Below are 49,756 nucleotides of genomic sequence, written 5' to 3'. Positions count from 1 at the left end.
ATCAACAGTTAACGGGTACAGAGACAAGAAAAAGCCCGCGGTTAGCGGGCTTTTTCATACACAGGCATTCACTCAGAAGCGGAACACTTCGGCATCGATGCGGATTGGCTCGGCCACCGGAATTTTCGGCCCTTCCGGCTTGGCGGCTGGCGCTGCCGGGGCCTTCTTGCGCGGCTCCTCGGCCACCACCGGAGTGGCGTTGCCGTACTCCTGCACCGCGCCTCCCAGCTGTTCGACCAGCTGTTGCATCAGCAGGCTTTGGGCGCGCACCTGATCGGCAACCGAGCCTTGGTGTGGCTCTTCCAGGCGCACCAGGCGCCCATTCAGCAGTTGCCCATCCTTCCCCAGCAAACGCCACTGCGCCTCCAGCACCGCAGGTCGCTGCGGCCCGGAATCCAGACGGGAAATCGACAGCAGCACCTGCACGCTGGGGGTAAACCCTGGCGTCGCCGGCGCCAAAACCAGGCGCTGGCTGTTCAACCGCGCGGCCAACTGACGCAGCAGTTGCCGATCGATGTCCGCCGCCAGGCTGCCGGCCCAACGCGCATCGGTCGCCGCGGTCAGGCTGCCGTCGGCCTGGCGCTGCAACAGCGCCTCGCGTTGCAGGTAATCGGCAATCGACACCGGCCCCAGCAATACCGCGATGCCGCCCTTATCGGCAGGCATCGCGGCATTGCCACCGTCCAATTGGTAGAGCGGCACGGGCTGGTAGCGCGTGCAGCCGACCAAGCCAAGCAGGCCAGCCAGCAGCAGAACCAAGGGAAGACGAACTACAGTCATTACTCTCATCCGGCCGGCATGACAGCCAGCAGTCAAACATGTGTTTAGCCGATACGCCCAGCCATGCCGGGGTATCTCGCGGCCGCGTATCATCCTTTAAACCGCCGCCCGACTCCAGCCTTGCGCACGCTAAAGCGCACGCCTGGCCTTATGCCAGCGGTTCGACCAGCAAGTTATCGACCCGCTGAAAGCCGCGTGGCAGCTTATTGCCGCGCCGCCCGCGCTCGCCTTTGTAGTGCTCCAGGTCGTCTGCCTTGAGCGACAACGTGCGCTTACCAGCCTGCAGCACCAGAGTCGCACCGACTGGCAAAACTGCCAAGTCAGTAAGGTACTCTTCGCGACTGGCGACACGCTCGCCGGGAATACCGATGATCTTGTTGCCCTTGCCTTTGCCCAGTTGCGGCAAATCGCGCACCGGGAACAGCAGCAGGCGACCTTCGGTGGTCACCGCGGCCAGCCAGTCTTCTTCGCGGTTGGCCAGTGGCTTGGGCGGCACCACCAGCGCGCCGGTCGGCAAGCTCAACAGCGCCTTACCAGCCTTGTTCTTGGCTTGCAGGTCTTCACCCTTGACCACAAAACCGTAGCCGGCGTCGGAGGCGATCACATACAGCGCACTGTCGTCGGGCAACAGCACGCACTCGAAGGTCGCGCCCGGCGGCGGGGTTAGACGTCCTGTGAGCGGCTCGCCCTGACCCCGCGCGGATGGCAGGCTGTGAGCGGCCAGCGAATAGCTGCGCCCGGTCGAGTCGATAAACACGGCGAACTGGTTGGAGCGGCCCGGCGCAGACGTTTTGAAGCCGTCGCCGGCCTTGTACGACAGGCCGGTGGCGTCGATGTCATGGCCCTTGGCGCAGCGCACCCAGCCCTTCTCGGAGATCACCACGGTGACCGGCTCGGTCGGCATCAGCTCGGTTTCGCTCAACGCCTTGGCTTCGGCGCGGGCGACAATCGGCGAGCGACGGTCGTCGCCATAGGTTTGCGCATCCTTGATGAGCTCATCACGCACCAGCTTCTTCAGCTTGGCTTCGCTGCCGAGCAGGGCCAGCAGCTTGGCGCGCTCCTTGGCCAGCTCGTCCTGTTCGCCGCGGATCTTCATCTCTTCCAGGCGGGCGAGCTGACGCAGGCGGGTGTCGAGGATGTAATCGGCCTGAATGTCGGTGAGGCCGAAACGCTCCATCAGCACCGGTTTGGGCTGATCCTCGGTGCGGATGATGTGGATCACTTCATCCAGGTTGAGGAACGCAGTGAGCAAGCCTTCCAACAGGTGCAGGCGTTTCTCGACCTTGTCCAGGCGGAACTGCAGACGGCGGCGCACGGTGTTGACGCGGTACACCAGCCACTCGGTCAGCAGGGTGCGCAGGTCTTTCACCGACGGTTTGCCATCGAGGCCGATGACGTTGGTGTTGACCCGGTAGCTGGACTCCAGCTCGGTGGTGGCGAACAGGTGCTGCATCAGCTCATCGGCATCCACCCGGTTGGAGCGCGGAATGATGACGATGCGGCAGGGGTGTTCGTGGTCCGACTCGTCGCGCAGGTCGGCGACCATCGGCAGCTTCTTCGCCTGCATCTGCGCGGCGATCTGCTCCAGCACCTTGGCCCCGGAGACCTGATGCGGCAACGCGGTGACCACGATATCGCCGTCCTCGACGCGGTACACGGCGCGCATGCGCACCGAGCCCTTGCCGGTTTCGTAGATCTTCAGCAGATCGGCACGCGGGGTGATGACTTCGGCTTCGGTCGGGTAATCCGGACCGAGCACGTGTTCGCACAGCTGCGCGACCGTGGCATCCGGCTGATCCAGCAAGCGCACGCAGGCCGCCGCGACTTCGCGCAGGTTATGCGGCGGAACATCGGTAGCCATGCCCACGGCGATACCGGTGGTGCCGTTGAGCAGGATATTCGGCAGGCGGGCTGGCAGGGTCGCCGGCTCGTTCAGGGTGCCGTCGAAGTTCGGCACCCAGTCCACGGTGCCCTGGCCCAGTTCGGTGAGCAGCACTTCCGAGTAGCGCGACAGACGCGCCTCGGTGTAGCGCATGGCGGCGAAGGACTTCGGGTCGTCCGGCGCACCCCAGTTGCCCTGGCCGTCGACCAGGGTGTAGCGGTAACTGAAGGGTTGGGCCATCAGCACCATGGCTTCATAGCAGGCGCTGTCGCCGTGCGGGTGGAACTTGCCGAGCACGTCGCCGACGGTACGCGCCGACTTCTTGTGCTTGGAGTCGGCGTCCAGGCCCAGTTCGCTCATGGCGTAGACGATGCGCCGCTGCACCGGCTTCAAGCCATCGCCGATATGCGGCAAGGCGCGGTCCATGATCACGTACATCGAGTAATTGAGATAAGCCTGCTCAGTGAAATCGGCGAGGGAACGGCGTTCAACACCGTCCAGGCTCAAATCGAGGGATTCGCTCATGCGTGCCTCATTGCAAAGTGGATTGGCGCAGCATCAAGGTGCCGTCGCGCTGGGTAAATTCGAGTTGTTTCAGGGCGCTCATGCCCAGCAGCACGTCTTCGCCACCCATACCGGGGGCGATCAGGGCGGCAACATCGTGCAGGACGATATCGCCCAACTGCAGACTGTCGAGCTGCGTGCGGTGGGCCGTGGCACGGCCATTGGCGGTGCTGATGACAATCGGCGCACCGGCCTGCAAGCCCAGCCGCCTGGCCACCTCGGTCGGTACGGCGACCTGGGTGGCGCCGGTATCGAGCAAGAAAGTCACCGGCGCACCGTTGATCTGCCCGTCGGCCAGGTAATGGCCCTGACTGCTGCTGGCCAGGTGCACCTCCACGTAGCCGCTGCCATGCCGCGACTCGGGACTGCGATTGGGGTTGCGCTGGGCGTCTTCCCAATCGCCGAAGAAGTGCGTGGCCAGCAGCAAGCCGGCGCCCCACGCCAGCACCAGCATCACCCGCCCGGCACGCCGACCGGGAGCCTGCGGCGTGCTCACCGGGTACTCCCCCAGCCGCCTGCCGGCGCGGCGAAGCGCCAGACAATCGGCCGTGCCTCGCCATCGGCGCGGGTCATACGGCCACTGTCGACGCCGATCCAGGCGCCGTCAGTGTCGACCCACAAAGCCTCGGCCAAGCCGTAGGACGGCGCATAACGGCGGGCATCGGTGAGTGCTTCGGCGGCAAACGACCAGCAACGCTCGACCTCGGCGTTGCCCAACTGACGCCGACAGATGCGGTGTGCCTGCCGTTCGAGGGTGAAGAGCTTATCGTTGTGGTACGCCAGCCCGGAAAAATCCCGCGGCTGTAGCTGGCTGTCCAGCTGGGGCGGAGCGAAATCGCTGCCGCCCTCGCTGAGCAGCACGCAGCCACCGGTGCAGCGCCAGGTCGAGCGCTGCTTGTGCAGCACCAGCAGACCGCGGCGCTGACGCTCGGCCGCCAGCCACAAGCGCTCGCCGGCCGGATCGACGGCGATACCTTCGAAAAGCGCATTGAAGTGCAACAACATGCCGCTGGCGCGCGCCTGACGCACCAGCCCGCTCGGCAGCGCCAACCATTGCGCCGCCGCAGCCGGCGGAATCTGCAGCACCGCGGCGTGCGCCTCGCTGACCACGTAGCGATTGCCCAACGCGTCGCAAGACAGCCCCTCAAAATCCAGGTCGCCGCCGCGTACCAGGCTAGCGGCCCAACTGCGCATGCGCAGGCCCCAGGGCAGCGGCGTGACCGGTACTGGCGGTGCGACGAACAGCTCGGCTTCGGCCTGCCACACCGTCTGGCTGGCATCCAGGCGATACAAGCGATCGTCCTCGCGGTCCGACACCGCCCACAGCGCATCGCCACACCAGGCCAGGCCCGACAGGTTGCCCCTGGCGATCCCTTCGATCGGGTGCTCGCTGAGCAGTTTCAGCTCGTCCAACACCGGGGGCTCGGCCAATGCCGGCGTGGCAAGCAGCAGCAACGCGGCAAACAAATGCCGCATCAGAGCAACACCTCGGCCAGGTTGCCCTTGGACTCCAGCCAGGATTTACGGTCGCCGGCGCGTTTTTTCGCCAGCAGCATGTCCATCATTTCCTGGGTGCCGGGGTAATCGTCCAGGGTCAGCTGCACCAGGCGCCGGGTATTGGGGTCCATGGTGGTTTCGCGCAGTTGCGGCGGGTTCATCTCACCCAGGCCTTTAAAGCGGGTGACCTGCGGCTTGCCGCGGCGCTTCTCGGCCACCAGGCGGTCGAGGATGCCATCGCGCTCGGCCTCATCCAGGGCGTAGAAAATCTCCTTGCCCAGGTCGATGCGGTACAGCGGCGGCATGGCCACATACACATGGCCGGCATCCACCAGCGGGCGGAAATGCTGGACGAACAGCGCGCAGAGCAAGGTGGCGATATGCAGGCCGTCGGAGTCGGCGTCGGCGAGGATGCAGATCTTGCCGTAACGCAACTGCGAGAGGTCGCTGGAACCGGGATCGAGGCCGACGGCCACGGCGATATTGTGCACTTCCTGGCTGGCCAGCACTTCGCTGCCATCGACTTCCCAAGTGTTCAGAATCTTCCCGCGCAGCGGCAGAATCGCCTGGAACTCTTTGTCGCGCGCCTGCTTGGCCGAACCGCCGGCGGAATCACCTTCCACCAGAAACAGTTCTGAACGCATCGGGTCTTGGCCGGCACAGTCGGCCAGCTTGCCAGGCAGCGCCGGGCCCTGGGTGATGCGTTTGCGCTCGACCTTCTTGCCGGCCTTGAGGCGGCGGTTGGCGTTGCTGATCGCCAGTTCGGCGAGCTGCTGGCCGAGTTCCGGGTGGCCGTTAAGCCACAAACTGAAGGCATCTTTAACCACGCCGGAAACGAATGCGGCGGCCTCACGCGACGACAGACGCTCCTTGGTCTGCCCGGAGAACTGCGCGTCCTGCATCTTCATCGACAGAACGAAGGCGATGCGCTCCCAGATATCTTCCGGGGCCAGCTTGACCCCGCGCGGCAACAGGCTGCGGAACTCGCAGAACTCGCGCATGGCATCCAGCAGGCCCTGACGCAGACCATTGACGTGGGTGCCACCCTGAGCGGTGGGAATCAGGTTGACGTAGCTCTCCTGCACCGCATCGCCGCCTTCCGGCAGCCACAGCAGCGCCCAATCTACTGCTTCTTTATTGCCCGCCAGGCTGCCGCAGAAGGGTTCATTGGGTAGCCGTTCAAATTCGCTGACCGCATCCACCAGGTAGGAGCGCAGACCGTCTTCGTACAGCCACTCGACTTTCTCGCCGCTGGCCTTGTCCTCGAAGCTGACCGCAAGACCCGGGCACAGCACGGCCTTGGCTTTCAGTACGTGTTTAAGGCGGCTGACCGAGAACTTGAAGGAGTCGAAATACTTGGCGTCCGGCCAGAAGTGCACGCTGGTGCCGGTGTTGCGCTTGCCCACCGTGCCGACCACAGCCAGGTCGCTGGCCTTGTAGCCGTCGGCGAAACTCATCTGGTATTCGCTGCCGTCGCGCTTGACCGTGACGATCACGCTGGTCGACAGCGCGTTGACCACCGAGATGCCCACGCCGTGCAGGCCGCCGGAGAACTGGTAGTTCTTGTTGCTGAACTTGCCGCCGGCATGCAGCTTGGTGAGGATCAGCTCGACCCCTGGCACGCCCTCTTCCGGGTGAATATCCACCGGCATGCCGCGACCGTCGTCGAGCACTTCCAGGGAGTTGTCCTCGTGCAGGATCACCTGGATCGATTTGGCGTGCCCGGCCAGCGCTTCGTCGACACTGTTATCGATCACTTCCTGGGCCAGATGGTTAGGCCGCGAGGTGTCGGTGTACATGCCCGGGCGCTTGCGCACCGGGTCGAGGCCGGAAAGGACTTCGATGGCATCGGCGTTGTAAGAGCTAGAACCTTGCTGGGCCATGGGGTCTCTTGTCGTCAATTGAGAGCGGAAAAGTCGATATCCTGCCACAGATGGCGGGGAATACCGGCGAAAGCGAAAAGCATCGGCAGACGCTCGGCAAAGCCCTGGAAACCGTGATCACCGCCGGCCTGGATACGCAGCGCGCAGGCCCGGTAATAGGCCTGGGCATCGCGGTAATCGAGGGTTTCATCGGCGGTCTGCAGCCATACCTGGTAACGCGCGGGGTCTTGCGGTGGCGGCACATCCAGCTCGGCCAGGGCTGCCAGGTGATCGGCGGTCAGTTCCCAGGTTTCATCGCTGTAGTAATTCTGCTGCGGGCCCAGGTAGCCGTCGAAGCGCAGATGCGGGCGCACCGCGGGGTTGATCAACAACGCCGGCAACGCGTACCGCTCGGCCAAGTGGGTCGCATAGTAGCCGCCCAGGGAGCTGCCGACTAGCACGGGCCGGCCGAGCTCGGCGATCAACGTTTCGAGCTGGGCGATGGCCTGCCGTGGGTGGTGGTGCAACGCCGGCACCCGCAACTGCGCCGCTAGGCCCAGACGCGCCATCGCACGCGACAGCAGGCTGGCCTTCAGTGAAGCCGGCGAGCTGTTGAGGCCGTGGATATAGAGGATGCAGGGGCTGGACGTAGGCATGGGAACGGCGCTGACAGATAAAACGGAAAGCCGAACGGTAGCAGCTTTCGCCTCATGCCCTCCAGCGTGGATGACGGCTCAATAGCCCTTGACGCTGTAATCCACTTCGAAGGCGATACCGGTGACGCGCGACACGCCGGTTTCCAGCCGACCATCGGCATGCAAGCGCAGCCAGCGATAGCCAGGCGCCGTGGTATCGACCTGGAACTCCTCGCTGCCGGGGGCGAATTGCACGCAGGTCGACGGCGACGCCAGCAGGCGGATGCCGTCGCGCTGCTGATCCAGCTCCTGGTGAATATGCCCCCACAACAGCGCACGCACCTGCTTGAAGCGCTCCAGCACGGCAAACAGCGCCTCCGGGTTGCGTAGGCCGATGGGCTCCATCCAGCGACAACCGATGGACACCGGATGGTGGTGCAGGCAAATCAGGTGGTGACGTTCGGGCGCCTCGCTGAGCGCACGCTCCAGCAGCGCCAGTTGCCGATCGGCCAGGTAACCGGGCACCGCGCCGGGAATCGACGAATCGAGCAGGATGACCCGCCAGTTACCCAGGTCGATCACCGGCTCCAGCAGATCGCTGCCCACGCAGGCGGCCTGCATCGCCGGCACATCGTCGTGATTGCCGGGGAACCAGCGTCCGGGGGCAGGAATCGCCGCGGTCATCTGACGGAAACGCTCGTAGGACGCCTGGCTGCCATCTTGCGACAGGTCGCCGCTGGCGAGCATCAGGTCGATCTGCGGCTGCTCCTGCATAACCCGCTCGATCACCCGCTGCAGGCTGTCCTGGGTATCCATGCCCAGCAGTTTACCGGCCGCCTCGGCAAATAGATGGCTGTCGGACAACTGCACCAGCAGGACCGAGGAATCAGCAACGGAAGGGGGCGCGCTCGGCAAGGCCGTCTCCTAGAGCGGAATACGTGAATTATGGTGGGTAGTTCGGTCAACGGTAAACCCGCGAAGCGGGCATGCATCACAGAAAGTTAGCTGTAAACCCGGCGCAGGACTCGCTTAACCGACAACAGCACTCACACAACCGGCTCCAGCTCATGGCCACAGGCCAGACAATGGCTCAGCCACTCGCCGAGAAACAGGTTGAGCTGAGTCTTTTCATCCGGCTGGTGCATCGCCGCATTCGGGTACGGGTAGATGCTGCGAAAGCGCCGGGCGCTTTGTGCACTGATGACTTCGGCCATGCGCGCATCGTGGTACACGCGCACTTCCAGCTTCGGCACCGGCAGCCAAGGCAGGCTGTGCTCCTGGCGTACTTGCACGGTCGAGGTATAGGGGCAGGTTTCCAGCACCTCCAAGGCCAATACCCCCAGCAGGTGCTCGCCTTGGCTCAGGGCCACGCGCCGCGCGCTCGACACTTCGCGCATTGCCGGCAACAGGCACATCAACCGCGCGTAGTTGGCCTCGCAAGCCGCTTGCAGCTCGACCAGATCGACGCGGTAGCGATCACGCAACAGGCTCACGACCATAACCCCCGCACTTCGGCGCGGTTCAGCGCCAGCCATTGCAAGGCGATGATGCTCGCCGCGTTGTCGATGCGCCCGTCCTTGACCGCCGCCAAGGCATCCTCCAGCGCCCAGACGTGCACGCGAATGTCCTCGCCCTCGTCCGCCAGGCCATGCACGCCGCCCGCGCCCTCACTGTCGCAGCGGCCAACATACAAGTGCACGCGCTCGTCCGAGCCACCGGGCGACGGATAGTACTGCGTGATCGGCCACAACGCGGTCAAGGTCAGGTTGGCTTCCTCAATCGCCTCGCGGCGCGCCACCTCTTCCGGCACCTCATCCTTGTCGATCAACCCGGCAACCAGTTCCAGCAACCACGGATTGGCGCTTTTCTCCAAGGCGCCGACGCGGAACTGCTCGATCAGCACCACCGTATCGCGCTGCGGATCATAGGGCAGCACGCACACCGCATCATGGCGCACAAACAACTCGCGGCTGAGCGCCGGCCCCATGCCGCCAGCAAACTGGCGATGGCGCAGACGCAGCCGGTCGAGCTTGTAGAAGCCGCTAAAGCAGGCCTCGCGCTCGATCACTTCGACATCTTCTCGTTGCATAGCGACCCCCTGTTAACAGGAACGGGCCCGAAGGCCCGTCCTGGTTACACTCATACTGCTACGCAAATTTGCCTAGCAGAAGCCCCATCACACCTTGTGGTAGAGCTGCGCGCCCTGCGCCTTAAACTCCTCAGCCTTGGCTTGCATACCCGCCTCGGCATCCAGGTCGAGTGCGGCGATGCGCTGCTCTTCAGCATAGACGCGAACTTCCTGGGTGATCTTCATCGAGCAGAACTTCGGCCCGCACATGGAGCAGAAGTGTGCCACCTTGGCCGAGTCCTTGGGCAGCGTTTCGTCGTGATAACTGCGCGCGGTGTCCGGGTCGAGACCAAGGTTGAACTGGTCTTCCCAGCGGAACTCGAAGCGCGCCTTGCTCAAAGCGTTGTCGCGGATCTGCGCGCCCGGATGGCCCTTGGCCAGGTCGGCGGCGTGGGCGGCGATCTTGTAGGTGATGATCCCGGTCTTCACGTCATCCTTGTTCGGCAGGCCCAGGTGTTCCTTGGGCGTGACGTAGCAGAGCATGGCGCAGCCGAACCAGCCGATCATCGCCGCGCCGATGCCCGAGGTGATGTGGTCGTAGCCCGGTGCGATATCGGTGGTCAGCGGGCCGAGGGTGTAGAACGGCGCCTCGTCGCAGCACTCCAGCTGCTTGTCCATGTTCTCCTTGATCAGCTGCATCGGCACATGGCCGGGGCCTTCGATCATGGTTTGCACGTCGTGTTTCCAGGCAATCTTGGTCAGCTCGCCGAGGGTTTCCAGCTCGCCGAACTGCGCTTCGTCGTTGGCGTCGGCAATCGACCCCGGACGTAGGCCATCGCCCAGCGAGAAGCTGACGTCGTAGGCCTTCATGATTTCGCAGATGTCTTCGAAATGGGTGTAGAGGAAGTTCTCTTTATGGTGCGCCAGGCACCACTTGGCCATGATCGAGCCGCCGCGCGAAACGATGCCGGTGACGCGCTTGGCGGTCATCGGCACATAGCGCAGCAATACGCCGGCGTGGATGGTGAAGTAGTCCACGCCCTGCTCGGCCTGCTCGATCAGGGTGTCGCGGAACAGTTCCCAGGTCAGCTCTTCGGCTGCACCGCCGACTTTCTCCAGGGCCTGGTAAATCGGTACGGTGCCGATTGGCACCGGCGAGTTGCGGATGATCCACTCGCGGGTTTCGTGAATGTGCTTGCCGGTCGACAGGTCCATGACCGTGTCCGACCCCCAGCGAATGCCCCAGGTCAGCTTGGCCACTTCTTCTTCAATCGAAGAACCCAGCGCCGAGTTGCCGATGTTGCCGTTGATCTTCACCAGGAAGTTACGGCCGATGATCATCGGTTCCAGTTCGGTGTGGTTGATGTTGGCCGGGATAATCGCGCGACCGCGGGCGATCTCGTCACGAACGAATTCCGGGGTGATGATCTTCGGCACGCTGGCGCCGAAGCTGTGGCCGGCGTGTTGCTGATCGAGCAGGCCGGCGGCGCGCGCCACTTCCAGCTTCATGTTCTCGCGGATGGCAACGTATTCCATCTCGGCGGTGATGATGCCTTGGCGCGCGTAGTGCATCTGGCTGACGTTGGCCCCGGCCTTGGCGCGGCGTGGGTTGTTGACGTGGGCAAAACGCAGCTTGGTCAGCTCGGCATCGGCGAGGCGCTGCTGGCCGAAGTTGGAGCTCAGCCCAGGCAGGCGTTCGGTGTCGCCACGCGCTTCGATCCACGGCGAGCGCACATCGGCCAGGCCCTTGCGCACGTCGATGATGACGTTGGGGTCGGTGTACGGGCCGGAGGTGTCGTAGACCACCACGGGTGCGTTGATCTCGCCGCCGAAGTCGGTGGGCGTGACATCCAGGCTGATTTCCCGCATCGGCACCAGAATGTCCGGGCGCGAACCCTGCACATAGACTTTTTGCGAACGGGTGAACGGTTGGATCGACTGTTGGTCGACCTGGGCTGACTCACTCAGAATCGGATTGAGGTTTTTTTCTTGTGTGCTCATCGGCGGCTCTCCAGGGCTATATGTCGGAGCGAACCTGGACGGATGACGAACCTATCTACGATCTGCTGCGCGTCGGCCCTGCTGCGTTAAAAACCGGCTCGGAATGCTCATTTACAAAAGTAAACTCCGCTTCCTCGCCTGCTTTCGCCTTGCATGGCTCTAGCTCGCGAGATCGTAAACAGGTTCTAAGGGCGAAAGGTGCACCTGGGGCGGTGCCAGAGGCTCGCCGGAGGACGGGCGAGCACATCTTGTTCCCTACGCAGGCCTTAACCTGATCAGGTTCAACGGGATCCGGCAGCTGCCAATCTCAGCCCCGCAAGTGGGGCACCCCGACAAGAACCCGGCCAGTCTAATCAAGACACCGCGATAAAACCAACCCACGAGTCAAAAACTCCTGACCCATGCGTCGGATAGTGACGCCACTACGCCCTGCTCCCGGATTGTTGCACGCAGGCAACATAGCTTGTTGCAAACTACACTCACGCCGCTATGGGCGCACTTGACCCTCCTGGCGGCGCCGCTTAGCCTTGCCGATTACCGCCAAATCTAGGATTGCCCTAATGTTGCGCAGACTTTCCCTGGCTCTTGCCGTGGCCTCCGCTTCCGCCGGATTGGCCTGGGCTGAACAAGCCCCGCTGTCCACCAAAACAGACCTGGTCACGGTGTATCAGGAAGCCGCCAACAACAATGCCGATTTGGCGGCTGCGCGTGCGGATTACCAGGCACGCCGCGAAGTCGTACCGCAGGCGCGCTCCGGCTTGCTGCCCAACCTCTCGGCCGGTGCCAACTTGAGTGACACCCGCACCGCAATCGATTCGCCCGCCAACACCAGTTCGCGCAGCGGCACGGTGTACCAGGCCAACCTCAGCCAGCCACTGTTCCGCGCCGACCGCTGGTTCCAATTGCAGGCGGCCGAAGCCACCAGCGAACAGGCCGCGCTGGAGCTGTCCGCCACCGAGCAAAACCTGATTCTGCAGAGCGCGGAAACCTACTTCGCCGTGCTCCGCGCCCAAGACACCCTGGCCTCGACCAAGGCCGAAGAAGCCGCCTTCAAGCGCCAGCTCGACCAAGCCAACGAACGCTTCGACGTCGGCCTGTCGGACAAGACCGACGTACTCGAAGCCCAGGCCGGCTTCGACACCGCGCGGGCCAACCGGATCATCGCCGAGCGCCAGGTGGACGACGCCTTTCAAGCGCTGATCACCCTGACCAACCGCGACTACGCGGCCATTGAAGGCATCCAGCACAGCCTGCCGATTCTTGCGCCAACGCCGAACGACGCGAAAGCCTGGGTCGACACCGCGGCCGCGCAGAACCTCAACCTGCAAGCCAGCAACTACGCGGTGGACGCCGCCGAAGAAACCCTGCGCCAGCGCAAGTCCGGCCATGCGCCGACCCTGGACGCGGTGGCCAGCTACCAGAAAGGCGATAACGACAGCCTCGGTTTCAGCAACACCAGCACACCTGGGACAACCCAGCCCCGGTTCAGCGGCGATGTCGAGCAACGCAGCATTGGCCTGCAACTGAATATCCCACTGTACAGCGGCGGCCTGACCAGCTCGCAAGTGCGCGAGGCCTACCAGCGCTTGAACCAGACCGAACAACTGCGCGAAAGCCTGCGCCGGCAAATCGTGCAGAACACCCGCAACCTGCACCGCGCGGTGAACACCGATGTGGAAACCGTGCAGGCGCGCAAACAGTCGATCATCTCCAACCAGAGCGCCCTGGAAGCCACCGAAATCGGCTACCAGGTCGGCACCCGCAACATCGTCGACGTGCTCGATGCGCAGCGTCAGCTGTACAGCTCGGTGCGCAACTATAACGACGCCCGTTACGACTACATCCTCAACAACCTGCGCCTCAAGCAGGCCGCCGGCACGCTCAGCCCGGGCGACCTGGAAGCCCTCGGCAACTTCCTCAAGCCGGACTACAACCCGGACAAGGATTTCCTGCCGCCAGACCTGGCCAAGGCCGCCGAAGCCCAGCTACAGGGCAACCCGGACTACTGAGTGGCTCGCATAGAGTGGCTCGCATAGAGTTGCTTGCATAAAAAACCCGACGCGAGTCGGGTTTTTTATGGTCGCGATCAGGCTCGTCTGTAGGGTGGACATGGCGCAGCCTTGTCCACCGGCCTTTAAAGCGGGCAAACCGCGCGGCGGCATGTCCGCCCTACGCTGTCACCCGGTTCACACCTGACCGAGCAAACGCCCCAGCCCGGCCAATAAGCGCGCCAATGCGCCCTGATTGGCCTGCATCACCGCCAACCCGGCCTCGCGCATCTGCGCGGCACGCGCAGGCTCTTGCCACAGCTCGGCCACCCGCGCGGCCAGTGCGGTGGCATCGCCCACTTCGAGCAAAGCGCCAGCCTCGCGCAACTGCGCAGCGATCTCCAGAAAGTTGAACAGGTGCGGGCCGCTGAGTACCGGTTTGCCCAGCGCGGCCGGCTCCAGCAAATTGTGCCCGCCATTGGCCACCAGGCTGCCGCCGACGAACGCCGTGTCGGCCAGGGCATAGAGAAACAGCAGCTCGCCCATGGTGTCGCCGAGCATCACCTGGTCGCCGGCCAATGGCGCTTCGCCGGTCGAGCGGCGGCGGGTGCTGAAACCTTGGCGCTGGCACAGCTCGAACACCGCGTTGAAGCGCTCGGGATGGCGCGGCACCAGGATTAACAACGCCTCGGGCCATTGCTTGAGCAGCTCGCGGTGCGCCGCCAGAACCGCCTCGTCCTCGCCCGTGTGGGTGCTGGCGGCGATCCATACCGGCCGCTGGCTGGCGCCCCACTGCTCGCGTAATGCACACGCGCGGCGCGGCAGCTCGGGGTCGATGGTCAGGTCGAACTTGATCGAGCCGGTCACCTCGACGCACTCAGACCGCGCGCCCAGGCGGCGAAAACGCTCGGCCTCGGCGGCGGTCTGCACGGCAATCAGGTTCATTTCGCCGAGCATCGGCGCGGTCAGTTTGGCAAAGCGCGCATAGCCGCGCGCCGAACGGGCCGACAGCCGCGCATTGGCCAGCGCCACGGGGATGCCGCGCTGGGCGCACTGGTGAATATGGTTCGGCCACAGCTCGGTTTCCATGATCACCGCCAGCCTGGGCTGCACACGATCCAGAAAACGCGCCGCGGCCCAAGGCAGGTCGTAGGGCAGATAACAGTGCTGCACGCGCCCGGCATACTCCGGCGCGGCGAACATCGCCTGAATGCGCTCGGAGCCGGTGGGCGTCATGCAGGTGATGGTGATCGGCATGTGCGGGTAACGCGCCAGCAACTCGCGGATCAGCGGCGCCGCGGCGATGCTCTCGCCCACCGACACCGCATGCAGCCAGATGCCGCCGGGCTTGAGCGGCGGCAGACCGAGTGCAAAGCGCTCGCCGATGCGTTTGGCGTAGGCCGGCGCCTGCCGCGCTCGCCAGGCCAGACGCCCAGCGATAATCGGCAGACCGAGGTGCAACAACAGGCTGTACAGGGCTCTATTCATGGGCGCGCAGCTTAGGCACTTTAGGAAAAGTCGTCGAGCAAAGGTCAGGCAAGGCGCAATGCAGCGAAGCGGAGTAACAGCCGAAGGCTGGCCCGCAGGGCGCGCATAGCGAGTCAAGCAGGTGAAGACGCGCAGTGTACGAGTAGTACATGAGCAGGCCGAACTACTTTTTAACGCAGCAGCACCGACGCGCAGGCACTTTTCGATCAGCCGATGGCCTGCAGGTGCCTGGCAAAGCAATCGGCCAGCCACAGCGCCGCCGGCCCCAGCGCTTCATCGCGACGGCAGACCAACTCGACCACCAGCGGCGGCGGCGTCCAGTCGCTGCTCAGCTCGACCAACTGGCTCTGGTAAGTCGGGTACTGCACCACATGGCGCGGCAACCAAGCCCAGCCGAGGTTGCGCATCAACAACTCGGCCATGGCGTAGAAACTGTCGGTGCGCCAGACCGCGGGGCTGATCTGCTCGCCGCCAGGATAATGGCTGTCTTGCGGCGCCATCAGTAATTGCCGGTGGCGGGCCAGCTCGCGACGGTCGACATGCCCGGCGTTCGCCAGCGGATGCCCGGCACCGCAGACGGTGACCATCTCGATGGTGCCCAGGCGCTGACGCTCCAGCGCTTCGGGCATCTGCTCGTGGTGGAACAACAGGCCGAGATCGGCGCGGCGCTCCAGCAGCTTGCGCGCGACATCGCCCTGGGCACCGCTGGCCAGTTGCACCTCCAGCAGCGGAAAGGCCTGGGCCAACGCCTCGAGACTGTCCAACACCGGCTGGTAGGGCATGGCTTCGTCCTGGGCCAAGCGCAGTCGCACCTCTTCGCCGCGCACCAGGCCCAACGCCCGCCCGTCGAGACGCTCGCACTGGCGCAGCACCTCGCGCGCCTCCTCCAGCAAGGAGGCCCCGGCCGCCGTCAGCCGCGGTTGCCGGCCACTGCTGCGCTCGAACAGCAACACGCCGAGATCGGCTTCGAGCAGGGCGATCGCCGTGCTCACCGCCGACTGCACCCGATTCATCTGCCGCGCCACGGCGGAAAAAGACTGCCCTTCGGCGACGCTGACGAACAAGCGAATTTGTTCCAGGTTCCACTGCATAACCCATCTCCTTTACAGATAGGTAATGACTTTATCCCATCGGCTGAATACCTAGAATGGCCGACAGTTCAACCAGGAGGTTCATCATGTCCGGCTATCTCTACCTTGCAGTCGCCATCACCGCCGAAGTGATCGCCACCACCTCGATGAAGGCGCTCGACGGCTTCAACAAACCGCTGCCCTTGCTGCTAGTGGTGGTCGGCTACGGAATTTCCTTCTGGATGCTCAGCCTGGTGGTAAAAACCATTCCGGTCGGCATCGCCTACGCGGTGTGGGCCGGCCTCGGCATCGTCTTGGTAAGCATCGCGGCGATCTTCCTCTATCAGCAGCGCCTGGACCTGCCAGCCATGCTCGGCATGGGCCTGATCGTCGCCGGCGTGGTGGTGATCCAGTTGTTCTCGCAGACCGTCAGCCACTGATCGGACGAGCGGTGCAAGCCGCTCGCGCTATACTGCGCGCCCGTTTTCCCTTCGAGGCGCGCGCATGTCCCAAGCTCTGAGCACTGACGTTCTGATCGTCGGCGGCGGTATCGCCGGCCTCTGGCTGAATGCGCGCCTGCGCCGCCAGGGTTTCGCCAGCGTGCTGGTGGAAAACGCCAGCCTCGGCGGCGGACAGAGCGTCAAGTCGCAAGGCATCATCCACGGCGGCGCCAAGTACGCCCTGCACGGCGCCCTGAGCGGCGCCTCGGAAGCCATCGCCGACATGCCGCGACGCTGGCGCGAAGCCCTGGCCGGCAATGGCGAACTCGACCTGACCGGCGTGCGCCTGCTCTCCGACGCCCATTACCTGTGGTCGCCCGGCAGCCTGGCCGGCAACATCACCAGTTTCTTTGCCAGCAAGGCGGTGCGCGGCCGGGTCGACCAGGTCAAGGGCGAGCAACTGCCGCCAGCCCTGCAACACCCGCAATTCAAAGGCAAGGTCTATCGCCTGGCCGAACTGGTGCTGGATGTGCCGAGCCTGATCGCGCGCCTGAGTGAGCTGGCTGGCGATGGCCTGCTGGCCGCCGAGCGCATCGAACCACTGCGGGAACAGGGCGAACTGGTCGGCCTGCGGGTCGATGGCCGCGAGATTCGCGCGCAGCGCATCGTCCTGAGCGCCGGCCGCGGCAATGCCGAACTGCTCGCCGCCCTCGGCTTCGACCAGCCGGCCCAGCAACTGCGCCCGCTGCACATGGTGCTGGCCAAGGGGCCGACCCTGAAGCCGCTGTATGCCCACTGCCTGGGTGGCGGAGCGAAACCGCGCGTCACCGTCACCACCCACCCGGCGGCCGATGGCGAATGGGTCTGGTACCTCGGCGGCGACCTGGCCGAGGCCGACGGCGTGGCCCGCGACGAAACGGCGCAGATCAAAGCCGCGCAGAAGGAAGTCGCCGACCTGCTGCCCTGGATCGACCAGTCGAGCACGCGCTGGGCCACCCTGCGCGTGGAGCGCGCCGAGCCGGCGCAATCCGGCCTGGTACGCCCGGACAATGCCTTTCTCGCCGAACAACAGCGGCTGCTGGTCGGCTGGCCGACTAAACTGGCATTAGCGCCGGACTTCGCCGACCGCGTGCTGGCGGCGCTCGACCGCGACGGCATCCAGCCCGCCGCCCATGCCGCGCTGCCCGACCTGCCACGTCCGGCCGTGGCCCGCCCCGCCTGGGAGGAACTGTTCTGATGCACGCCCTGCACAGCCTGCACAATCTGCATCGCCCGCTCGGCGCCACCGAGCTGCTGGTCTCGCCGCTGGGCCTCGGTACGGTCAAGCTGGGCCGCGACCAGGGCGTCAAGTACCCCAACGGCTTCACCATCCCCGGCGACGCCGCCGCCCGCGACCTGCTCGCCCAGGCCCATGACCTGGGTATCAACCTGATCGACACCGCACCCGCCTACGGCAACAGCGAAACCCGCCTCGGCCCGCTGCTGCGCGGCCAGCGCCAGCACTGGGTGATCGTCAGCAAGGTCGGCGAGGAGTTCGAGGCCGGCCACTCGCGCTTCGACTTCTCCCCGGCGCACACGCGGCTCTCCGTGGAACGCAGCCTGCAGCGCCTGGAAACCGATTTCATCGACCTGCTGCTGGTGCATTCCGACGGCAACGATGTCGCGATCCTGCGCGAAAGCGGCATCTACGAAACCCTCGCCGAGCTCAAGCGCGAAGGCAAGATTCGCGGCTTCGGTCTCTCCGGCAAGACCATCGCAGGCGGCCTGCTGGCCCTCGAACGCGGCGACTGCGCGATGGTCACCTACAACCTCAACGAACAGAGCGAGTTGCCGGTGCTCGACTACGCTGAGCAGCACGGCAAAGGCATTCTGATCAAGAAAGCCCTGGCCAGCGGCCATGCTTGCCTGCAACCCGGGGAAGACCCGGTACGCGCCAGCTTCGAGCTGATCTTCGCCCACCCGGCGGTGAGCAGCGCGATCATCGGCACCATCAATGCGCAGCACCTGGCCGACAACGTGGCAACCGCTGCGGCTGTAATTCAGGATATTGCGTGAGCCATTGCTGAGAAACCCAATGTGCGAAGCTCAGGCTCGCCGCTCAAAGGCCTGCTGACGCCGCAATCGCGGCCGACCCCAACGCAAGAAGGAGCCGACATGCCGCGCACGCTGATCCGCAAAGACCCCAGTACCTTCAAGACCCTGCCGCTGTTTGTCGAAGCTGGCCCGGACAGCCTGAGCTACCAGAGCCTGGGCCGACCGCTGAACTTCAGCGAAATGCTCGAGCGCCGCAAACCCGTCGACGTCAGCAGCTCCCAGCGTTTCGCCGTGGAACTGGCCAACCTCGGCGTCTCGGTGCGCCTGACCCTGAGCTGGCAGGGCCGCGACTACTGGATACTGGTGCGGCAACGCCGGCTGGACCGCGGCGACGTGGTGCTCAAGCTGATTTCCGGCTACGTGCCCGCCCACGAACTGAACCTGCCGCTGCTCACCGCCATCCAGGAGGTGGCCGAAGAATGCCTGCTGGAAACCCCCGAAGGCTGGCTGGCCGGACGCTTCGGCGACACCTGGCTGCCAACGCCCTATCAAGGCCCGCTGCGCTACCGTGAAGCCACGCATTTCCGCCTTAGCCCGCTGTCCGGCGCCGCGCGCCCGGTGCAGTGTGGCAACCTGACCTTGCTGGAGCGGCCGCGCGCCTACGTGCACCTGCCGACCGCCTCGCTGCAACTGGTCTATGACATGTCCCTGGAGCTGCCAAAGGACATCAAGCAGCTCAGCCTGTTTCACGTCGACGAACGCCTGGAAGACGGCAAACTGGTGGCGCGTCTCGACCGCGAACGGCCAGACCTGTACCTGATCCCACTGCAACAGGGGCGCCCGACCGCCGAGCTACTCACCCTGCGCAAGGGGCTGCTGAGCACGGCCAGTACCCGCGGCCTTTGGCTGGCGGAAAGTTTTGCCGCACAGGACGGCTGGCTGGTGCGCGACGAACGCATCCGCTGGAAAGACTGGCTGAACCAGCAAAACCTCGACGTCCGGCCGAAAAAAAGCCCCGCCAAAGCGAGGCAATAAGGGACTGTGCACACCAAGCTGAAAGCGGCCCAGCAAGGTTGAACAGCGCCCAAGCGCCCGGAACCTGTGGGAGCGGCTTTAGCCGCGAAGCGTTGGCGGTGCGGCGAAGATATGCGCGGCTGAAGCCGCTCCCACGAAGAACCGCCCTACACCGCCCCGCCAAGTGGCCTTGGCCACACCACCTACGAACCGCGTTATTTCAGTTCGCTGGAGCTCTTGCCGAGTAGGCGACGGGCGACGATCAGCAGTTGAATCTGCTGGGTGCCTTCGAAGATGTCGAGAATCTTCGAGTCGCGCGCCCATTTCTCCAGCAGCTCATCCTCGCCATAACCCAAGGCGCCGGCCAGCTCGACGCATTTCAGCGTCACCTCGTTGGCCACCCGCCCGGCCTTGGCCTTGGCGATGGAGGCCTCCTTGGAGTTGGGCAGCTTGTTGTCGGCCATCCAGGCAGCTTTCAGGGTCAGCAGGCGCGCGGCCTCCCACTCGGCTTCCAGGCGATACAGGGTCGCCTCGGCATGGCTGACGCTAAGCAGTGGCTTGCGGTAATCCAGCGTGCAGACCTTTTTCAGCAGCTCACGGGTGCGGTCCAGCGAGGCTTTGGCCACCCCGACCGCCATGCCGGCGACCAGCGGTCGGGTGTTGTCGAAGGTTTCCATGACCCCGGCAAAGCCCTTCTGCACATCGATTTCCGGGTTGCCCAGCAGATTGGCCGCCGGCACCCGGCAATCGCTGAAACTGATCGAGGCGGTATCCGAGGCCTTGATCCCGAGCTTCTTCTCCAGGCGCGTGACGCTCATACCCGGCGTGCCGTGCTCGACCACGAAGGACTTGATCGCTGCGCGGCCAAGGTTCTTGTCCAGGGTGGCCCAGACCACCACCGCATCGGCGCGCTCGCCAGAGGTGACGAAGATTTTCTCGCCGTTGAGCACGTAATGCTCGCCGTCCTTCACCGCCGTGGTGCGGATCGCCGCCGAGTCGGAGCCACAACCCGGCTCGGTGATGGCCATGGCCGCCCAGGTGCCGCCAAAGCGTTTGAGCTGCTCGTCATTGGCCACCGCGGCAATCGCTGCATTACCGAGGCCCTGGCGCGGCATGGCCAGTAGCAGGCCGACATCGCCCCAGCACAGCTCCATCACCCCGAGCAGCGCCGCCAGGTTGCCGCCGTTCTTGATCCCATCCTGCTGCTCCTTGGCGGCGCCACGCTTGCTCGCCGAGGTCGCGCCAATGGCATCCGGCGAGCCAGCGTTCATGCCGTCGAGCAACGCCGCGAGCAGATCGAGCTCCTTGGGATAGGCATGCTCGGCCTTGTCGTATTTGCGCGAGATCGGCCGGAAATAGTTTTCCGCCACCTGGTGGGCCTGCTTGACCAGGCCACGGAATTTCTTCGGGGTTTCTAAGTTCATGTGCAGCGCCTTCTACAGGTGCAGGCCGCCAGCCATCAGGGCTACGGCGCGCAGGTCGCGGTACCAGCGCTCGGCCGGATGTTCTTTGGTGAAACCATGGCCGCCGAGTAACTGCACGGCATCGGTAGCGATCTGCATGGCTTTCTCCGCGCACAGCAGACGCGCCAGGTAGGCCTCGCGCTGGAACGGCAACCCCTGTTCGGCGCGCGCGCAGGCACGCCAGACCAGCAAACGCATGGCATCCACCTCCACGGCGATGTCCGCGACCATAAAGGCCACCCCTTGGCGGTGGCTGATCGGTTCGCCGAATGCCAAGCGTTCGTTGCAGTAGGGCACCACATAATCCAGCGCCGCCTGGGCGGTCCCCACCGCCAGGGCACACCAGGCCAGCGCAGCGTGATCGAGGAAGCCTTGATAGCTGAAGTGCTGGGCCGCCAGGCGTGCCTCGAGCGGCACCTTGACGCCGTTCAGCTGCACCCGCGCAGTACTCGTCGCCTTGAGGCCCATGGCCGGCTCGGGCCGACGCTGCAGACCTTTAGCGCCCGCCTCGACGACAAACAGTCCCGGACCGTCCTCGGCCTGCGCCGCGACGATCAGCTGGCTGGCATCCAGCCCACGCAACACCAGGCACTTCTCGCCGGACAAGCGGTAATATTTACCGCTGCGCTTGGCACGCGTGGCCAAGCGCTGTGCATCGAACAACGGCGTTGGCTCGTTCACCGCAATCGCCATCACCGGCGCGCGGTCTTCGCCAACGAAGCGCGGCAGCCAGTGCGCCTGTTGCTCGGGCGAGCCCCAACGACGAATGCAGTTGGCCGCCGACAACGGCACCAGCAGCGCCGCCGCCAGCGATAAATCGCCCTTGGCCAACGCCTTGGCAATCAGCGCGTTACTGAGTACGGTGCGCTCGCCAGCCATGCCGCCGTGCACCTCGCCGACGCCATAGTGGCTCAGGCCCAGCTCCTGCGCCTGATTGAGCAACGCCGCCGGCAGTGCTGCCTGGGTATCGGCATCATGGGCCAGCGGGCGCAGCACTTCGCCGGCGAAGCTTTCCAGCATGTCCACCAGCATCTGCTGCTCGTCGGTCAGGGACAGATCGAACAGCGCATCCGGGTCGACCTGGCGTGGAGGCTTATCGGCCCGCTGTGCGGCCAGGCGAAAGCTCGCCCGGCTGCCTCGGTAGATAAGTTTTTCGAAGGATTTACGCAGCTTCAGCCGATCCGGCCAATCGGCCTGCGCGACTCGGTTCAATACAGCCAGGGCACGGCCCTGTACATCGGAGGTCATGGCATCTCGCTCCACGCGGGGTGAGGATGCCAAGAATGATGCGCGCGCAGGCAATAGGCGCCTATGACCGCATCGACGCGGGCGACTGGCAGCTAAGCCAGTCGCAGGGAGCACGCGCGAGCTGAGCACCGCTGTAGGCTGGGCATGCCGGGGCCGTGCCCACCGTCAGCAAAACGGCGGACAACCGGCAACACCATGAAACAGGCGGCGTGACGAGGTTTACTGCTTGCGGATTTTTTCGACAATCGCGGTGGTTGAGCTGTTTTCGACCAAGCCGAGCACGCGCACTTCGCCGCCATAGGCACTAACGATGTCGGCGCCGACCACCTGATCGATGGCGTAATCGCCACCCTTGACCAGCACATCCGGCTGCACCTGCTTGAGCAGGCGCTCGGGGGTGTCTTCACTGAAGCTCACCACCCAATCCACCGCGCCGAGGCCAGCGAGCACGGCCATGCGTCGATCCACCGAGTTGATCGGCCGACCAGGGCCTTTCAGACGGCTGACCGACGCGTCGTCGTTGACCGCCAGAACCAGCCGGTCGCCTTGGGCCCGCGCCTGCTCCAGATAGGTCACGTGACCGGCGTGGAGGATGTCGAAACAGCCGTTGGTAAAGACGATTTTCTCGCCATGGGCGCGGGCGTCTTCCATGGCGATCAGCAGTTGATCCAGGCTCAGCACACCGCGCTCCGAGCCCTCCTCGCGCTGCACCGCACGGCGCAGCTCAGGTGCGCTGATGACTGCGGTGCCCAGCTTGCCGACCACGATGCCGGCCGCCAGATTGGCCAAGGCCACCGCCTGCGGCAACGCTTCGCCAGCCGCCAGAGCGGCGGCCAGGGTGGAGATCACCGTGTCGCCGGCGCCGGTGACGTCGAATACTTCGCGGGCGCGGGCAGGCAGGTGCAACGGTGCGTGTTCCGGGCGCAGCAGGGTCATGCCGTGCTCGCCGCGGGTCACCAATAACGCGCCCAGGTCCAGCTCACGCATCAGCTTGGCGCCCTTGCTCACCAATTCAGCCTCGTCGACACAACCGCCGACAATGCTTTCGAATTCGTGGAGGTTCGGCGTGATCAGGCTGGCGCCACGGTAGATGGAAAAATCCTTGCCCTTCGGGTCGGCCAGCACCGGAATGCCCTTGGCCCGCGCCGCCTGGATCAACACCTGATGGTTTTTCAGCGCGCCCTTGCCGTAATCGGAGAGCACCAGCACCTTGACGCCGCCCAGCAACTGTTCGACTTGCGCGGCCAGTGCCGCTGCATCGGTATTGAACAGTTCTTCGAAATCCATGCGCAGCAGTTGCTGGTGACGGCTCATCACCCGTAGCTTGACGATGGTCGGCTGGTCGTCGATACGCTGGAAGTGGGTTTTCACCCCCACGGCTTCCAGGCTATTGCTCAGGCTGTCGGCCGCTTCATCTTCACCGGTCACACCGACCAGTACCGCCGGTGCGCCCAAGGCGGCAATGTTCAACGCCACGTTGGCGGCGCCGCCGGGACGGTCTTCGATCTGCTCGACCTTGACCACCGGCACCGGCGCTTCCGGGGAAATCCGCGAGGTACCGCCATGCCAATAACGGTCGAGCATGACATCGCCCACCACCAGAACGGGGGCTTGATCGAAACGGGGCATGGACAACTTCATGTGAACTCCGAAGCCTTAAAGTGGCGGGCGCGTAGTTTATCAGGCGATATCTACCGGCGCGCCTTCATCCAATCCCAACGCATGCAAGCGCGCATAAAAACCATTCTGTGCCAGCAAATCGGCATGCGTGCCGCGCTCGACGATTCGCCCCTGGTCCATCACCAGAATCAGGTCGGCTTTTTCGATGGTCGACAGACGGTGGGCGATGACCAGCGTGGTACGGCCTTTCATCACCCGATCCAAGGCCGCCTGGATGTGCCGTTCGGATTCGGTATCGAGCGCCGAGGTCGCCTCGTCCAGCACCAGAATCGGCGCATCTTTCAGCAACGCCCGGGCAATCGCCAGACGCTGGCGCTGACCACCCGACAACAGCACGCCGTTTTCGCCGACCTCGGTGTCCAGGCCATGCGGCAACTTGTCGATGAACTCTTTGGCATAGGCCGCCTCGACCGCCTGCTCGATCGCTTCGCGCGGCGCAGCGGCCAGGTCGCCGTAAGCGATGTTGTTGGCCACGCTGTCGTTGAACAGCGTGACCTGCTGGGTCACCAGGGCGATATGCCGGCGCAGGTTGCGCAGCTGGTAGTCCTCGACATCCACGCCATCGAGCAGGATCTGCCCGGTTTCATGGTGGTAAAACCGTGGAATCAGATTCGCCAGCGTGGACTTTCCGCTGCCGGAGCGGCCAACCAGGGCAATCATCTGCCCGGGCTTCGCGCTGAAGCTGATGTCATTCAATACCGGCTTTTCGCTGCCGGGGTACTGGAAGCTCAGATTGCGCACCTCGAGGTTGCCGCTGACCCGCTCACGCTCGACGCTGCCATGATCGACTTCCGGGGTTTCGTCGAGTTGCTCGAAGATGCTTTCGGCACCGGCCACGCCCTTCTGGATCGTCGAGCTGACTTCGGACAATTGGCGAATCGGCTTGGGTAACAGGCCCGCCGCAGTGATATAGGCCACCAGATCGCCCGCCGTGGCATCGCCGCGCAGCAGCAGCACAAGAAACATCAACACCGCCATCGCGCTGTAAATCACCAGTTGTAGCATCGGCGTGTAAACCGCCCCGGTCTTGGTCATGCGCAACTGCTTATTGGTGTTGTCCTGGCTCGCCGCCGTGAAGCGCGTGGACTCATAGCCCTCGCCACCGAAGCTGCGCACGACCCGGTAACCCTGAATGGTTTCGGAGGCGACATGCGTGACATCGCCCATGGCCACCTGGATTTTCTTGCTTTGTTTGCGGAATTTCTTGCTTGCGCTGCTGACCATCAAGGCGATCACCGGCAGGATGGCCAGCATCACCAAGGTCAGCTTCCAGTTCATCCACAGCAAGTAGGCGAACAGGAATACAACGGTCAACCCCTCGCGAATCACCACCTTGATCGCATCGGTCGCCGCGCCGGTGACCATGGTGACGTTGAAGGTAATCCGCGAAATCAGGTGCCCCGAGCTGTGACTGTCGAAGTAGCGATTAGGCAGCGCCAGCAGGCTGTTGAACAGCGCGATGCGCAAATCGTGCACCAGCCCCAACGAGACCTTGGCCAGGAAGTAATTCCCCAGGAAAGAGCCGATCCCCTGCCAAACCGCAATCAGTACAATCAGCAGCGGCACCGCCTGCAGCAACTGCAAGTCGCGCAGGTAAGGCACCGTTGGAAACAGCACCACCCCAGGGTTGGACAGCCCGTCGACAAAATACTTGAGGATGCCGGCTAGCATCGGTTGGGTCGATGCGAAGATGACGTAGCCCAAGATACTGAGCGAAAAGAAGCCAATATAAGGCCTCACGTAACCGAGCAAACGAAGATAGATTTTTAGGCTGGAGGGCGAATGGCCTGGGGCGACAGAGGCTTTACTCATCAGGGGCGGACAATCCAGATTAAGAAAACGAATACTAGCACGGTGCTCGCGCAGTCCTACCCACAGCGCCGCCATTGCCCAGACGCAGCAACACAGTGGCGCAGAAAACGCAGCTAATCGTCTGCACCCACAGGGGCATGCGGTGAAGAAAGGCGCCGACCGCGCATTCCGCTTCAGGTAAGCTTGCCTCCCTCATTGACTCAGCCCCGGTGCGGCTTCTGGCTTATATGACTCCACTTTCCCACGAACAATTTCTCCTCCTGCGCGACAAGGCAGAATTGCTCGAGGCCGATCACTATGGCGAAAAAGTTCTGCGCCTGGTCAACGGCAACTTCCTTAAGCTCTTTCGCCGTAAGCGCTTGCTCTCATCAGCCGCGCTCTATCCGTATGCGCAACGTTTCGCCGACAACGCCACCGCCCTCCAGCAACGCGGCATTCCATGCCCCCAGGTACTCGACGTCTATCGGATCTCGGCGATTCAGCGCGACGCCGTGCATTACCTGCCGCTGCCGGGACAGACCCTGCGCCAGATCACCGATACGCATGCCAAGGAGCAACTGCGTCAGCAACTGGGCAAATTCATCGCTCAGCTACACGCCAGCGGCATTTATTTCCGCTCGTTGCACCTTGGCAATATCGTCTTGACCCCAGAAGGTGAGCTTGGCCTGATCGATATTGCCGATCTGCAAGCCCAGCGCAGCGCCCTGGGTAAAACAAAGCGTCTGCGCAACTTCCGCCATATACTGCGCGACCCCCGTGATCAAGACTGGCTGCTCGAGAATAAAAACAGCCGTTTTTTTGAGAGCTACCTGCGCCATGCGTCTCTCAACTGGAATATCAGCGAACTGACTCGGCAGTTGATTTAGAGATAGAGCCTCGATTTGATGAATAGCGATACGCCATCCCCCAGCATCTCATCGCCTGCTGGATTAAACCTGCGAATCTCGGACTGGCTGATCCGCTACCTGCTGCCGATAGGCTGGCTGACACTGCTCACCGGGCTCTTCTGGGCGTGGGATCGCTCGCTCTACCACAAGTTCTACTATGCACTGATGGCAACCCCCACCCTACTTGCCGTTGTGCTGCAACCGACCCTGCTGAAGCAGCTACTGCGCAACCCGCTGATCATCGGCTTCATAATTTTCGGCGCGTATACCTCATTGACACTGCTCTGGTCGGACACAGACAGCAGTATGCTCTCGATGCTCAAGCGCCCCATTTATGTGCTCATGCTGTTCCTCGGCGCAGGCCTGCTAGCGATCAAGCACCCGCAAATTTTGCCCAAAACCCTCCTACTTGCAGCAGTCATTGCCACGCTGAGCGGCGTGCTATCACTCTCTTATCTGATCTATAGCCGCGCCGGACTGCCTAGCCCAGGCCGCTTCAGCGGCTATGGCGCGCTCTACAACCCGCTGCTGAGTGCGCATTTGTATGGTTTTTTCACCGCGTTCTGGCTGGCAACCTGGCTCACTAAACGGCACCCGCTTTCACCTTTACCACTTGTGTCTCTGGCCCTCCTGAGCATCGTGATCATTAGCACGGGCTCCCGAACCCCGCTACTCGCACTCACGGTCACCTTGATATGGCTGGGGGTAGCGCACTTCAACCGGCGTAGCCTGATTGCAGCGGGCGCAGGGCTGTGTGTTGCGCTGGGGCTTTTACTGTTTTACCCGCAGGCCTTGACCGACAGAGGCCTTTCCTACCGCCCAGACATCTGGCTTGGGGCTGTAGAACTGGCCCTGGAAAAACCGTGGCTCGGTTATGGTTTCGACCATCAACTACTGATCAAGCTCGAGCCGTCCCGGTTGGCCTTCAACGATCCGCACAATATTGAGTTGGCAGTACTGCTCTCTGGCGGCATTGTCGGGTTGATTCTCTGGTTGATACTGTATGCCGTTGCCCTGCTCTACGCATGGCGCAACAGGCACGATACGCTCGTCTTGATGGCCTCGGCGCTGGTAGTGTTTGGCCTCGCCGCCGGCCTAACGGAGGGGCGTGATTTCCTCTCTCGTCCCAAAGAGCACTGGTTCCTGATCTGGATTCCTCTTGCCCTGCTGGCGGCCGTCTGGGTATCGCGCAGCGTACGAACGGAGAAACCACATGCGCCTGCTGAAAACGCTTGAGCAGCACCTGCGCAAGAGCTGGAAAAGCTGGCGCGGCGCTCCCGAACTGCCACGTTTTCTAAGGCCTCAGGCACGTTTCCGTGAGCGCTATCCGACCTACCAGATCGGTATCGGCACCTACGGCATGCCCGTTGTGCACGACTGGCAAGAAGACAGCACGTTGATTATCGGCAGTTACTGCTCGATCGCCGATAACGTGCAGATATTCCTGGGCGGCCAGCACCGGGTCGACTGGGTCAGCACTTACCCATTCCCCGCCTATCTGGCGGAAGCCGCTCACATCGAAGAATTCGGCGGAAGCCGCGGCGACGTGGTGATCGGCAGCGATGTGTGGCTCTGCGCAAACACCACCATTCTCTCCGGAGTAACCATTGGCCATGGTGCCGTAATCGGCAGTGGCGCGGTCATTAGCCGGGATGTCGAACCCTACGCGGTCATGGTCGGCAATCCTGCACAACGCATACGCTGGCGCTTCGACGAAGAGATACGCGATGAGCTGCTCAAGACGGCATGGTGGGAATGGCCCGAAGCGGAAATCCGGCGCGTCGTTGACAAGCTCTGCAGCGACGATATAACGGCCTTCCTTGCTTATGCACGCTCACGTGCCTGAGCAGGCAGGAGCAAACGCCACAACCCCCTGAGCGTCTTGCGGTCCCATGCTTTCATGGGCAGCTCGCTCAGCAATCGACGGGCAAGCGCCTTATCCTGCCGGGCACACTTCAAAAACATCGAGTTGCGGTAGTTCGCACACACCTGCTCATACGCCGGGTGGTCACTAAAGCGCGCAAAGGTTCGCAATACGTTGTCGACCATGAAGGGGTAGTTCTTATAAGTGTTGCTGCCATGCACACGGTAAAGCGCCAGCACCTCACCCAGCACATCGATGAAATAACCAGCACGGGTGATCTTCAGCTCGATCATCAAGTCCTCGAGGCGCACCTCGGGATCGAAACCGCCGACGCTTTCCAGGGCTTCGCGCCGAAAAAGCAGGGTAGGCGCAGGCGACCCCGGTTTGCGATTGAGGAAGACATCCTCAAAATCCAGACGCCGCCAATACGGTGGCTTATCCCGCCCCAAGGGCTGCCCCTGGGCATCGATTTCCTGGACCGAACCCGCGCAAATACCGACTTCCGGCTTATCGTGCATGTAGTCGACCTGCAAGCTCAAACGCGCGGGCAACATGACGTCGTCGGAGCCGAAAGGTGCGATCAGTGCGCCCTGACAGCGTGCAATGGCCTCGTTCAGGGTTATCGACAACCCTTGATTGGCCTGAACACGAAAGTCGAACCCCAACTCTTTCTGCAACCGCGTGATGGTCGCCACGCTATCGTCAGTTGAACCGTCGTCGATAACCAGCAGCTCTATATGGGCATAGGTTTGCGCCATCACGCTACGGATAGACGCCTCGATATAAGGGCCGTGGTTATACGACGCAATAATTACGCTGACCAGCGGATAAGAAGAGGAACGGCTATTTACCACCAGCGCCACCACGATAAAGAAGGTGAGGGAAGGAACGGCTCGGCAATCACCTTGGCAACCTGTGCAGCCAGGTAGGCGTAGGTATTGCGCGCCAGTACATGTTCGCGGCCTTGACGAGCGATTTCTGTCGCCTGCTCTGGATGCTCTCTGATCCAGGCAACCTGAGCGCACAACGAGTCCAGGTCGTCATAGAGCAACACATTACCGCCCTCGACAAAGCCGAGGGCATCTTCCTCGCCCAGTCCCTGGCGCTTGGCAATTAGCAGGCAGCCACATGCCATAGCTTCGAAGTTCTTGGCCATATACTCGCCCAGCCCAACATCCGCACTGACGAAACAGCGGATACGGTTGAGTGTGTCCACGTACTCCTCGGCAGAGCTGGTACGCATGATTTGCAATGACTCGCGTTGCGCCAAAGACTCCAGCATAAGTCGACGAGCCGAATAGGCTTCACTGCCAAGGCGCCCAATGAAGCCCAACTCGATGTCGCGCGCCGGGTATTGGCGATCGTTCAAACGGGCCTGATCAAAGCCTTTGGGAATGAAAGATGCGTTGATCCCTGAGTCGCACAAATGCCGCGTGACCCTATGCCCCGTGCTGATCACCTTGAGTCCCGGCACACGCCGATACAGCTTGAGAAACGCGCCCAGCCAACGCGATCCCGGCATGATGTCGAGGTAAGCATCTTCTTCATACACGATCAGGCCGGGAAGCGTGCGCAACACCCGGCTCTGCTTGTGAATGTGCTTGAACATCAAGTCCAGCACGATGCGATCGTAAACAGCCAGATCAAACGTAGCCAAGATCCGGCGCAGGTTGCGCTGCTGCTGCTTGTCGAGAAAGTGAAGATCGACCGCGCAATGCTCCCGCAGGGCATACCACATGCTGCGATTGTCCAGCGCACGATCGGCACTGGTCAGAACAAGAACACGCAAACGCTAACCTCTCAGCCACATGCGCAAGGCTTTGCGCGTATAGGACCACCGAATAATGACTGTCCAGTCGGCACGTAGCGCCTGACGATAAAACTCACTTGCGGCAGCCGTGTCTCCCGAACTGTAGAACGTCCGGAACAGCGATAGACACCGCTGGGCGGTGTAGGCCTGCTTGAGATCCTGTAACTCGGCCGGCATACGTCGTGCGGCAAACACCTCGTCGACCAGCTCAAGCTCTGCTGCCCGAGCATGGGTCAGGTTATGCCGCAGACTGGTGTCGTGCTTGTGAATCAGCGCCAGCGGCTGATCAAGCAGCGTACATGGAAAGCGCGCCAACACTTGCGCGAATACCGGAATGTCCTCGGTATTGCGAAAACGTTCGGGATAACCGCCTGGGACGAATACATCACGGTGCATGGCGCAGGCACCATTGGACAGGGTGACGCTTTTGTCCAACAGGTAACCACGCACCAGCGACCGAGCGTCCGCAGGTAGAGATTTAACCTCGTGCAGGCGCCGCTTGCCGTCGGCGAATACCGACCAGTGTCCGCCTATAACCATACGGGTATGAGGGTTGTTAGTGATGTGCTGGGCGAGTAGCGATATCGCATCCGCTGCCATCTCATCATCGGCATCGAGGAAAATCAGAAACCGTCCACGCGTTTCCTCGATGCCCAGATTACGCACCGAAGCAGGGCCTCCATTGGCCTTGTAAATGACACGAAAACGCCCAATGTGCTCGGCCTGCAAGCGCTCCAGAACCTCACGCGTGTTATCGGTCGAGCCATCGTCAATCACCAGCAGCTCTGCCGATGCATCCGCCCCCAACTGAGTCAGCACCGACTCAACCGCACGCGGCAAGGTCTTCGCGTAGTTGTAGGCGGGGATAACCACTGAAATCAGAATATCTGCGGTGTCACCAGTGGTGTCCATCAAACAGCCACCTCATGTTTGGCAACCAGCTTGTTAAAAGCCCGTTGCACACGTGAAACGCTGAGAAAAGTCATCCATGCACGCTTTATTGCTCCCAGGGAAAGACTCGGCCGCACCACTTCGTTGTCACCCCAGCCTGGCCGCCAGCAAAAACCATCTCGGCGCTTGCGGTAGATGGTCAACACCGGCACCCCCAGCGCGGACGCCAGGTGTCCGACGCCGGAATCATTGCCAATCACGTAGCCCGACTCATACAGATAAGCTGCTAATTCGCGCGCATTGGCAAATTGCGGAACGGCGAACTCCGCTTCGAAGCGAGGCGCCCACTCAGCCCGCTCCTTGGGCGACAGGACGAACTGCGGATCGAAGCCCTGCTGCTGCAGACGGCGAGCCAGGCGAAGGTACTTGTCATGAGGCCAGTTCTTTTTCACGTTGTAAGACGTCGGGTGCAGCATGACCCGACGCGCATAGCGACGCGGAATAAAAGCCTGCGGCACGCGGAAGCCGACCTCCGGTGCAGCCTGCTGGATCGCAAGCTTGGTTCGACAGAACGCCACGGCTTGATCGACCATCGAAAGGCTGGCGTCATCGATCACGCGGATCGGGCCCGCACACGCGGCCACGCAGCGCAGCAAGTCGGCTTTGACGGCCCCTAAACGCTGCAACACGCGCTGAGTATGATCCTGAATGTAGTCTGGCTTAACCCGCAGCGTCCCGACAAAAACAAACCGCTGAGCCAGCTGGGCCGGATCTTGCGGGATACTGGTGACGATACTGCCGCAGTCTGACAACACCAGGTCATAAACATCGCACAACACATGCGTCTCCCCGGGTTCGGGAAATGGCAACACGTCGATGTTAGGCAACCAGTCGGCGAAATGCGCCAGGTGATTACTCAACATCGTCACGCGATAGCCCGCCTGTGCCAGATTGTTCGCCACAATCAGGTAGATCAGGCTATCGCCCAGGCCCAATGAGGGCACGACAGCAATGTGGCAGTCGAACCGGCCGATCTGCGTTCCTTCGCTCGCCTGCGATGTTCCTTCATTCGTTCGGGCAGTCATACCGTGCCTACCTACTCTTTAACCACCAGAATGTCTTCCATGATCAGGTACTGCAGATCCGAGCCGAAGAACATGTTCAGCGCATCGGTCGGCGAGCAGATCATCGGCTCGCCGCGGCGGTTCAGCGAGGTGTTCAGCGACACACCGTTACCGGTGAGCTTTTCCAGTTCGAGCATCATGTCGTAGTAACGCGGGTGGTATTCGCGCTTGAGTACCTGGGCACGCGAGGTGCCGTCTTCGTGGACCACTTCGCTGACGCGGGTCTTCCACTCCTCATTGACTTCGAAAGTGAAGGTCATGAAGGGCGACGGGTGATCGACCTTGAGCATCTGCGGGCCGACGGTATCGAGCATCGACGGGCAGAAGGGGCGCCAGCGCTCGCGGAATTTGATCTGCTCGTTGATCCGGTCGGCCACGCCCGGAATGCTCGGACAGCCAATGATCGAACGGCCGCCGAGGGCGCGCGGGCCGAACTCCATGCGACCCTGGAACCAGGCCACCGGGTTGCCGTCGACCATGATCTGGGCGATGCGCTGGGGCATGTCGTCGATCTGCTGCCACTGCGGGGCGTTCGGGTGCCTGGCGCAGGCCGCGATCACATCCTCGTTGGAGTAGGCCGGGCCGAGGTAGACGTGCTCCATCTTCTCCACCGGTACGCCACGCTTGTGCGAGATGTAGGCGGCAGCGCCCACCGCGGTGCCGGCATCGCCGGAGGCCGGCTGGACGAACAGTTCTTTGACTTCCGGGCGGGCGATGATCTTCTGGTTCAGCTTGACGTTCAGCGCACAACCGCCGGCAAAGGCGATCTTGCCGGTTTCCTTGAGAATGTCGCCGAGGTAGTGATCCATCATCTGCAACGCCAGCTTCTCGAACAGTGCCTGCATGCTGGCCGCATAGTGGATATACGGGTCGTCGGCGATGTCGCCTTCGCGCTTGGGCCCCAGCCACTCGATCAATTTAGGCGAGAAGTAGAAGCCTTTGCCGTTCTCTTTGTAACGACGCAGGCCGATGACGTTGGCGTAGTCGGTGTTGATGATCAGCTCGCCGTTCTCGAAGGTGGCCAGACGCGAGAAGTCGTATTTGCTGGCATCGCCATAGGGCGCCATGCCCATGACCTTGAATTCACCGTCGAGCATCTCAAAGCCGAGGAACTCGGTGATCGCGCCATACAGGCCGCCGAGCGAATCCGGGTCGAAGAACTCTTTGATCTTGTGGATCTTGCCGTTCTCGCCATAGCCGAAGAAGGTGGTGGCGTACTCACCCTTGCCATCGATACCCATGATCGCGGTCTTCTCGGTGAAGCCCGAGCAGTGGTAGGCGCTGGAGGCGTGGGCCAGGTGGTGCTCGACCGGTTCGATCTTGATTTTCTTCGGGTCGAAGCCGAGTTGCTCCAGGCACCAGACGATTTTCTTGCGGTAGCGCTTGTAACGGCGGTTGCCCATCAAAATCGCATCAAGCGCGCGATCCGGGGCGTACCAGTAGCGCTTGGCATAGTGCCAGCGGGCCTTGCCGAACAGACTGATCGGGGCAAACGGAATCGCCACCACGTCGACATCGGAAGGCTTGATCCCGGCCTGTTCCAGACAAAATTTCGCCGACTCGTAAGGCATGCGGTTCTTCGCATGCTTGTCGCGCACGAAACGCTCTTCTTCGGCAGCCGCAATCAACTTGCCGTCGATGTACAGCGCTGCGGAAGGGTCGTGACTGAGGGCGCCGGAAAGGCCAAGAATCGTCAGTGCCACAGAAAAAGCCTCTTCAAATCTGCCGCTGCCTCAAGCAACGGCCTCCGTTAAATTGATTGCCCACGGATGGGCAGCACTCACCTTCACACCGCGGCGTGAATATCCACCTTGGGTAACCGTCGATCCAACAGCTGGTGCAACGCGCTGCCTGCCGGCCAGTTACGCAGGAAGCGCGCACGGTCGCGGCTGTAGGCCGGGGCAAAACTGCTGGCGCTGCGGTGCTGGCGCATGGCATCCAGGTCGATCAGCGCCCAGCGCCCAGCCTGCCACAGCAGGTTGGTGCCTTTGAGGTCACCATGGCTGATGCGCTCACGCAGCAATGCCGCGAATAACTCATCCAGCGCCGCCAGTTCGGCCTCAGGCGGCAAACTGGCCGCATCCGGGTCGTTCGGGCAACGCGTGAAGCGGGCGATTATATCCTCACCCGCCGCGTGTTCGGTAACCAGATAGGCGCGCCGACGTAGCCAGCATGTGCGCAATTCCAGCATGGCCAGAGGCCTGGGCGTGGCGATGCCGAGAAAATCCAGGCGGTTGCCCTCGCACCAGCTGTGCCAGGCGCGACTCGGCCGCCAGCAACGCTTCAGCCAATGCGCCACACCCTTGATGTTGTAGCGTTTGATCACCAAGGCACGGCCCTGGTGCTCGACCAGCGCAACCGTGGACGAGCCGCCCAGTTTGAGCGCTTGGCCAGCCGCGAGGGCGGCATCGGGGTCGCTCAGCAACGGCGCCAAACTCTGCTCTTCCGTGCGCCGCACTACGCGTAACGCTGTCGCATTGCGCTGCACACTGAACAAACTGCAATCACGGCCGACCTTGCGCAGGTAATCGCGCAAGCGCCAGCGGCGAACCTTGCCCACCTCGTCGAGCAGCGCTTCCAGTGGCAAGGCGTGTTCGCCATTGACCAGCAGGTAGTGCACCAGCAGCTCTTCGATGAACGCCTCCAGGCTGGCCGGTAACTGGGCGAAAAACACCCCCAGGTTGGCCAATACCTGGTCACGCGACAGCGGTTTGCCGGGCGTTTGCACCCGCACGCCACCGCCGTCAATGAGGAACAACTGGCCGTCGTGGCGCAGCAGGTTGTCCAGGTGCAAGTCGTCCTGCCACAGCCCCTGGAGGTGCAGCGCGGCGATGACCGCCAAGGCCTCGCCCAGCAATGCCCGCTGCGTGTCACTGAGTAACGGCTCGGCGGCCTGGGCTGCCCATTCCTCGCCCAGGCTACGGGCATCGGCAAGAAAATCGAACAGCAGCCAACCGCCCTCGCCTGCAGAAAAGCCCTGCTCAAGCAGTGCCGGGGTGCGCAAGCCCTGCTCGGCAAGCAGGCGAGCACCTGCGACTTCGCGGGCGAAATGCCGCTCGGCCTTGGCGCCGACCAACAACTTGGCCAGTACACGCCGGCCCTGCCACTGGGCCACACCGACATAGCGCTGCCCAGGCAACACCCGCAGCAAACGCTGCACCTGCAAGGTGTCGCCCGCAAGGCCAGTGACCTGCATGGGCAGGGTCGGCGTGCGTCCCGCCTGCCGCACATCGCTTAACCTCATGCGCGCGCCTCTTTATCGCGCTGACGGCGCGACAAACGGCGCCACCACTGCTCCAACTCAACCGGCGAATCCAAGTAAGCCGCCAACAGGCCGCGCACCTCGGCGTCGCCCCACACATTGGCGCGCCGCAGCAACGGCTCCAGATCCTTGATCCGGTCGCGCATGCCCAACCACAACGGCCGGGTTTTCTCCAGGTCGATCAACTGTGCGACAAACCCATCGCCCCGCTCTTGGAGAAATATATGTTTAGGGTAGAAACAACCATGGACTTGACCACACGCGTGCAATTGCCGCGCGAGCAACCCGCATGCGCTAACGATTGCCTGCTGCTTGGCTGGCGGCAGAGCCGGCCATTGCTGCAGCCAGTCATGTAAATCCTGCCAGCCATCCAATGCCCGAGTCAGGAGCAGCGCACGCTGTTCGCCGGCCACCTTGCGTTCGGCGAAAAACACCGCCTGCAAGGCCGGAATGCCCAACTCACGGTAACGCTGGATATTGCGAAACTCGCGAGCAAAGGTCGGCTCGCCGAACGGCCGCGTGAGGCTGCGCGTCAAGTAATTACTCTGCCGCTTGAGGTAGAACGCGGTCTCGCCCAAATCCAGGCGATACACGCTGCTCCAGCCACCTCGTTCGGTGTTCGGCTCATCCACCGCCTCCAGTTTGAGCGCCCACAGCGCGTCATAGCTGGCCAGTCCATGGCGTTCAAGGAGGGCATGCTCCTCGCTGGCGATAAAATCCTTCATTCACGTCCCTCGAAGAATTTGACGATTTGTCGAATGCGCGGCTTATCGCTGGCCTGCAAACGCTGACGTCCACGGTATTGCAGGTAAAAACGCAGGCGCTGGGTGCGTGACAGCTTGTACTTGGCCACTTTATCCAGGCAGGCCAGGTCCTTGATCATCCGGTAATGCAGCAAGGGGCCCCACCAAAAGCTGCCCGTTGGGCAGTCGATGAGAAACAGCTCGGCCTCGGCGTTTACCAGCAAATTGCGCCATTTCAGATCGTTATGAGTGAAGCGGTGTTCATGCAGGATGCGCGTCGCCGCCGCCAGTTGCTGGCTGACCCGCGCCACCCAGGTACGATCACCCAGGCACGCGGCGTCACGCTGCGCCAGCTGCGCCATGTCTTCGGTGCCAAGCAACTCGCGGGTGATCAGTGCACCGCGTACAAATGCACCGGCCTTGCGCGCCAAGCCATAGGCCACGATAGGCGCGGTGGGAATGCCCCACTTGGCGAAATACTTGAGGTTCTGCCATTCCGCCTTGACCCGCGGCCGGCCGATAAAGCGGCGCAGCCCCTTGCCGGCGCCGTGGTAGCGCTTGACGTAATAACGCAGGCCCTCGCATTCGACGCGCAGCACCTCGGACAACGGGTCCTGAGTAATGCGCTCGCCCTGCAAGGCGAACACCGCGTCGAGATCGACGAACGCCGCCCGCAGTGCCGGCGACGCATCCTCGCTCAGGCGCCACTCACTCATTGCCGGCTCCGGGCGCATATTTGCGCGCATAACGCGCCAGCAACTTGTCCGCCCGGCGCTCCAGCCAGGCCAGCAGCGCCGCTTCGTCCGCGAGGATCTGGCGCAACGGTTGCTGGAAATAGCTGCGCAGAAAACGCAGCTTGTCGCGCTGCGTCAGGCCGATGTTCAGGGCCGAGAAATACAGCCCGGCCAGGTCCTTGTTGCGCCAGCGGCGTGGCACCGCGCGGCGTGATTGGGCGCGGTGCAGGTCGATGACCGACAGGCGGAAGTTCGCTGCCGTTACCGGCGTGTCGGTGTGCAGCAGAAAATGGCAGATATAGCAGTCGCGGTGGTTGATCCCGGCGCGGTGCATGCCCGCGGTCATCCGCGCCACTTCGCCGATCAGCGCCCGCTTGAGTGCCGGTGGCGGCGGGGTTTGCGGCCAGTCGAGGCTGAAGTCTTCCAGGCTGATGGTCGGCGCCAGCTCTTCGGTGACGATGAACGAATGCTGCGCCGCCGGGTTACTGCCGCGCTCGCCATAGGCCACCGCCGTCATGGTCGGCACACCGACTTCATGCAGGCGCTGGATCGCCCGCCACTCCTGGCCCGCGCCCAGCACCGGAAGCCGGGCCGAGAGCAGGTTCTTGACAATTTCGCGCCAGCCGACGCCGCGGTGGATCTTGACGAAATAGCCGCGCCCGGCGACTTCGGTGCGCAGTGTGCGACGACCTTCCAGCTCGCGGTATACCTGCCCCTCCAGCGCTTCGACCGCGGCAAAGGCATCGCGCCCGGCCCACAGGCTCTTGAACGGTTCGCTGAGCAGCAACTTCATGGGCGCTCCGCCAGAATCACATCGGCCGCGCGCTGCGGCATGGAGTACAGGTCCGCCGTGTCGGCGAACGCCAGGCCGTTGCGCTGCCACTGCGCGCGCTGGGCGGCGTCGGCGAGCATCTCGGCCAGCAAGCCGTTGAGCCGCGCCTGCTCGAAGGGGCTCGGCAGCACACGGCCGGCATCGGCCTCGGCAATGTAATGGGCGTAACCGCAGACATCGCTGACCAGCACCGGCAAGCCGGCGACCAGCGCCTCGAGCAGCACCGTGCCGGTGTTCTCGTTGTAGGCCGGGTGAATCAGCAGGTCGGCGCCGAGCAGGAAGCGTGGAATGTCGCTGCGGCCCTTGAGGATCTGCACGTTGTCGGAAATCCCCAGCGCCTTGATCTGCAACAGGAACGGCTTCGGGTCGTCCTGACCGATGACCATCAGCCGCGTGCGCGCGCGCAGCTCGCGTGGCAGGGCGGCGACGGCTTTCAGGCTGCGATCCAGACCTTTGGTCTTGAAGCCGGAGCCGATCTGCACCAGCAACAGGTCATCGTCGCTCAGCTTGAACTCACGGCGAAACTCGCCGCGCACCTCGGCGGCATTGGCCGGTGCCCGGCGATCCGCGGCGATCCCTGGCGGCAGCAGGTGGAAGCGCTGCGCCGGGGTGGCGTAATGCTTAACGAACAACGGCTGCTGCACTTCGGAGATCATCAGAATTTCGGTCTTCGACTCCGCCGCGAACACCGCCCGCTCGTAGTCGGCGAAGTGCTTGTAGCGCCCCCACTTGCGGTACAGCGGGTTACGCAGGGTCTGCGCCTTGTCCTCGAAGCAGCCATCGGCAGCGTAGTAGACGTCCAGCCCCGGCATCTTGTTGAAGCCGATGACCCGATCCACCGGGCGCCTGGCCAGGTCGGCCTCGACCCAGGCCGTGAGCTTCTCATTGCGCGTGTGATTGAACAGCGCCTTGACCGGCACCACCACCACTTCGAAGCCAGCGGGAATTTCGCCGTCCCAGATCGGCGTGTAAACGCGGATCGAATGTCCGCGCTGCTGGCACTCCAGGGCGATACGCAGGAAGTCGCGCTGCAAACCGCCATACGGAAAGTATTTGTAGAGGATAAAAGCCAATTGCATCAGACGGTTCCCGAACAGGTAGGTTGCGGTTGAGCCGGCGAAGCCCAACCAGAGCGCGCACAGGCTGCGGCGTTGGGCGTTGCTGCGCGCAACGCCAACCTACGAGTCCATCGCAACGGCATCAGATACGCTCCGGCTCAGCCAACAGCAGCGCATGCAGCTCGGTGGCCACGCGCTCGGGCAGCAGGTCGTCGAAGCAGGATTGCTGACGGTCGCCCAGACCGGCATGCGGACCGCTGGCACACAGGTGAACCTGCGAACGGCCGTAGGCGCCCACACGGCCCGGCAGGGTTGGGCCGTAGAGCGAAATCGTCGGCACGTCCAGGGCTGCGGCCAAGTGGCCAAGGCCGGTGTCCACGGCCACACAGGCGCTGGCCCCGGCGATCACCTTGGCCACTCCGGCGAGGTTCAGCTTGGGTAGCACTGCGGCATGCGGCAGACCGGTGGCGATGCGCTCGGCGCGCGCCCTCTCGGTCTCGTTGCCCCAGGGCAGACGAATCGCCCAGCCCAGCTCGTTCATACGCTCGGCCAACTCGCGCCAATAGGCTTCAGGCCAGTGCTTGCTCGGCCACGTGGTGCCATGCAGAAACAGCAGATACGGCTGTGCCGAAGGCGCCGCCAGCTGCGCACGATTCAGCCCGTAATCGCCGATAGCGCACGGCAATGGATAATCCAGGGCCTGGGCGAACAGCTGGCGCACCCGCTCCAGCGCATGCTGCTCGCGCGGCACCGCATAGCGGCGGTCATAGAAGCGCGCGGCGACCGGCTCACGCGCCGATTCACGGTCCAAGCCAACCACCGGCGCCGTGACGTAACGGGTCAAGAACGCGCTTTTCAGCAGGCCCTGAGCATCGATCACCAGGTCGTAGCGGGTTTCGCGTAGACGCGCCTTGAAGCGCGCCCACTCACCGCTTGTCAGGGTGTGCCAGAGGTGCTTGCGCCAGCGCCGAATGGCCACCGGAATCACTTGGGCCACGGCTGGATGCCAGGCGGGAATCTCGGCGAAGCCCTCTTCCACCACCCAGTCGAACTGAATGCCGGGAATCGCCCGCGCCGCGTCGGTGAGTGCCGGCAAGGTGTGCACCACGTCGCCGAGCGAGGAAGTTTTGATCAACAGAACCCGCATCAATCGACCTCGATCGGCTCGATGGGATCAGCCACCAGCCGGTCCAGCGCCTCGATCACCGGCCGCGGGCTCAGCTCGCGCAGGCAGTTGTAGTGGCCGAAGCGGCAGGTACGGTCGAAGCAGGGGCTGCACTCGATACCCAGGCGGACGATCTCAACCTGCTCGGCCAGTGGCGGGGTAAAGCCCGGCGAGGTCGAGCCATACACCGCCACCAACGGCCGGTTCAACGCCGCCGCCACGTGCATCAGCCCGGAGTCGTTGGACACCACGGCACCGGCGCAGGACAGCAGGTCGATGGCTTCGGCCAGGCTGGTATCGCCGGCCAGATTGACCGCCTCCTCGCGCAAGCCGGGAATCAACCGCGCACGGATTTCTTCGCCGACCGCATGATCGTTTTTCGAGCCGAACAGCCAGACCTGCCAGCCAGCACGGATCTTCAGCTCGGCGACCTTGGCGTAATGCTCGCTCGGCCAGCGTTTGGCTTCGCCGAACTCGGCACCGGGACACAGCGCCAGCACCGGGCGATCCAGGCTCAGGCCGAACTTGCCAAGCGCCGCGTCACGACTGGCAGGCTCGATGCGCAGGCTGGGACGCGGATAAGGCTGCGGCAGCTCGCCACCCGGCTCGAAGGCCAGCGCCATAAAGCGCTCAATCATCAGTGGGTAGCGTTCTTTGTCCAGGCTGCGAATGTCGTTGAGCAGGCCATAGCGCAGCTCGCCCTTCCAGCCGGTGCGTTTGGGGATGTCGGCAAAGAACGGCACCAGCGCCGACTTCAGCGAGTTGGGCAGCAGAATCGCCTGGTCATACTGGCCGGCCAGGGACTTGCCGATCTTGCGCCGGGTGGCCAGTTCAAGCACACCATGGCCGAGCGGAAAGCTCAGGGCCTGGCGCACTTCGGGCATGCGCTCGAGAATCGGCCGGCTCCACTCGGGGGCCAGCACATCGATTGCACAGCCAGGGTGGCGTTGTTGCAGACACTGGAACAGCGTCTGCGCCATCACCATGTCACCCACCCAGCTGGGGCCTACGATCAGTATTTTCATGCCTATCCCAGAAACGACCAAGGAGGCTTTCGCCTCCTGGACATGCTCAACGCTTAACTCAGCAGCGTCACCCGATGGGTATCGCTACGCTCAACCTGCGCGGCCCGACCCATCCTACGAAACGCCAATCTAGTGTGAAGCGTCACGAGCGACGGCTAGGCAAGGCGAAAATCGGCGAGGACGCGGAGTTTACTGATTGTAAATGAGCAGTCCGAGCCGGTTTTCAACGCTGCATAGCCTAGCGCAGTAGCTTCACTTAACCAGGGTGCGCCATTCGGCGTGGTTGCTGGTCTTGCCAGTCACCAGATCGAAATAGGCGGTTTGCAGCTTCTCGGTAATCGGCCCGCGGCGACCGGCACCGATCTGCCGGCCATCGACTTCGCGAATCGGCGTGACTTCGGCGGCGGTGCCGGTGAAGAAGGCCTCGTCGGCGATGTACACCTCGTCGCGGGTGATGCGCTTCTCGATCACCTCAAGGCCCTGCTCGGCAGCCAGGGTGAGGATGGTGTTACGGGTAATGCCGTTGAGGCAGGAGGTCACTTCCGGGGTGTACACCACACCGTTCTTGACCAGGAAGATGTTCTCCCCCGAACCCTCGGCCACATAGCCTTCGGTATCCAGCAGCATGGCTTCGTCGGCACCGCCGGAGATGGCTTCCTGCAGGGCCAACATCGAGTTGATGTAGTTGCCGTTGGCCTTGGCGCGGGTCATCGAAATATTGACGTGGTGGCGGGTGAAGGAGCTGGTGCGCACCTTGATGCCGACCTGCAGGGCTTCGTCGCCCATATAGGCACCCCAGTTCCACGCGGCGACGATCACCTGCACTTTCAGGCCGCTGGCGCGCAGGCCCATGGCCTCAGATCCGTAGAACACCATCGGGCGGATATAGGCGCTTTCCAGGTTGTTCTCGCGCACCGCGGCGCGGGTGGCTTGGTTGATTTCGTCTTTGCTGAACGGAATCTTCATGCCCATGATGTGGGCCGAGTCGAACAGGCGGTCGGTGTGCGCTTCCAGGCGGAAGATCGCCGTGCCTTGCGGGGTGTTGTAGGCGCGCACGCCTTCGAACACGCCCATGCCGTAGTGCAGGGTATGGGTCAGCACGTGGGTGGTCGCGTTACGCCACGGCACCAGTTCGCCGTCATACCAAATCACGCCATCACGATCGGCCATCGACATAGTTGCCTGCTCCTCAAATTCGATTCGTATCCAGTCGCCGGGGCGCTGTGCGCCAGCCAGCCTAAGCAAAACTCAATTCAGTCCCAGCTCCCGCCAGATGCGCAGCACGTTGCGCCGTTCGGCATGGAACTGATCGCCGCCGACCACCCCCGGTTGCTTTTGCAACGCCTGACGGTGGGCGGCCGAGCGGTAGGCCTTGTAGGCCTCTTGCAGTAACCGGGCGTCTTCGCCAAGCACCAGACCGACGCGTTCCAGACCTTCCAGAATGCGAATGTTGTCGGTGAATTCGAGCAGCTCCGGGTACTGCCGCGACCAGGCCAGGGCCGCGTATTGCACCATAAATTCAATATCGACGATACCACCGGCATCCTGCTTCAGATCGAAGGGGGCCGTGGCTTCGAAGGCATTGGCGGCGGTGCCGGCGGCGGTTGATGGGCTGCCGAGGTTGCCGCGCATCTTCGCGCGCATCTCGCTGACGTCGCCGCGCAGCTTATCCAAATCCCGCTCGCGCCCAAGTACGGCCGCGCGCACCGCTTCGAATGCCCTGCCGACCCGCGAGCAACCGACCAGCACCCGCGCACGCACCAGCGCCTGATGCTCCCAGGTCCAGGCTTCGTTCTCCTGGTAACGCTGGAAAGCGCCGAGCGAGCTGACCAACAGACCTGACGCGCCCGACGGGCGCAAGCGCATGTCGACCTCGTAGAGCTGGCCGGAGTTGGTCTGGGTAGTCAGCAGGTGAATGATGCGCTGCCCCAGGCGGGTAAAGAACTGCGCGCCATCGATGGCTTTGCCGCCATCGGTTTCGGCCTGCGGGTCGCCGTCGTGGATGAACACCAGATCGAGGTCCGAACCATGGCCGAACTCCAGGCCGCCGACCTTGCCGTAGCCGACGATAATGAAGTCCGGGTCGCACAGACTGCCGTCGGCGCGCCGCGGCGTGCCGAACTTGCTCACGGTCTGGCGCCAGGCCAGGGCCAGCACCTGGTCGAGAATCGCCTCGGCCAGCCAGGTCAGGTAATCGCTGACCTTCATCAACGGCAGGCTGCCGGCGATTTCCGAGGCCGCCACACGCAGGCCGTGGGCCAGTTTGAAGTGACGCAGCGCTTCCATTTGCTGCTCCAGGTCATCCTCGGGGATGCGCGTCAGGCGTTCGCGCAACTCAGCCGCCAGCTCCGGCGCCAGCGGCGGCTTGAACAAACGACCCTCGTTGAGCAGTTCGTCGAGCAATAAAGGAAAGCGGGTGATCTGCTCGGCGATCCAGGGGCTGGCAGCGCACAATGTCAGCAGGCGCTGCAAGGCACTGGGGTTCTCGGTGAGCAGCACCAGGTAGGCCGAGCGCCGTGCCACCGCCTCGACCAAGGGCAGCACGCGCTCCAACACCAGGTCCGGGTTGTCGTGCTCCACCGCTTGCGCCAGCAGGCGTGGAATAAAGGCATCCAGACGCTCGCGACCGAGGCGCTGCATGGCGCGCACCTGGTTGCCGTTGCGCAGCCCGGCGAGGCGTTGCCAGGCGGATTGCGGCTTGGCGAAGCCGGCTTCGCCCAACTGGCGACAGGCGGCGGCTTCGTCCTGCACATCGTCCCACAGCGGCAACCACTCGCAGCCGACCACTTCGTCAGCGGCGCCACTGGCGTCCTCATCGGGATCGGCAATTACCTGGCGGAAATGCCAATCGACCCGCCCGCGCCACTGCATCAGGCGCTGGTGAAAAGCCTCCCAGCTGTCGAAACCGAGGATGAACGCCACCCGCGCGCGGTCCTGTTCGTTGTCGGGCAACATTTGCGTCTGCCGGTCGCCGATCGCCTGCAAGGCGTGCTCGGTGTACCGCAGGAATGCGTAGCCTTCGCGCAGCTCGTCGACCACCGTGGCCGGCAGATAGCCCTGACCTTCGAGGGTTTTCAACACCTTCAACAGCGGGCGCTGCTGCAAGCTGAGGTCGCGCCCGCCATGAATCAGCTGAAAGGCCTGGGCGATAAACTCCACCTCGCGAATGCCGCCGGAACCGAGCTTGATGTTCTCGGCCATGCCCTTGCGCCGCACTTCCTGCTGGATCAGCTGCTTCATGGTGCGCAGCGCTTCGATCGCCGAGAAATCCAGGTAACGCCGGTAGACAAACGGCCGCAGCATCTCCAGCAACTGCGCGCCGGCCACCTGATCGCCACCGACCACGCGCGCCTTGATCATCGCGTAGCGTTCCCAGTCGCGGCCTTGATCCTGGTAGTACTGCTCCAGCGCGTTGAAGCTGAACACCAGCGAACCGGACGAGCCATAAGGTCGCAGGCGCATGTCGGTGCGGAACACGAAACCCTCGACGGTGATCGCGTCCAGCGCCTTGATCAGCCGCTGACCGAGGCGAATGAAAAACTCCTGATTATCCAGCGGCCGCTTGACCCCCTCGGTCTCGCCGCCCTCCGGGTAGCCGAAGATCAGGTCGATATCCGACGACAGGTTGAGCTCATGCGCGCCCAGCTTGCCCATGCCGAGAATCACCATGTGCTGCGCCTGCCCCGTGCGCCGCCCGACCGGCGTGCCGAACTGCACGCAGTGCTGCGGGTAGAGCCAGTGATAGGCCAGATCGATGCTGGCATCGGCCAGATCGGAAAGGTCGCGACAGGTTTCGATCAGATCGGCCTGGCGGCTGATATCGCGCCAGACGATGCGCACTTGCTGACGGTTGCGAAAACGCCGCAAGCGCCGCCCCAGCTCGTCTTCATTCGCACACTCGGCCAAGGCGCTCGCCAGCTGGCCACGCAACTCGCCATCCTGTAACGAGCGCTCCAACTCGCCGGACTCAGCCAAACTCAAGAACATCTGCGGGTCGCGCTGGGCCTGCTCAAGGACGAAATCGCTGGCCGCCACGACACGCTGCAACACCTCGCGACGCTTGCCCGGCCACGCGGCGAAACGCGCCGGGCCATCCGCCAACGTGTCGAACGCCGCGGGCAAAGACTGCTCGGCACGGGCGGCCAACGATTCGAGCGCAGCAGGTAAAGAGACCAGCACGGGCAGGCTCATGGTCTATCCTTTTTGGCGGGCTGCAAGTGGCAGGCTGAAAGCTGGCAAACCCAGTGATTTAGCGCTGCGCGCGCAACTGGCAGCTAATTAAATTGTAGTTTTGCTACTAATGAATGTATCCAAAGAGCTGAAATCGCCGTCGATATGTAGTAAAACTACACAAAGCCGGTCCTACCTCCGGTAAATCCAAGAATTCACGTGCCCCGCCCACAAAGCCGGCCACGCACCCTGGCCTCCGATTCTGGAAGCCTTTCCGCCCTGGAGCAAGCCATGCAAGACCTCGATCCCGTCGAAACCCAGGAATGGCTGGACGCCCTTGAGTCCGTTCTCGACAAGGAAGGCGAAGACCGCGCGCATTACCTGATGACCCGCATGGGCGAACTGGCCACCCGCAGTGGTTCCCAGTTGCCCTACGCCATCACCACGCCGTACCGCAACACCATCCCCGTGACCCACGAAGCACGCATGCCTGGCGACCTGTTTATGGAACGCCGCATTCGCTCGTTGGTGCGCTGGAACGCACTGGCCATGGTGATGCGCACCAACCTGAAAGATTCAGATTTGGGTGGTCACATTTCCAGCTTCGCCTCCAGCGCGACGCTGTATGACATCGGCTTCAACTACTTCTTCCAGGCGCCGACCGAAGAGCACGGTGGCGACCTGATCTTCTTCCAGGGCCATGCTTCGCCCGGCGTTTACGCCCGCGCCTTTATGGAAGGCCGCATCACTGAAGATCAGATGAACAACTTCCGTCAGGAAGTCGATGGCCAAGGCCTGTCGTCCTATCCGCACCCCTGGCTGATGCCGGACTTCTGGCAGTTCCCCACCGTTTCCATGGGTCTGGGGCCGATTCAGGCGATCTACCAGGCACGTTTCATGAAGTACCTGGAAGCGCGCGGCTTTATCCCGGCCGGCAAGCAGAAAGTCTGGTGCTTCATGGGCGACGGCGAGTGCGACGAGCCGGAATCCCTCGGCGCGATCTCCCTGGCGGGCCGCGAGAAACTCGACAACCTGATTTTCGTCATCAACTGCAACCTGCAGCGCCTCGACGGCCCGGTGCGCGGTAACGGCAAGATCATCCAGGAACTCGAAGGCGTGTTCCGTGGCGGTGGCTGGAACGTCAACAAGGTGGTCTGGGGCCGTTTCTGGGACCCATTGCTGGCCAAAGACGTCGACGGCATCCTGCAACGTCGGATGGACGAAGTCATCGACGGCGAATACCAGAACTACAAGGCCAAGGACGGCGCGTTCGTCCGTGAGCACTTCTTCAACTCGCCGGAACTCAAGGCGATGGTCGCCGACCTCTCCGACGACGAGATCTGGAAGCTCAACCGTGGCGGCCACGACCCGTACAAGGTCTTCGCGGCCTACCACCAGGCGGTCAACCACAAAGACCAGCCGACCGTGATCCTGGCCAAGACCGTCAAGGGTTATGGCACCGGTGCCGGCGAAGCGAAAAACACCGCGCACAACACCAAGAAGGTCGATGTCGACAGCCTCAAGCAGTTCCGCGACCGCTTCGACATCCCGGTCAAAGACGACGAGCTGGAAAGCCTGCCGTTCCTCAAGCCGGAAGCAGGCAGCGCCGAAGCGCGTTACCTGAGCGAGCGCCGTACCGCACTGGGCGGTTTCGTGCCGCAGCGTCGGGCCAAGAGTTTCAGCATCCCGACCCCGCCACTGGAAACCCTCAAAGCCATCCTCGACGGCTCCGGCGACCGTGAAATTTCCACCACCATGGCCTTCGTGCGCATCCTCGCGCAGCTGGTCAAGGACAAGGAAATCGGCCAGCGCATCGTACCGATCATCCCGGACGAAGCGCGCACCTTCGGCATGGAAGGCATGTTCCGTCAGCTCGGTATCTACTCCTCGGTCGGCCAGCTCTACGAGCCGGTGGATAAAGACCAGGTGATGTTCTACCGCGAAGACAAGAAGGGCCAGATCCTCGAAGAAGGCATCAACGAAGCCGGCGCCATGAGCTCGTTTATCGCGGCCGGCACCTCGTACTCCAGCCATAACCAGCCGATGCTGCCGTTCTACATCTTCTACTCGATGTTCGGTTTCCAGCGCATTGGCGACCTGGCCTGGGCTGCTGGCGACAGCCGCACCCGTGGTTTCCTGATCGGTGGCACCGCAGGGCGTACCACGCTCAACGGCGAAGGCCTGCAACACGAGGACGGCCACAGCCACATGCTCGCCGCGACCATCCCCAACTGCCGCACCTATGATCCGACCTACGGCTACGAGCTGGCGGTGATCATCCAGGACGGCATGAAGAAGATGACCGAAGAGCAGCAGGACGTTTTCTACTACATCACCGTGATGAACGAGTCCTACCAGCAGCCGGCCATTCCGGCCGGCGTCGAGGAAGGCATCATCAAGGGCATGTACCTGCTCGAGGAAGACAAGCGCGAAGCGGCGCACCACGTACAACTGCTCGGCTCCGGCACCATCCTGCGCGAAGTGCGCGAGGCGGCGAAGATCCTGCGTGACGAGTACAACATCGGTGCCGATGTGTGGAGCGTTACCAGCTTCAACGAACTACGCCGCGACGGCCTGGCCGTGGAACGCAACAACCGCCTGCACCCGGAGCAGAAGCCCAAGCAGACCTATGTGGAAGAATGCCTGAGCGGCCGTCAGGGCCCGGTCATCGCCAGCACCGACTATATGAAGCTGTTCGCCGAACAGATTCGCCAGTGGGTGCCGAGCAAGGAATTCAAGGTCCTCGGCACCGACGGCTTCGGCCGTAGCGACAGCCGCAAGAAGCTGCGTCACTTCTTCGAAGTGGACCGCAACTGGGTGGTCCTGGCGGCCCTGGAAGCCCTCGCCGACCGCGGTGATATCGAACCGAAAGTGGTGGCCGAGGCCATCGCCAAGTTCGGCATCAACCCGGAAAAACTCAACCCACTGGACTGCTAAGGAGCGAAACGATGAGTGAATTGATTCGCGTACCCGACATCGGCAGCGGTGAGGGTGAAGTGATCGAGCTGTTCGTCAAAGTTGGCGACCGCATCGAAGCCGATCAGAGCCTGCTGACCCTCGAGTCGGACAAGGCCAGCATGGAAATCCCGGCGCCGAAAGCCGGCGTGGTGAAAAGCCTGAAAGTGAAGCTGGGCGACCGCCTGAAAGAAGGCGACGAACTGCTCGAACTGGAAGTCGAAGGTGCCGCCGAAGCAGCACCAGCAGCGCCGGCGGCGGCACCCGCCGAAGCGCCCAAAGCGCCAGCCGCTGCCGCCCCGACCGCCGCACCTGCGCCCGCCGCGCAGACCAGCAGCGTGCAGGACATCCATGTGCCGGATATCGGCTCGGACGGCAAAGCCAAGATCATCGAAATCCTGGTCAAGGTCGGCGATACGGTCGAAGCCGATCAGTCGCTGATCACTCTGGAGTCGGACAAGGCCAGCATGGAAATCCCCTCGCCGGCTGCCGGCGTGGTGGAAAGCCTGGACGTTAAACTGGACGCCGAAGTCGGTACCGGCGACCTGATTCTCAAGCTGAAAGTAACCGGTGCCGCACCAGCACCCGCCGCTGCGCCAGCTGCTGCTGCCAGCGACGTGCACAAGGTGCCGGCCGGCGCGCATCCGGCGGTTGCCGCCGAAGTCAGCGCCATCGCCTCCTTGGCGGCCGCCGCGGCCAAAGTCACTGAAGCGCCTGCTCGCCCTGGCAGCAAGGTGCATGCTGGCCCAGCCGTACGCCAACTGGCCCGCGAGTTCGGCGTCGAACTGTCGGTAGTGCCTGGCACCGGGCCGAAAGGCCGCATCCTCAAGGAAGACGTGCAGGTCTACGTCAAGGCGATGATGCAGAAGGCCAAGGAAGCGCCAGCCGGCGCGACCGGCGGTGCCGGCATCCCGCCGATCCCGGTGGTGGACTTCAGCAAGTTCGGTGAAATCGAAGAAGTGGCGATGACCCGCCTGATGCAGGTCGGCGCTGCCAACCTGCACCGCAGCTGGCTCAACGTGCCGCACGTGACCCAGTTCGACTCGGCCGACATCACCGAGCTGGAAGCCTTCCGCGTGGCGCAGAAAGCCGTGGCGGAAAAGGCCGGGGTCAAGCTCACCGTGCTGCCGCTGCTGCTGAAAGCCTGCGCCTTCCTGCTCAAGGAACTGCCGGACTTCAACAGCTCTCTGGCACCGAGCGGCAAAGCGATCATCCGTAAGAAATACGTGCACATCGGTTTCGCCGTCGATACTCCGGACGGCCTGCTGGTGCCGGTGATCAAGAACGTCGACCAGAAGAGCCTGCTGCAACTGGCTGCCGAAGCCGCCGCACTGGCGGAGAAGGCGCGCACCAAGAAGCTCTCGGCCGATGATATGCAGGGCGCCTGCTTCACCATCTCCAGCCTCGGCCACATTGGCGGCACCGGCTTCACGCCGATCGTCAACGCGCCGGAAGTGGCGATCCTCGGGGTGAGCAAGGCGACCATCCAGCCGGTCTGGGATGGCAAGGCGTTCCAGCCCAAGCTGATGCTGCCGCTGTCGCTGTCCTACGACCACCGGGTGATCAACGGTGCCGCTGCTGCACGCTTCACCAAGCGCCTCGGCGACGTGCTGGCGGATATCCGCACCATGCTGCTGTAACAACCCGCTTCAACTTTCGAGCACGCCACGCTCGTACCCTCAACCCCGCCATATTGGCGGGGGTTTTTTT

At 63.1% G+C, this 49,756-nt stretch carries 40 protein-coding genes and 1 riboswitch; of the genes, 10 read left to right on the top strand and 30 right to left on the bottom strand.

The features are described from left to right. Window positions 1-72: 72 nt before the first annotated feature. The 10 genes from B3M58_RS01845 to thiC all read right to left on the bottom strand — a co-directional run bounded on the left by B3M58_RS01845 (window position 73) and on the right by thiC (window position 11,289). The gene (locus tag B3M58_RS01845) at window positions 73-780 is read right to left on the bottom strand and encodes a PqiC family protein (RefSeq protein WP_296216848.1); all 708 of its coding nucleotides are present in this window, start codon (window positions 778-780) and stop codon (window positions 73-75) included. A gap of 148 nt (window positions 781-928) precedes the next feature. Then, window positions 929-3,187, bottom strand: coding sequence for a DNA topoisomerase IV subunit A (gene parC / locus B3M58_RS01840; RefSeq protein WP_296216847.1), 2,259 nt, complete (start codon window positions 3,185-3,187; stop codon window positions 929-931). 7 nt (window positions 3,188-3,194) lie between these two features. Continuing rightward, window positions 3,195-3,680, bottom strand: coding sequence for a retropepsin-like aspartic protease family protein (locus B3M58_RS01835; RefSeq protein WP_296216987.1), 486 nt, complete (start codon window positions 3,678-3,680; stop codon window positions 3,195-3,197). A gap of 38 nt (window positions 3,681-3,718) precedes the next feature. Continuing rightward, window positions 3,719-4,702 (bottom strand): esterase-like activity of phytase family protein, encoded by a 984-nt coding sequence (locus B3M58_RS01830; protein ID WP_296216846.1) that lies wholly within the window; start codon window positions 4,700-4,702, stop codon window positions 3,719-3,721. After that, a complete protein-coding gene (parE, locus tag B3M58_RS01825) occupies window positions 4,702-6,606 on the bottom strand; it encodes a DNA topoisomerase IV subunit B (protein ID WP_296216845.1) in 1,905 nt (634 codons plus the stop codon). Before parE ends, B3M58_RS01830 begins: the two co-directional genes overlap by 1 nt. Window positions 6,607-6,620: 14 nt before the next feature. Next, window positions 6,621-7,241, bottom strand: coding sequence for a YqiA/YcfP family alpha/beta fold hydrolase (locus tag B3M58_RS01820; RefSeq protein WP_296216844.1), 621 nt, complete (start codon window positions 7,239-7,241; stop codon window positions 6,621-6,623). A gap of 78 nt (window positions 7,242-7,319) precedes the next feature. Continuing rightward, complete coding sequence (gene cpdA / locus B3M58_RS01815; protein ID WP_296216843.1) at window positions 7,320-8,135, bottom strand: 3',5'-cyclic-AMP phosphodiesterase; 816 nt, start codon at window positions 8,133-8,135, stop codon at window positions 7,320-7,322. 131 nt (window positions 8,136-8,266) lie between these two features. Continuing rightward, a complete protein-coding gene (locus B3M58_RS01810) occupies window positions 8,267-8,719 on the bottom strand; it encodes a DUF1249 domain-containing protein (protein WP_296216842.1) in 453 nt (150 codons plus the stop codon). Next, window positions 8,710-9,309 carry an NUDIX domain-containing protein gene (locus tag B3M58_RS01805; RefSeq protein WP_296216841.1) on the bottom strand — a complete coding sequence of 200 codons (600 nt, stop codon included), beginning with the start codon at window positions 9,307-9,309 and terminating at the stop codon, window positions 8,710-8,712. Before B3M58_RS01805 ends, B3M58_RS01810 begins: the two co-directional genes overlap by 10 nt. A gap of 87 nt (window positions 9,310-9,396) precedes the next feature. Further along, the gene (gene thiC, locus B3M58_RS01800; RefSeq protein ID WP_296216840.1) at window positions 9,397-11,289 is read right to left on the bottom strand and encodes a phosphomethylpyrimidine synthase ThiC; all 1,893 of its coding nucleotides are present in this window, start codon (window positions 11,287-11,289) and stop codon (window positions 9,397-9,399) included. 235 nt (window positions 11,290-11,524) lie between these two features. Continuing rightward, window positions 11,525-11,631: riboswitch (TPP riboswitch) on the bottom strand. Window positions 11,632-11,849: 218 nt separating this feature from the next. Between thiC and B3M58_RS01795 the strand changes: the two genes are divergently transcribed. Then, on the top strand, window positions 11,850-13,298 hold the full coding sequence (locus B3M58_RS01795) for a TolC family outer membrane protein (RefSeq protein ID WP_296216839.1): 1,449 nt from the start codon (window positions 11,850-11,852) through the stop codon (window positions 13,296-13,298). Between the two features lie 177 nt (window positions 13,299-13,475). Here the strand turns inward: B3M58_RS01795 and waaA are convergent, their stop codons facing one another. Both waaA and B3M58_RS01785 read right to left on the bottom strand, forming a co-directional pair. Continuing rightward, window positions 13,476-14,765, bottom strand: a complete 1,290-nt coding sequence (gene waaA / locus B3M58_RS01790; RefSeq protein ID WP_296216838.1) for a lipid IV(A) 3-deoxy-D-manno-octulosonic acid transferase — start codon at window positions 14,763-14,765, stop codon at window positions 13,476-13,478. Between the two features lie 206 nt (window positions 14,766-14,971). After that, the gene (locus tag B3M58_RS01785; RefSeq protein WP_296216837.1) at window positions 14,972-15,856 is read right to left on the bottom strand and encodes a LysR family transcriptional regulator; all 885 of its coding nucleotides are present in this window, start codon (window positions 15,854-15,856) and stop codon (window positions 14,972-14,974) included. Window positions 15,857-15,942: 86 nt separating this feature from the next. Between B3M58_RS01785 and B3M58_RS01780 the strand changes: the two genes are divergently transcribed. From B3M58_RS01780 to B3M58_RS01765, 4 genes are all read left to right on the top strand, one after another. Then, a complete protein-coding gene (locus tag B3M58_RS01780) occupies window positions 15,943-16,275 on the top strand; it encodes a DMT family transporter (protein WP_296216836.1) in 333 nt (110 codons plus the stop codon). A gap of 64 nt (window positions 16,276-16,339) precedes the next feature. Beyond that, window positions 16,340-17,512, top strand: a complete 1,173-nt coding sequence (locus tag B3M58_RS01775) for an NAD(P)/FAD-dependent oxidoreductase (protein WP_296216835.1) — start codon at window positions 16,340-16,342, stop codon at window positions 17,510-17,512. After that, the gene (locus B3M58_RS01770) at window positions 17,512-18,330 is read left to right on the top strand and encodes an aldo/keto reductase (RefSeq protein ID WP_296216834.1); all 819 of its coding nucleotides are present in this window, start codon (window positions 17,512-17,514) and stop codon (window positions 18,328-18,330) included. The genes B3M58_RS01775 and B3M58_RS01770 overlap by 1 nt, the downstream gene beginning before the upstream one ends. Window positions 18,331-18,429: 99 nt before the next feature. Next, entirely contained in the window at window positions 18,430-19,344 is a 915-nt protein-coding gene (locus tag B3M58_RS01765) for a metal ABC transporter ATPase (protein ID WP_296216833.1), read from the top strand. 194 nt (window positions 19,345-19,538) lie between these two features. Here the strand turns inward: B3M58_RS01765 and B3M58_RS01760 are convergent, their stop codons facing one another. The 4 genes from B3M58_RS01760 to msbA all read right to left on the bottom strand — a co-directional run bounded on the left by B3M58_RS01760 (window position 19,539) and on the right by msbA (window position 25,526). Then, window positions 19,539-20,747, bottom strand: coding sequence for an acyl-CoA dehydrogenase family protein (locus B3M58_RS01760; protein WP_296216832.1), 1,209 nt, complete (start codon window positions 20,745-20,747; stop codon window positions 19,539-19,541). A 12-nt stretch (window positions 20,748-20,759) separates the two neighbouring features. Continuing rightward, entirely contained in the window at window positions 20,760-22,034 is a 1,275-nt protein-coding gene (locus B3M58_RS01755) for an acyl-CoA dehydrogenase family protein (RefSeq protein WP_296216831.1), read from the bottom strand. Between the two features lie 219 nt (window positions 22,035-22,253). Beyond that, complete coding sequence (hldE, locus tag B3M58_RS01750) at window positions 22,254-23,675, bottom strand: bifunctional D-glycero-beta-D-manno-heptose-7-phosphate kinase/D-glycero-beta-D-manno-heptose 1-phosphate adenylyltransferase HldE (protein WP_296216830.1); 1,422 nt, start codon at window positions 23,673-23,675, stop codon at window positions 22,254-22,256. 39 nt (window positions 23,676-23,714) lie between these two features. Continuing rightward, complete coding sequence (msbA, locus tag B3M58_RS01745; protein WP_296216829.1) at window positions 23,715-25,526, bottom strand: lipid A export permease/ATP-binding protein MsbA; 1,812 nt, start codon at window positions 25,524-25,526, stop codon at window positions 23,715-23,717. 227 nt (window positions 25,527-25,753) lie between these two features. Between msbA and B3M58_RS01740 the strand changes: the two genes are divergently transcribed. The 3 genes from B3M58_RS01740 to B3M58_RS01730 are packed head-to-tail and all read left to right on the top strand — an operon-like array spanning window position 25,754 to window position 28,259. Further along, window positions 25,754-26,392, top strand: coding sequence for a lipopolysaccharide kinase InaA family protein (locus B3M58_RS01740; protein ID WP_296216828.1), 639 nt, complete (start codon window positions 25,754-25,756; stop codon window positions 26,390-26,392). Window positions 26,393-26,410: 18 nt separating this feature from the next. Continuing rightward, a complete protein-coding gene (locus B3M58_RS01735) occupies window positions 26,411-27,649 on the top strand; it encodes an O-antigen ligase family protein (RefSeq protein WP_296216827.1) in 1,239 nt (412 codons plus the stop codon). Beyond that, window positions 27,627-28,259, top strand: coding sequence for a CatB-related O-acetyltransferase (locus B3M58_RS01730; RefSeq protein WP_296216826.1), 633 nt, complete (start codon window positions 27,627-27,629; stop codon window positions 28,257-28,259). Before B3M58_RS01735 ends, B3M58_RS01730 begins: the two co-directional genes overlap by 23 nt. On the opposite strand, the gene B3M58_RS01725 is transcribed toward B3M58_RS01730, so the two are convergent. From B3M58_RS01725 to glnE, 14 genes are all read right to left on the bottom strand, one after another. After that, window positions 28,238-29,131 carry a glycosyltransferase gene (locus B3M58_RS01725; RefSeq protein ID WP_296216825.1) on the bottom strand — a complete coding sequence of 298 codons (894 nt, stop codon included), beginning with the start codon at window positions 29,129-29,131 and terminating at the stop codon, window positions 28,238-28,240. The genes B3M58_RS01730 and B3M58_RS01725 overlap by 22 nt on opposite strands. Then, entirely contained in the window at window positions 29,125-30,015 is an 891-nt protein-coding gene (locus tag B3M58_RS01720; RefSeq protein ID WP_296216824.1) for a glycosyltransferase, read from the bottom strand. Before B3M58_RS01720 ends, B3M58_RS01725 begins: the two co-directional genes overlap by 7 nt. Before the next feature lie 54 nt (window positions 30,016-30,069). After that, the gene (locus B3M58_RS01715; RefSeq protein WP_296216823.1) at window positions 30,070-30,999 is read right to left on the bottom strand and encodes a glycosyltransferase family 2 protein; all 930 of its coding nucleotides are present in this window, start codon (window positions 30,997-30,999) and stop codon (window positions 30,070-30,072) included. Next, window positions 30,999-32,063 (bottom strand): glycosyltransferase family 9 protein, encoded by a 1,065-nt coding sequence (locus tag B3M58_RS01710; protein ID WP_296216822.1) that lies wholly within the window; start codon window positions 32,061-32,063, stop codon window positions 30,999-31,001. The genes B3M58_RS01715 and B3M58_RS01710 overlap by 1 nt, the downstream gene beginning before the upstream one ends. Before the next feature lie 11 nt (window positions 32,064-32,074). Next, the gene (locus B3M58_RS01705; RefSeq protein ID WP_296216821.1) at window positions 32,075-33,805 is read right to left on the bottom strand and encodes a carbamoyltransferase family protein; all 1,731 of its coding nucleotides are present in this window, start codon (window positions 33,803-33,805) and stop codon (window positions 32,075-32,077) included. Window positions 33,806-33,888: 83 nt separating this feature from the next. Then, a complete protein-coding gene (locus tag B3M58_RS01700; RefSeq protein WP_296216820.1) occupies window positions 33,889-35,346 on the bottom strand; it encodes a lipopolysaccharide kinase InaA family protein in 1,458 nt (485 codons plus the stop codon). Beyond that, window positions 35,343-36,089, bottom strand: coding sequence for a lipopolysaccharide kinase InaA family protein (locus B3M58_RS01695; RefSeq protein WP_296216819.1), 747 nt, complete (start codon window positions 36,087-36,089; stop codon window positions 35,343-35,345). Before B3M58_RS01695 ends, B3M58_RS01700 begins: the two co-directional genes overlap by 4 nt. After that, window positions 36,086-36,823, bottom strand: coding sequence for a lipopolysaccharide kinase InaA family protein (locus B3M58_RS01690; RefSeq protein ID WP_296216818.1), 738 nt, complete (start codon window positions 36,821-36,823; stop codon window positions 36,086-36,088). The genes B3M58_RS01695 and B3M58_RS01690 overlap by 4 nt, the downstream gene beginning before the upstream one ends. After that, a complete protein-coding gene (gene rfaP, locus B3M58_RS01685) occupies window positions 36,816-37,634 on the bottom strand; it encodes a lipopolysaccharide core heptose(I) kinase RfaP (protein WP_296216817.1) in 819 nt (272 codons plus the stop codon). Before rfaP ends, B3M58_RS01690 begins: the two co-directional genes overlap by 8 nt. Then, a complete protein-coding gene (locus tag B3M58_RS01680) occupies window positions 37,631-38,752 on the bottom strand; it encodes a glycosyltransferase family 4 protein (RefSeq protein WP_296216816.1) in 1,122 nt (373 codons plus the stop codon). Before B3M58_RS01680 ends, rfaP begins: the two co-directional genes overlap by 4 nt. A gap of 121 nt (window positions 38,753-38,873) precedes the next feature. Beyond that, window positions 38,874-39,878, bottom strand: a complete 1,005-nt coding sequence (gene waaC / locus B3M58_RS01675) for a lipopolysaccharide heptosyltransferase I (protein WP_296216815.1) — start codon at window positions 39,876-39,878, stop codon at window positions 38,874-38,876. Continuing rightward, entirely contained in the window at window positions 39,878-40,921 is a 1,044-nt protein-coding gene (waaF, locus tag B3M58_RS01670) for a lipopolysaccharide heptosyltransferase II (RefSeq protein WP_296216814.1), read from the bottom strand. The genes waaC and waaF overlap by 1 nt, the downstream gene beginning before the upstream one ends. Before the next feature lie 252 nt (window positions 40,922-41,173). Further along, window positions 41,174-42,097: a branched-chain amino acid transaminase gene (locus B3M58_RS01665; protein WP_296216813.1), complete on the bottom strand. Its 924-nt coding sequence runs from the start codon at window positions 42,095-42,097 to the stop codon at window positions 41,174-41,176. Window positions 42,098-42,169: 72 nt separating this feature from the next. After that, window positions 42,170-45,112 (bottom strand): bifunctional [glutamate--ammonia ligase]-adenylyl-L-tyrosine phosphorylase/[glutamate--ammonia-ligase] adenylyltransferase, encoded by a 2,943-nt coding sequence (gene glnE / locus B3M58_RS01660; protein WP_296216812.1) that lies wholly within the window; start codon window positions 45,110-45,112, stop codon window positions 42,170-42,172. Between the two features lie 270 nt (window positions 45,113-45,382). Here glnE and aceE point away from each other — a divergent pair, with 270 nt between their 5' ends. Then, window positions 45,383-48,028 carry a pyruvate dehydrogenase (acetyl-transferring), homodimeric type gene (aceE, locus tag B3M58_RS01655; RefSeq protein ID WP_296216811.1) on the top strand — a complete coding sequence of 882 codons (2,646 nt, stop codon included), beginning with the start codon at window positions 45,383-45,385 and terminating at the stop codon, window positions 48,026-48,028. 11 nt (window positions 48,029-48,039) lie between these two features. Further along, window positions 48,040-49,686, top strand: coding sequence for a dihydrolipoyllysine-residue acetyltransferase (gene aceF / locus B3M58_RS01650; RefSeq protein ID WP_296216810.1), 1,647 nt, complete (start codon window positions 48,040-48,042; stop codon window positions 49,684-49,686). Window positions 49,687-49,756 lie beyond the last annotated feature (70 nt).

Origin of the sequence: Pseudomonas sp. UBA2684, assembly GCA_002354655.1 — a bacterium.
Taxonomy (GTDB): Bacteria; Pseudomonadota; Gammaproteobacteria; order Pseudomonadales; family Pseudomonadaceae; genus Aquipseudomonas.
Note: the sequence above shows the minus strand (reverse complement) of the source record. Positions and strands in the feature narration are given on the sequence as shown.

What these genes read in the sequence shown, in the direction of transcription:
- B3M58_RS01740 (WP_296216828.1), top strand. Translation starts at nt 25,754, where the DNA reads ATGACTCCACTTTCCCACGAACAATTTCTCCTCCTGCGCGACAAGGCA.
- B3M58_RS01730 (WP_296216826.1), top strand. Translation starts at nt 27,627, where the DNA reads ATGCGCCTGCTGAAAACGCTTGAGCAGCACCTGCGCAAGAGCTGGAAA.
- B3M58_RS01830 (WP_296216846.1), bottom strand. Translation starts at nt 4,702, where the DNA reads ATGCGGCATTTGTTTGCCGCGTTGCTGCTGCTTGCCACGCCGGCATTG.
- B3M58_RS01735 (WP_296216827.1), top strand. Translation starts at nt 26,411, where the DNA reads ATGAATAGCGATACGCCATCCCCCAGCATCTCATCGCCTGCTGGATTA.
- B3M58_RS01820 (WP_296216844.1), bottom strand. Translation starts at nt 7,241, where the DNA reads ATGCCTACGTCCAGCCCCTGCATCCTCTATATCCACGGCCTCAACAGC.
- B3M58_RS01775 (WP_296216835.1), top strand. Translation starts at nt 16,340, where the DNA reads ATGTCCCAAGCTCTGAGCACTGACGTTCTGATCGTCGGCGGCGGTATC.
- waaF (WP_296216814.1), bottom strand. Translation starts at nt 40,921, where the DNA reads ATGAAAATACTGATCGTAGGCCCCAGCTGGGTGGGTGACATGGTGATG.
- aceE (WP_296216811.1), top strand. Translation starts at nt 45,383, where the DNA reads ATGCAAGACCTCGATCCCGTCGAAACCCAGGAATGGCTGGACGCCCTT.
- B3M58_RS01755 (WP_296216831.1), bottom strand. Translation starts at nt 22,034, where the DNA reads ATGACCTCCGATGTACAGGGCCGTGCCCTGGCTGTATTGAACCGAGTC.
- B3M58_RS01700 (WP_296216820.1), bottom strand. Translation starts at nt 35,346, where the DNA reads ATGAGGTTAAGCGATGTGCGGCAGGCGGGACGCACGCCGACCCTGCCC.
- hldE (WP_296216830.1), bottom strand. Translation starts at nt 23,675, where the DNA reads ATGAAGTTGTCCATGCCCCGTTTCGATCAAGCCCCCGTTCTGGTGGTG.
- parC (WP_296216847.1), bottom strand. Translation starts at nt 3,187, where the DNA reads ATGAGCGAATCCCTCGATTTGAGCCTGGACGGTGTTGAACGCCGTTCC.
- B3M58_RS01780 (WP_296216836.1), top strand. Translation starts at nt 15,943, where the DNA reads ATGTCCGGCTATCTCTACCTTGCAGTCGCCATCACCGCCGAAGTGATC.
- B3M58_RS01805 (WP_296216841.1), bottom strand. Translation starts at nt 9,309, where the DNA reads ATGCAACGAGAAGATGTCGAAGTGATCGAGCGCGAGGCCTGCTTTAGC.
- waaC (WP_296216815.1), bottom strand. Translation starts at nt 39,878, where the DNA reads ATGCGGGTTCTGTTGATCAAAACTTCCTCGCTCGGCGACGTGGTGCAC.
- aceF (WP_296216810.1), top strand. Translation starts at nt 48,040, where the DNA reads ATGAGTGAATTGATTCGCGTACCCGACATCGGCAGCGGTGAGGGTGAA.
- glnE (WP_296216812.1), bottom strand. Translation starts at nt 45,112, where the DNA reads ATGAGCCTGCCCGTGCTGGTCTCTTTACCTGCTGCGCTCGAATCGTTG.
- B3M58_RS01810 (WP_296216842.1), bottom strand. Translation starts at nt 8,719, where the DNA reads ATGGTCGTGAGCCTGTTGCGTGATCGCTACCGCGTCGATCTGGTCGAG.
- B3M58_RS01760 (WP_296216832.1), bottom strand. Translation starts at nt 20,747, where the DNA reads ATGAACTTAGAAACCCCGAAGAAATTCCGTGGCCTGGTCAAGCAGGCC.
- B3M58_RS01695 (WP_296216819.1), bottom strand. Translation starts at nt 36,089, where the DNA reads ATGAAGGATTTTATCGCCAGCGAGGAGCATGCCCTCCTTGAACGCCAT.
- B3M58_RS01710 (WP_296216822.1), bottom strand. Translation starts at nt 32,063, where the DNA reads ATGACTGCCCGAACGAATGAAGGAACATCGCAGGCGAGCGAAGGAACG.
- B3M58_RS01770 (WP_296216834.1), top strand. Translation starts at nt 17,512, where the DNA reads ATGCACGCCCTGCACAGCCTGCACAATCTGCATCGCCCGCTCGGCGCC.
- B3M58_RS01720 (WP_296216824.1), bottom strand. Translation starts at nt 30,015, where the DNA reads ATGTGGTATGCCCTGCGGGAGCATTGCGCGGTCGATCTTCACTTTCTC.
- B3M58_RS01665 (WP_296216813.1), bottom strand. Translation starts at nt 42,097, where the DNA reads ATGTCGATGGCCGATCGTGATGGCGTGATTTGGTATGACGGCGAACTG.
- thiC (WP_296216840.1), bottom strand. Translation starts at nt 11,289, where the DNA reads ATGAGCACACAAGAAAAAAACCTCAATCCGATTCTGAGTGAGTCAGCC.
- waaA (WP_296216838.1), bottom strand. Translation starts at nt 14,765, where the DNA reads ATGAATAGAGCCCTGTACAGCCTGTTGTTGCACCTCGGTCTGCCGATT.
- B3M58_RS01690 (WP_296216818.1), bottom strand. Translation starts at nt 36,823, where the DNA reads ATGAGTGAGTGGCGCCTGAGCGAGGATGCGTCGCCGGCACTGCGGGCG.
- B3M58_RS01835 (WP_296216987.1), bottom strand. Translation starts at nt 3,680, where the DNA reads ATGCTGGTGCTGGCGTGGGGCGCCGGCTTGCTGCTGGCCACGCACTTC.
- B3M58_RS01785 (WP_296216837.1), bottom strand. Translation starts at nt 15,856, where the DNA reads ATGCAGTGGAACCTGGAACAAATTCGCTTGTTCGTCAGCGTCGCCGAA.
- msbA (WP_296216829.1), bottom strand. Translation starts at nt 25,526, where the DNA reads ATGAGTAAAGCCTCTGTCGCCCCAGGCCATTCGCCCTCCAGCCTAAAA.
- parE (WP_296216845.1), bottom strand. Translation starts at nt 6,606, where the DNA reads ATGGCCCAGCAAGGTTCTAGCTCTTACAACGCCGATGCCATCGAAGTC.
- B3M58_RS01795 (WP_296216839.1), top strand. Translation starts at nt 11,850, where the DNA reads ATGTTGCGCAGACTTTCCCTGGCTCTTGCCGTGGCCTCCGCTTCCGCC.
- rfaP (WP_296216817.1), bottom strand. Translation starts at nt 37,634, where the DNA reads ATGAAGTTGCTGCTCAGCGAACCGTTCAAGAGCCTGTGGGCCGGGCGC.
- B3M58_RS01845 (WP_296216848.1), bottom strand. Translation starts at nt 780, where the DNA reads ATGACTGTAGTTCGTCTTCCCTTGGTTCTGCTGCTGGCTGGCCTGCTT.
- B3M58_RS01715 (WP_296216823.1), bottom strand. Translation starts at nt 30,999, where the DNA reads ATGGACACCACTGGTGACACCGCAGATATTCTGATTTCAGTGGTTATC.
- B3M58_RS01765 (WP_296216833.1), top strand. Translation starts at nt 18,430, where the DNA reads ATGCCGCGCACGCTGATCCGCAAAGACCCCAGTACCTTCAAGACCCTG.
- B3M58_RS01680 (WP_296216816.1), bottom strand. Translation starts at nt 38,752, where the DNA reads ATGCAATTGGCTTTTATCCTCTACAAATACTTTCCGTATGGCGGTTTG.